Genomic DNA, 57,671 nt, shown 5'->3' with positions numbered 1-57,671 from the left:
ATATTAAAGACATAAAGAAAGGTAGCTCCTATAAGTGGTTTAAGAAAGTTTTTATTTTTATATCAAACAGATAGCTGACTTATAGTTATATTATCATTTTATTAAAAAATAAAATTATAAATTATTGGAGGAATATAAATCATGAATGATGATGAAAAAACAGTTAAAGAAAATACATCTAAAAAGCATAGTATAATTGATTATATAAAAGTTGCTATTCTATTAATCTTTCTTATGATTTTACCAGTACTAACAGATCCTAAATCATTTGCTAACATTGTTGGGGTGCAAATTTTTGTGATATTAGTTTTAATAATAAATATAGTGATGAAGAATGATAGATAAAATATAAGTTATAAAAACACATATGCAAATATACATGAATATGAAAGTGAGACTATATATGACATCTAGTAATAGATGTCATATACAGGTTCATTTTTTGGTTTTTCATAACAAATTGAGGTGGCTTAAAGCCATCTCACCCCTATATTTTACACATTGAAAAAGTATCTATATTAAGAGCTTTTTTATTTGAATAAAAAAACTTAGCTAAATATTAATGAAGGAAGATAGAATACCTATCTTCCTTTTTACTTTATAGATAAGAATTTGTATATACAAGATATTAGTATGTAGGGGGGATTATGGTGGAAATAAAAAAAGATGAGTCTGATTATAAAACTATTAAAGAAAAAGTTGTTTGTGAACAAAAGAGTATATTTCAAATACTGAGCAGTATAGGTACAAAGATCAAGGAACGTATAGAATATTTTTGGATAGATTTTTTGGATTTTATTAAACCTGTTTTTTTTTCAGCATTGGCTGTGTTTCTATGTTTAGTACTTCTTTGCATAAATAAAATTATGGATAAACGAGCAACTTTTCTTAGGGATGATAGAGACATCATAAACAATATGGTAGTAAACTTAGCACATACTGCTTGTTCGTTTTTTGAGGGAATATTAGGGTTTTTATTATGTTTGGCAGCTGTACTTACATTTATAACATTAATTTTGTGTATAGTTAAGAAAATTTTAGATTGAAAAAGGTGAGATTTATATGAAAGATAAAAAGAAAAATATTGATTTAAGTAAGGACAAAAAGAAGAGGTGTTTGTCAGAACGTCAGAGAGCAATTATTGGATGTATAATAATTTTATTTTTAATTTTACTAGGACCTTTACTGGGAAGAAAAGCAATAGAATACACATCTCCCATTATACAAGAAAAAATAATAGAAATGTTTGAAAAATCTTAAGAGTACTTAGCTAATTCATGATTTGTATGAAGTAAATTTCTTTACAACAAGTATATGTGTTAATAAAAGCATTTTCTAGAGATGCTTTTTTATATATATTTTAAAACTTAAGGAGGATAGACATGGAGAATTTATTATTTCAAAAAGAAAAAAGAAAACAAAGAAATACTTTTTTAGAATCCTATATAGGACAAAAAATAATGTGTATAGAAAGACATCTAAAAGAAGTATTAAATAATGAATCTGGTATGGATGAAAATGTATCTAAGGCTATTTGGGTAGTTATTGCAGTGTTTTTAGGTGGACTGATGTTAGCTTGGGCAACTGGAGCGTTACAAGATGTTATTTTACCAAAAGCACAATCTACAATTGTAAATATGTTTGGATAGGATTTTATATTATGTCTTTCAATAATATTAGTTCTAATAGCATATTCAGTTATTTCTATGATTTAAAATTTCTGCCAACAGGTGAAAAAATTGTGTTAAGCAAAGAGCAAAAAATGATATTACTTTTAATAGAATATTTATTAATCATAAGCCTATTTAAACATATTAATAATATAGCATTAATAATAAAAGGTTTTTTATATGCTCAAATATTAATCTATGCTAGTTATGTAGATTATAGAACAAAATTAATACCTAATAAAATACAGGTATTGATATTATTTGTATCCTTTATAAAAATGAATTTATATTTATCTATAATAAATTTATTTTTATTTGCGTTACCTCTTTATTTATCAGCAATATTGAAAAATGGAAGTATTGGAGGAGGGGATATAAAGCTTATGGGAAGTAGTGGATTTTTAATTGGGTTTAAAGGTATAGAAGTTTTAATTTTTATTCTAATTAGCTTAATCTTGGCATTTGCAATCAATCGTGATACATATAAAAATGGTATTGCTTTAGCACCTTACATTTCTGTAGGGTGTTTTTTATCATATTTATTATAGGAGGAAAAATATGAAATTAGCGACAAAAAGAATAATAATTGGTTGTTCTGCATTACTAATAGGTGTATACATTTGTTTTGTTTCTCCATATTTACAGAAAATGAAATCACAAACAACCTTTGTTAGAGCAACACAAGAAATAAAAAAAGGAGAAAAAATAAGCTCCACAAAAGTTAGGGAAATTAAAACAACAGATTCTGAGAGTTTACCTCAGACAAGTATTAAAACAAAAGATAGTGTTGTTGGGAAGTATGCAATAACAGATATTAACAAAGATGATAATGTGTTGACTACAAAGATTTCAAAAAATCGTGTGGCTGAAAATGAATATTTATATGGATTAGATGGTAAGAATCAAGCCATATCTTTTACAATAAAAAATTTTGCGGCTGGACTATCAGGAAAGCTAGAAACAGGAGATATTATATCAATTTTAGCTGCTGATTATGGAGAAGATAAAGAAACTCTAAAACCTGCTGAGTTGCAATATGTAAGAGTATTAGCTGTTACTAATGCAAAAGGTTCTGATAAGAATGATGAAAAAGTACAAAAAGGAAATGAAGAAGAAAATGAGCTTCCGACAACTATTACAGTGCAAGTAAATGATATCCAAGCTAAGTTACTAGCTACGCTAGAAGAAAATAGCAAAATGCATGTAACACTAGTGTATCGTGGTACAACTAATAATGCTGAAAAATTTATAAAAAAACAAGAAGAAACAATAAATTTATTGGCATCAAGAAACATGACTACACCAATAAAAGAATAGGGGAATAGAAATGAAAGGTAAAACAATTGCTATTTGGGGAAGCCCAAGTTCAGGTAAAACTACTTTTAGTATAAAGTTAGCAAAAAAACTAGCAGAGGAAAAGAGAGATGTAATTTTAGTTTTTTCTGATTTAATCTGTCCTTCAATAAATACTATTTTACCGAATGAAAAAATTAAAGACAAGTCATTAGGAAATGTGTTGTCAGCTCCAATTTTATCAGAAGAAGTAATTTTAACAAATTTAATAAATGGGAAAAACAAATATATAAATATATTGGGATACAAACAGAGAGAAAATGTATCAACCTATGCACAATATAATATAGAAAGGGTATTAGAACTGTTTAGAACATTGGAAAACATGGCTTATTATATTATTGTGGATTGTACAAGTTATTTTTTTACAGACTTATTGACATCTACAGTTCTAGAATACTCTGATACTATTTTTAGGCTTGTAGAACCTAGTTTAAAAGCTATATCTTATTTTGATTCTAATTTACAATTATTGATGTTACAGAAATTTAAAATAAATAAACATATAAATGTGCTATCAAATTTCAAGGAAGATGAATCAGTAAGGGAAGTAAAAGAAATATATAGAATAAAATACGAATTACCTTATCTTGAAGAAATAAGAGAGCAAACTCTATCTGGAGATTTATTTCAGGAACTTAGTAAGAAAAAGAGTCAATACAACAAAACTGTTGATGAATTAGCCAGTACCTTAAAAAATGAGGATGATATAAAAAAATGTAAATCATGGAGAAATAAATAATGGCTTTTGGTGATAGACAAATTCTTAAAAATTTCTTGAATGAAGATAAGGAAGAAAAAGAATTTTCAGATGTATTAAAGGAAACTCAAAGTTATATTTTAGATAAGTGCTTTTCAATTATGGCAGGAAAAAATATATTGGAGCAAAGAGAATCAGTAAGACCATTTGTTGAAAAATTTGTTACTGATTATTCTTATAAGGTAAAAGGATTATCTGAGAAAGAATTAATTGATAAACTACTATCTGGAATGTTAGGATTCGATTTTTTAGATAACTATCTTTATAGAAATGATGTTGAAGAAATAAATATAAATGAATGGGATTCAACTAGAATTACGTTCAAAGATGGGCATAAGGAATTTACAAAAGAATCATTTAATAATCCAAAACATGCAATAGATGTTATTAAAAGAATGTTACAAATGTCTCATATGGTATTTGACAATGCTCAACCTGGTGTAAGAGGACATTTATCAGAGAGAATAAGGATAACAGCTCTAGGGTACGGTTTAATTGATGAGAGTAAGGGTCTTGCTGTATCTATTCGTATTATAAACCCTCAGAAGCTAAAAATAGATGATTTTATAAAGTTTGGTACAGGAACAGCAGAAATATTTTATATCATGCAGAGACTCTTTAAATATGGAGCAAGTATGTGTATAGTAGGACCAACTAATTCTGGAAAAACAACTCTTCTAGATTCATTAGTCAAAGAATCTGTAGATAATGATGATAGAGTAATAACAATAGAAGAAGATGTTAGAGAGTTTGATATGGTCAAGAGAGATGAAAATGGTAAGGTAATAAATGAAGTAATACACCTAAGGACAAGACATAGTGATGACCCTAAGCAGGATATAGACCAAGAAAAATTATTAGAGTTTTCTCTTACAATGAACCCAGATTACTTGGTGATTTCTGAGATGAAAGGTAGAGAAGCATTTGAAGTACAAAAAGCCGCTAATACAGGTAATCCTTTTATTACATCTATACATGCAAACTCTTGTATTGATGTTTATTCAAGAATGTTAGATTTGTGTAAGACGAAGTCAAATATGGATGATGATACTCTAATGAAAAATGTAACTAAAGCTTTTCCTATTGCATGTTTTGTAAAACAATTGAAAGATAAATCAAGAAAAATAATGGAAATAACAGAGTGCATTGTTCATGAAGATGGAAAACGTGAGTTTAAAACATTATTTCATTTTGTTAGAACTGGTATAAAACTTGAAGGAAATAAGAAAGTAATCACAGGATATTTTGAAAAGGTAAATAATATTTCTGAGAATATTCAAAAACGTTTACTTGAAAATGGGATTACAGAAAAAGAATTAAATAAAATGTTAAATTATTATGAAGTATCTGATTTATGTAATTGAAAGGAGGTTTTTTAATGGGATTCTCAAATATATTTTTATTTTTAGTGATTATGGGAGGAATATTTACATTATTGAATATATCTCCTATTGAATTTTTAAGAGAAATAGTATCCATATTTGAAAGAAAGCAAAAATCACCTTCTATTAGTGATAAAGTAGAAATTCTAACAGGCAAAAAGAAAGAGAAGGGAATAAAGCGCTTAATAAAAGATACTAGTAATATCTTAGAACGGACTCAAAGTAAGGGAAAATTCTCAAATATATGTATCATTGCTATTGTATTAATGATAGTAGGGATATTTCTAGCACTTAGCATAGGCAATATATTTTTAATACCAATATTAGCATTTGGATTTGGGATGTTGCCATTTTTATATATAAAGATAACCGCTAATTCATATGAGAGGCAATTAAATGATGAGTTAGAAAGTGGTTTATCTATGATTACAAATTCTTATTTAAGAAATGAGGATATAATACTAGCTATAGAGGAGAATATTGACTGTTTTAATCCTCTTTTAGAAAATATATTTAGAAAATGTTTATATAAAATTAAACTATCTCCTGATATAAAAGAAGCATTAGAAGAATTAAGAGATAGTATTGATAATGACATATTTGTAGAATGGGTAAATAGAGTTATACAATGTCAAACTAATAGAACACTAAAGTCTCCACTTAGAGCAACTGTAAGTAAGTTTTCAAATGTAAAGATACTAAATGAAAAAGTAAATAGTAAATTAATGGGGCCAGCAAAAAGTTTTTTAACTATGACATTTATATTATATGGCTCAATTTTTATGTTGAAATTTTTAAATATAAATTGGTTTAAAAATTTAATGTACACATTACCAGGACAAATTTCTATTTGTATTACTGTTTCATTAACGTTTTTCTCCATTATACAAATTAGTAAACTGATAAAACCAATTGATTATAAATCAATAAATGAATAAGGGGGGTGATTAATTGATACTATTAATTTGTTTCTCTTTATTTGTATTTAGTATTTATATGATTTTAGCTGGAATACTAAATATGCCAGGAGCAAGATATTCAAAAACTGTATCATCAGTTATAAATTCAAACAAAAAAAAGAAAACATTAGATGATTTAACTACGAAAGTAGCAATGAGAGTATCAAAATTTGTAAAGATTAATGAGTATAAAAGAAAAAAACTATTATTGACCTTGAAATCAGCTAATATAAACTTAACTCCAGAAACTTATATTGCAAATGCTTTTGTAAGTTCTTGTGTTGTTCTTTCTCTTACAATTCCAACTTATATAATTTATCCAAAAGGATGTATTATTTGGATAGCTCTTTCTATTTATTCTATTTTTCAAGAGCTGAAAAGAGCAGATAGAATTGTTGCAGATAAAATAAAAAGAATTGATTATGAACTTGCAGAATTCGCATCAACATTAGCAATAGAATTAAGTGGAACTAGAGATCTTTTATATATAATTTCTGAGTATATAAAAACAGCAAATGAAACATTAGCTGAAGAACTTAAATTTACGTTAGCTGATATGAAATCTAGCTCTCAGAAAGAAGCTTTAATTAGATTTGAAAGTAGAGTTAATAGTTCAAATTTATCAGAAATAATAGTAGGGCTAGTGGGTGTGTTAAATGGTAATGATGAGATTATGTATTTTCAAAAATTGGCTGCTAAGTTAAATGATTTAAAATTACAAAGAGTGGAAGCTATTGCGAGTAAAAGACCAGGTAAAATTGGAAAGTACACAATGCTTATGCTTGGTTGTCTAATAATGAATATGTTTGTTGCTTTAGGCATTGAAGTTTATAAATCCTTAAACAATTTCTTTTAAGGAGGATTGGGATGAAAAAAATATTAAAAAGCAAAAAAGATTTATATCAGCCTATAAGAAATGAAAAAGGAGCTATAGACGAATCTATTTGGATTATAATAATAATATTTATTGTAGCACTTTTAGTTGGACTTGTAATTAATGTGTTACCAGTTATCATTGCAAAGAGTCAATTAAACCACTATGCAAATGAGATTGTTAGAATTGCAGAAATAAGTGGGGAGGTTGGTCAGGATGTTGATAATGAAATAGAAAAATTAAATAAGAGTATAGTTGAGCCAGATAGAATTGAATGGTCAACAAAGTATATAAATGGAACAAACAAAGTCCAGCTCAATGAAGAAATAAAGGTGACTGTAAAAAAAACAATGGATTTAAGTTTCTTTGATTTCGCTTCTTTCCCAGTACCCTTGGTTTCAAATGCGACTGGAAGGAGTGAGGCATATTGGAAATAAAGAACATCTTAAAAAAAGAAGATGGTAATGCGACTTCTATAGTAATATGTATAATTGTTGTGATTATTATGATATTCTTTTGTATTTGTGCTGAATATTTAAGATTAGCACTAATAACTAAAGGTGTTAGAGATGCTTTTGAAAAGTCTCTTATTGCTGTAGCTACAGAAAATTATGATGAAACATATCCATGTCTAAGAGAAGGATATGGTGCTGCATATCAATTAAATAAAACTGATGAATGGAAAGAGAATGTTGATAGAGGAGAGGTTGAGAATAAACTGAAAGAAGCATTAAAATTAACTGAAGAAGAAGGACATTACATAAAATATAATGATTCAAATGTTGAGTATACACTTTTAGACTTAAAAGTAGAAGTAACAAATAGACAACTAGCTCCAAATAATAGCAGTAAAGTTAAAAAGTATGAAGTAAGAGGTTCAGTTATTTTAAAAATACCTCCTTCATTTGGATTTACAAGAGCAGAGACTACAAAGATAAATTTAGATTCTGTGTCAGGATATACTCCTTTATTTTAAGGTTAAATTATTTAAAAATATAAAATAATTTAGTAATTAGATATTTATGGTAAAGAGTGGTATAATATTTTTAGCAAGAAGAAAAATATATAATCTATTAGAGTGGAGTTCATACAAACAAAAGAAATAACCTCCGAAAGAAAGGAGGTGTAGGTATGAACGAATTTTTACTTAATATTTTCGCTGGTGTTATTGCCAGTTTAATATTTTGCTTGATTGGCAAAATATTTACAAAAGTAAAAGGCCACTCTGTGCGAAAGAGTGACCTGAGAGTTGAGTTTAAATTTATGTTTAAACTCAAAAAATAATCATTTTTAAAGAACTCCACTCTAAAGCAAAATAGATTGTAATTCTTCTTGCTTTTATTATATCACAAAAAGTTAAATTTGATACGATTTTATATCATATCTTTTTTATTTAATTCTAAAAACGAAAAAGTAGATAGTAATTATATTTCTAGTTAAATATATTTTTTTTATTAGATTTTATATAACTTTCAATAGTGTCATTGAAGCCATTATTTAATAAAAGACATACGAAAAAATGCACCTTTCTATTTAAGAAAGATGCTAAAACCATTATAATATGTATATTTGAATATAGTTTCTTAATTATTATTATAACATTAATCGACATCTTTTACATGTTCAATTATGTCTTCTATATTGCAATCAAATACATCACAAAGTTTATCTAACATATCAATATCAATTCTTTTAATCGTTTCATTGTAGAGAGCAGTAATTGTGCTAGGTCTAATACCAGTTTTTTCACTTAGTTCTATTCTAGACATTTTACATTTACCAAGCAATTCTGATATTTTTATTCTGATCATTTAAAATCCCCCCCAATAATTAATAATAAATTAATTATACTTATTATAAAAGAAAATATCAATAGGAGTGAAATATTAACGCTAGGAGTTAAAAAATAACGCTAGGAGTGAAATATTAACGTTAGGAGTGAATTTTTATATTAGGAATTATTGACTTATGGTAAAAAATGGATTATCATCTAGATATAATAAGTAATCACTCCTATGAACTAAATCAAAGGGAGTGAAATATATGAAATTTTTAAAGATAATAAAAACAAACAAACTATCTATTTTAGTTGTAGCTTGTATCATAATTGGATGTGCTGGAATTTTTAGTATAAGTACACTAGGTAAGAAGGTATCTAAGGTTTCACAATTAAGTTTTAACAAGATAGAAAATAATGAGAGTTCTAATAATGATAACTTAGAAAATAGAAGTGTAAATGTTCCAACTATTGATCTAAGGGATAATGTAAGTACTATACAAGAAGAAAAAGATAGAAAGGATTCTGAGAAAAAGAATAAAGTTCAGAATATAGATAATATAACTAACAATAATACAATTAAAAACAATAGACCTACCAAAGAAGAAGTTCAGAAAAAAAGTGAACCAAAACCAAAAGTTTCAAATAATAATAAGTTAGTTAATCCAGAAGTTGTTAAAGATTCTGAGGATAATAAACCTAATAAACCTGAAGATAATTCAAATAACCATGATAAACCATCTGATAATAATAAATCGGATTTAGTTGATGTACCAGGTTTTGGGCCTAGCAAACCAACTAAAACTGATGGTAAGGATGTAGATTCTGGTGGAGATTTTGATAAGGTTGTGGGGGATATGTAATTCATATTAAGGGGGATAATTTTATGAAGATTAATAAAAAACTATTGGCATTAGGAATGTCAGTAATGATATTCACAGTTAGTTCATCTAATGCATTTGCTTTATCATCTATAGATAAAATTCAGGGACAAGATGAATATGAAACAGCTGCTCTTATAGCAGATAAACAAAATTACAGTACAGCAATAATTATAAACACAGATAGAACATTAGCTGATGGATTAAGTGCAAGTGGTTTAGCAGGTGTAGAAAATGCACCAATATTACTAGTTAAAAAAGATAATATACCTTCATATACATTAAAAAGGTTAGATAAAGTTAAAAAAGTATATATAGTTGGAGGGAAGAATTCAGTTAATGAGTCAGTTGAAAAAATATTAGTTGATAAAAACATAGAGATACATAGAATAAGTGGTAATGATAGAATAGATACTAGTTATAATGTAGCTAGAGTAGTAAACAGTAAGACTAAAATAGAAAAAGTCATGCTAACAAATGCTTTTAAAGGTGAAGCAGATGCTATGAGTATTTCACAAGTAGCTGTTAGGGAGAAATCTCCTATAATACTTACAGATGGAAAAACTATTCCTTTTGATATTAAAGGTATAAAAAGCTTTGTTATTGGTGGGTACACAAGTATGAGTAATAAATTAGTAGAGAAAACTAACTCAACTAGATTAGGTGGAATAGATAGATATGAAACTAATACAAAGGTAATAAAATATTTTTATAAAGATCCTAAAGAATTTTATATAGCAAGTGGAGCTCATTTAATATATTCACTTGTTGGATCAACAATAGCTAAGAGTAATCCAATTGTTTTAGTTGGTAAAGGTAGTGATAAAGCAATATTAAAGGGAGCGGCTAAGGTAACTGCATTAGGGAAAGTATATGATAAGGATATAGAAGAAGCTATAAATGCTGTGAATGGTAAAGCAAATAAACCTGATTCAAATAAAGAAGTGGTTGATGTCCCAGGTTTTGGACCACAAAATCCTACTGATAGCAAGGGCGAAGAAGGTAATTCTAATGGAGATGCAGATAAGGTTATTGGAGATATGTAAAGCACAAAATTCAATATAACTATGAAAAATTATGAGATATTATATCTCATAATTTTTTTATTTAAAAATAAAATCTAAGGAGAACTATGATGAAAAAAAAAATAATTTCAATGATTATTTGTATTCTTATGATATTTATTTCAGTAATAAGTTCATTTGGTGATGGTGATGGAAATATAGATGGAGGAAGTGGCGGAGGAAGTGGAAGTGGTGGAAATAAAAATAATAAGTGGACAGCAGGTGATGAAGGTGTAAGAGTTAGTATAGTTGATGCAAAGACTCAAGATAGAGTTGGAAAATCTATTGATTTAACCAATAGAAAGCCAAATATAAAGTTTCATTTTGGGAAAAAAAATAAAATAGAATATCGTAATGGAACTCAATTAAGTCTTTCATCACAAAGTTATGAATACACAAATCCTGCTCGAAAATTACCTGTTATTATTTCAAGTAATACATATGGAAAAAGTGATATAAATAAAATAAAAAAATATTTTTGTAATGATTGGACTCAACAACTAATAGCGAAACAGATTGGAATTGACTATGAGGAAATGACTGGTGGGGAATATAAAGTTCTTTTAGAGCCTATAGCCTATTTCACATTTGCTGGAAATAAGATGGCTATGACAGCAACTGAGGCTGCATTGTATAATAAAAAACTCGGTGGTAATAAACTAAGAAATAAATTAGCAAGTATATCACATAAAAACTTACCTCTCTCTATGTTTTTAGAAAAAGATGATTTAGGTTTCAAAGCTTGGAAAGGTATTTCGGATACAGATAGAGCAAAAGCAAAAGATGATGATACAATAATTAAAATGCTAGGTTTAGGTATAGTATACTTTAATAATGAACCAAAAGAAGATGATGAAGTTGTAATTCCTCCAGTAAAACCACCTAATCCAGAAGAACCATCTAAACCAGATGAAGGTGGTCAAAGTGATTATGAGTATAGGACAGATACAGATGTTATAACTTCAATAAAGATAAAAGGATCTAATCGAACACCTAAAAATCCAGTTAAAGTGGTTTTTAATATTAAGGGGAAAGATTATTCTATGAATAACATATATCTCCCAAAAGGAGGCGGTGAACAATATGCTTGGGTTAAATGGCATACTCCAAAAACTCCTGAGAAAATAACTATTAAAGTAAGTTCAAATGCTACTACAGATAAAGCAACCATAATTGCAAATGTAGTTGATTTAAAAGAAAAAGTTCCACCAGATCCTAAAGCAAAAGACAGGAATGATAATTTTAAAACTCCAAATTTGCCTAACCCATATGTGAAAACTAATGCTACCTATGGGGAATGGGATTGTTATTGGGTTCCACATTGGGTATATTATTCAGATGGTGATGGTGGAGGAGAATGGGTTGATGAGGGTTGGTATGAATGGAAATGGTTAAGTTACAATGTTTCTTTGACAGCTAATATGCAAGTTAAAGCTGATTTAAAAGTACCTACATCTAAATCTGATAGAAAAGAAATGAAATCAGGATATGGGTTTAATGTAAATGTAGATTCAAAAATGAATTATGATGCTCCTGAAACAAGTTTTACTGGTGCTCAGAACGTAAATACTTTATATCCTGAATTTAAATATGAAACATATAACAGAGTTTTACAAAGGATTCAAACTGGCTTAAGCTCTAAATTTGAGCTAAAAAATAATAAGTACTCTACATATAATCAAAAAGCTCATTTTACACCTATTTGGTATAAAGATGGAGCATACAATGTTTATGGTCAAGTGATGGATGTGTGGACACCTGTTGGTGAGTTAAGAGCAAATGTTAATAATGCCATGACAATAAAAGGAAATCTATTTCAAGATTGGCATATAGGACCACTTAAAGATTAATTTTTAAAAAATAGAATTAAATATATTTAAAAAACAAAAAAGAGAACTTTATGTATTAGAGTTCTCTACTTTTGTTTATATATTATTTATATAATTAAAGCTATCTTTTTAAAATATTTATGTTTTATGCTAGTCCACAGTTACATAACAAAAGCATTACTCTGTGCAAGCAAAACTCTACCACTTGTTCACCATATTTTTTTATGAAACTTTCCATCTGAGTATCAATAAATAGATAGTATTCTTTTATACTTGCTATATATGCAGTCATTATATGAATACATTCATCTGCTTTATTTCCAAACACAGTATATCCCCCCAATAAATAAAAGTAATAATAATACCAGCCATTAAATTTAATTATTTAAATATGCTTATATGTTCCTATATAATATGAATTCACAATATTATGATACTTTGGATTAATAATTTTTACAAGTGGATATGTAAAACTGGATATTACAAATGTAAAACTGGTTATATAGTAAGCCGGAGGAAATTTCAATCAAATAAAAACAGATGCACAAAAATCTCATGGAAAAGTATTTGAGGTTGTAGATGGAGAAGTTGTTGTATGGGACTATATAAAAGAAATCCTTATGGAGTATAAGAGTTATTTTATCCAATCCAATTTATGATAATATAATATTAAGCAGATATTATATTTTAGTAAGAGAGGGATGAATTAATTGAAACTTCAGTTTGAAAGATGGTGTGAAGCAAATAATGTTAAAGGGGAGACTTTGAAGTTATTTAATGAAGGAGTTATATGTTATAAGATTGGAGCATATAGAGCTTCATTTATAATGACCTATCTAGGTTTTCAACATGAGTTAAGAAATAGAATTGTTACATCTCATAATAAGCCAGATAATATAAAAGATAGTTATTGGAAGCAAATAATAGAAAAAGTTCAAGATGATAATAGTTGGGATACAGAAGTATTTAATATAGTTAATAGAACAAAACCTGATAACATATTTTTAATAGATGATGATATTAGAAAAAAATATGATTACTGGAGAAGTATAAGAAATGATTGTGCTCATGCAAAGGGAGAAATTATAAGCAATCCTCATATAGAGTCATTTTGGCTATTTATAGAATCAAATTATAATAAGTTTGTTATTAATGGAGGAAAAGCAGGACTATTAGATAAAATAAGAAATCATTATGATATAAGGTATACTGAACTAGATAAGGATTTAAATTATATAGTTGATAATATACTATCTTCGGTTAAAGTGGAAGAACTTCAGATACTATTAGAAGACATATATAACATGTTTAAAGAAAATGATAAAAGTAGGGTGTTTAGTCGTGAAAACCCTAAGCATGGTTTTTGGCATTGCATCATTCATTCAGAAAGTAAAATCCTGAGAGATGCTATGATGAATTTTGTAAAAAAAGACAAAGATTTATTTATTGAATTTATAAGCTATCACCCTGAACAAATATCAACTTATTTATCAGATAAAGCTCTTGCTAGAAAGATTTGGACAGAATGGATAACGGACATGTTTAGATTTTTTATGTGGGTAGATATGGACGGATTTTTAGAAGAAGGAGATAAAAGTAGTGTCTGGATATGTGTTAAGAAGTTGCTTGAAGAAAATATAATACCTCAAAACGAAATTAATAATTTTTTAAGTTTAATATGGTCAAGAAAAGGATATCCTGGTTCTGTGCCTTATAATATGGTTGAGCTTATGTATAATTATCAATATTTTAATGTAATGAGAATGGTAATATTTGATCCTATACATAATACAACTCCCCTGAATGATTTAGATAAATATTGGTATGCTTTAAAAGGTATTATAGTAAAATTAGGTATAAAGGACAATGAAATAATATTATTAGAAAAATTGTATAGAGAAGTTCCACATGGAGAAGTTTATCGTGGTCTAGATAATTTACTAGATACTAATAAAGAATTTAGAACACAATATATAGAGGTATTAAAAAAACATAATATAGAAGTACATAGTAAAATTAAGCAAAAAAATAAGTAGGTTTATTCTACTTATTTTTTTGCTTAATTTTATTTATATAGTACTAAAGTAAAAAATTAAATTGTACGAATTAAGATTTATATTTTATGGAGGGTAATATGGAAACCAAAAATACAGGAATGATGATTTCAGTTGAAGGTAATATTTGTTGTGGAAACAAGAAGCTTATTTTATCTATAATAAAGAATCTTCCAACTGATAAGCAAGTTTTATTTTTAACTAAAGATAATATGGAAGTATCAGGAGACAATATAGCTATTAATTATAAGTTTGATGGCGAATATAATGAGTTTCAACTTAAGATTAATGATGATACATTATCTTTTTATTCATTAGAGAATTTATTGAAAGCAATAATTAATGATAAAGAAGATGAAATTATATGTATAGATGCTACAGAATTTCAAGATAGTATTGATTATAAAAAATTAAAAATTTTAGCAGAAGAATATTCCATTTTAATGTTTGTAATTACTAGAAGAAGTAAACAAGAGTTATTAAAGTTAATACAACAAAAAGAAAAGGCAAGAGACATATACCTAAGTTTAATTTTATATATTGATGAGTATAGTTATTCCTCAAAGAAATTTCTATATACAAGGACTAGAAACACCTTTAAATGTGAACAAATTGAATTTGATAGTGATGAATGGATGTATGAAATAACAACTATTATAAAAGAAATAATAGGTTGGTAGAATACAAAGAAGTAAAAAGATATGTATGTTAAATGTAAATATCTTATATCAAAAGAGGATTAGACAACATCTAAGGAGGGAAAGTTTATGATAGGTTCTAAAGGAAAATTAGTTGCATTAGGTATAAGTGCGACAATTGCCACTAGTGCTTTATTAGTGACATGGAATGGTAGTGGAATAATAGAACAAGCTAAAACAAAGCTAACAGAAATGAAAGAAGGAGTATCTTTATTAAAAGAAGGAGAGAAAAATTTAGTAGCAAAAGCAAAAGAAATAAAAGGTCAGATAAGTACTTTAGAATCAGAAATAGCTAAATTAGAGAATAATGGTAGGACAAGTTCTATGGCATATAGAAAGGCTACAAGTGAATTAGCGAAGGCAAAGGAAGAACTAAATAAAGCTAATAGTGATGCAAATAGGATACAAGAAGCTTTATCTAAATATACTCCAATTAAAGGGCATATTGCAGGTTATGCTGAAGCTATGAATGATGATTATGTTTTACCAGAGTTTGGAAGCGAAAATTATGCAAGAAAATTAAAAGGAATAGATGATATAAATGCAGTAAAAGGAAGCTGTTTACTGAAAGATAATAACATGTTATTAGTATTAAATAAATTTAATAATAGTACAAAGGCTGGAAAGACTATATTTCAAAAGGTGAATCTTAATGGAACAGAGGTTTGGCATAAGGAATTAAATAATACTAGTGTAAGTAATATAAATCTATGCAAAGCAACAAAAGATGGTGGAGCTTTAATACTTGTTACTTCTCAAGATAAAAGCTTAACAAGTTCGCTAGGAAAATTAACAACAAATACAATACACATAATAAAATTAGATTCCCAAGGTGAAATAGAGTTAACAACACAATTTGATAGTGGAGATACAATGGCTGAGACAATTGAAAATGTTATAGAACTTAAAAATGGGAACTATCTATGTGTTGGTAGTATGTCAGCTGGTGCTTATTCAAGGGTTCTATGTATTGATAATACAGGGAATAAACAATGGGAATCTAAAATAAATGGTAATGGTGGGAATGTTAATATTGGAAATGCAATAGAAATGTCAAACGGAGATATAATTGTGGTAGGTTATGCAAATAAAACCTACGATAGTATAACTTCTAGTACAGCTTTCCCTTTTGCTACAAAGTATACAAAAGATGGGACAAAGTCATGGACAATTAAAATAAGTGATGATTACACTTATTATAATGGAAATAGTTCAAGACCAACATGTGTAGTTGAAGAAAAAGATGGGAAATGTGTAATTTATGCAGTAAAAACAATCAGTACAATAACGACAGATGGAACAATAGAAAGTACAATCCCAACTGAAGATTTAATAGGAAATAAGTATGACATTGCATTAAACAATGGTGATATATTAGTATCTAATTATTTTAGTAGCATAATGGTAATATCTTCAGATGGTACTTTAAAGAAAACCATAAAACCTCAAGATGATTTAAAAATAACAAATATGTCTTTATTAGCTGGGAATAAAGTGGCTTTTACTGGAATGACAGGCACTAATGATGATAGTTATACTGGATATATGGGAATATTTGATTTGGATGATGATAATTTCCCTGCATTAACAGATTAGGAGGAAAAGTATTATGAAAAATCTTAAAAAGCTAGCTGCATTAGGCATAGCAACAGCATCTGTTTCTGTAATCGCAATGACTTACACAGGTGGCGATACAGCCAATAATATTATAAATACATTACTAGGATTGGATAATGATGCAAAGCTATTATCAGAAGGAGAAACAAAACTAATAGCAGAAGTAAATAGATTAAAAGAAGAAAGAGCTAAGTTAACTGAACAATATAATGAGCTAAAAGGAAATTCTGGTGGTGAAGATGATTCCACAGACATTACGGTTATAAATAATGAAATAAGTAAAGCTAATGATGACTTGGCATCGGTACAAGACATACTAGATGGAATAACAACAGGAGTTACACATGTTGATGGATATTCTGATGTGATAAATGATACAAAATAAAATAATGAGGATATTATGTATGATGGATAAATCTAATGTAAAAGAAATAGTAATAAAAATAGTGTTTCAAGATGAAAAAATGAAACATGAAAAATTGATACAAGAGTTACAAAACACTTGTGAACTAAAAAAATTACAAAAAATAAAAGTAATTGATAAAAATAAAGACGACTTTGTAAGTCGTTTTTTTAATGGGGAAAAAAGTAAAGCAAAAGATTATAAGATTGATTGTTTTGTATAGTGATAGAAATCTATAGTATTAAATTTGGAAAATTCAATATTACTAAGTATTGATTAAAAATCCTATCAAGAATAAAGCAATTAAAATTAATTAACAAATATAAAGAAAGGGTGTTGTGTATGTACAACAAAAAAGTAATTTCAGTTTTATTATCTACTATAATTGCAAGTTCAACTAGTTTAGGCATTACACCTAGTATTAATGTTTTTGCTGATAATAAGAATTATGAAAATAATTTAGAAAATGAAAAATTTTTACTTGATATGGGTGAATATGAAAATGATGATGGAATTCTAAGTTTTCCTGATGCAAAGGGAGTTATAAAAGAACAAGCTAATCTATTTTTTAATTTTGATGGTGAAAGTAATGTGAAAATTAGTTATATAAAAAATGGAAATAAAATGGAAGGAATAACATATGAACCTTCTCTTAAAAGTCGAGTTATAAATATAAGAATAGAAAATCAACAAGAGTTAGAAGAAGTATTAAAATCATTAGAAATAAAATGTGATGCGAATGTAAATTTCTCAATAAAATTGACTAGTGTACCAAAAGGAATTATAAGTTCAAATGGTATTGGACAAGAAGAGGCTGTAGATGGAGACTTAGGAAGTCATTTTCGTGCTGATGGCAAAGGATGGTGGCAATTAATATTTGATAAAGAGACGGAGTTAGATACAATAAACCTAACTTTTGGAAGAAAAAATGGTGCAATAATAGAAGGACTTAAGGATGGAACTTGGACAAAGATAGGTGAAGCCAATGACTACGCTATAGACCTCTATTCTAGAGAGACTCAAACTATTAAAGTAGATAAAGGTATCTATAAAGGAGTAAAAGTAATCCCTAATTTATCTGACGATAATATGAGTAGACTTTGCGAGATTTCATTTGATGAAACTGAAGCACAGCATTTTAACTATACTGATTCTCCAAGTTTAAACTTAGGCGAGCCATCTATTAATGACTCTTTTGTTACTTTTCCAAGTGCAGTTGTAAATGGATTTGATAAATTGAATCTAAAGCTTGAATATTCGACACCTATAGGAACTGAATATAAAGTTAATGGAAATAAGATAAATAGTGATGAAAAAGTGGTAATTACAGAGGCATATGATAGAAAAACAATAAATGAAATACTAAAAACATTGAAGTTAAATACAAAAAACCAAAAAGTTAAAATTGATGTAAGCCTTGTAGATATGGAACTAAAGAAAACTTTTCCTGATGGAACGGTTACAACAGGAACTTATTATGGTGCAGGTTATCCAGCGAATGTGATTGATTGTAATGTAAACACGTATTGGAATGCTCCTAGTGAATCTGGAAATATCAATTTCAAATTTCCAAGTCAAACTAAAGTTGATACTATAAAATTAAAAGTATCTCCATCAACAACCATAAAAAATCAATACACTATAACTGGTAAGAAAGGAGGGTCATCAGAGGTAATTGGTCAAACAGTTGAAATAGTGAAAGGGAATGAGATGAATACAGTTGATATCCCTATTATAAAAAAAGGTGATTATGATGAAATTAATGTAAATTCGTCTTGGATAGCTACTGGAGGATTAGGAAGTGCTTGGGCTACTATACATGAAGTTATATTAAACTCTAATTTAGAAGAAGAACTTGCTTCAGATTCTGTAACAGTAGATAAAATTGAAAGTATGTTAAATTTAGAGCTTGGAGAAAAGAAAGTAATAAATAATAAAATCACATTTCCTGATGCTAAGGGAAATACAGTCGGATTTGGTTCTAGTATAGTCTTTGAGCTCAATGATGTAGAAAATCAGGATACGTCTATAAAGTATCAATTAAATGGAGAGGAAATAATAAAAAAAGATAAGACTGTTAAAATAGAAATAAATTCTCAAAAGGAACTAGATGAGATATTAAAAAGCTTAGAAATTACTTTTGATGAACTTGAAGGATGTTCTTTAAAGATATTTTCAGTTTCTTCAGATGCAGATATGGAAAATTTATCTTGGCAGATTCCTAAAAATTTTGTAGCTTCAGGAATAGGTTATGGAAATAATCAACCTAGCAATGTTTTTAAAGGTAGTGTAGGATGGAACGCAGGAACTTATAATACATCAATGTATTTAAAAAATATAAATAATGTATATCTATCTGCAATAAGATATAATTCTAAAAACGCTTTAATTGTTAGGGGGAAAAATAATGGAACTTGGAAAGATATTGGCTCATTTGGGGCAAATCAATCAAATGCAAAATTCGATGTCGTTCCTAATAATTATGAAGAGCTAGAATTCTATTCATATGGAAGAGATTGGGCTCATATCTATGATTTAGAGTTTTTTATGTCTGATAAAAAAAAGGAATGTTTAAACATATCTATAGATAAAGCTAATTTTGAAATAGGTGATTTTAATAGCGATGGAAAAGGGAATATAACATTTCCAAGTGCAGCTGGCAAAATAAATACAAATACTAGTTTAAGTATATCATTTAAAAATGGATATAATAGAAATTTAGTAACAACTTATAGTGTAGATGGCGAAGAAAAAAAAGAAAACAATGAAAATATAGTTATTAATATAGAAAATAATGAGCAACTAAAAGAAGTATTAAGTAGTCTTAAAATATCACATGATAACACATCTAATTTAGATATGTCTTTTTCTCTAAATTTCAACTCTGGGAAAAAGATTACAAAAGATATTAAAATTGAAATGGATGATAGCTTGGATATGGGTGAGATACAACATTCTGATGGAGTAATAACATTCAAAAATGCTACTGGAAAAATAAGAGATAAGGCAGATTTAAATTTTGTTTCAAAAACTGAGTTAGAAATAAGATATAGTATAAATGGCGAAGAGATAACTAAAAAGGGAAAAGATATAGTTATCGAAGGATTAACACAAGATACTTTAAATGAGCTTCTAAGAAGTTTTTCTATAAGTTATGATGAATATGAAGGTTGTGAATTTTCTATTAGCCTATTAGGTAAGCCAGTTACAATAACAAAAAATTATAGCATACCACAAGTTCAAGGTAATTTAGAACTAGATTTAGGTGACTATGAGAATGATGGAAACGGAAATGTATTATTTCCAAATGCTAAAGGCTTACTATATAGAAAAGGTAACTTAAATATAAACTTTGAGAAGGGTTTTAGTAACGATATAGAAATAAAATATAAATTAAATGACATTGAATATACTAAAAAACAAAATAGCTTATCTATAGCACTTTCTAATCAAGAACAGTTGGATGAAGTATTAAAGACACTAAAAATTAAATGTGATAGCAGCTTAGAATATAATTTAAATATTACTTTAGCAGAAGAAAGATATATTCCTTTGGGAACTACATCAGATAAACCAGAAGCTTTAACAGGAGGCTGGTATTCTGGAAAAGGTGGAAATACTGCAATAATAACATTTAATTCACCATTAAAAATTAGTACTGTAAGTATATCAAAAACTTCTGGAGTAGATAATCGCTTTTATATTAAGGGGTTAAAAAATAACACATGGAAAGACATAGGTAATTTTACAATATTCTATCCAAATTACGATTATACTAAATTAAGAGAAATTGATGTTCAAAGAGATAGTTATGATGCAATTTCTATATATTATGTTGTAAACAATGGATGGGGGACTGCAAATGTTAGCAAACTTGGATTTTTAGATAAAGTCTCTACTAATATTAAAATTAAACCTGATGTATATTTAAAAGTTACTTTAGCAGACAACTTAGAAAAGGCAAACTTGAAGTGGAATAGTGATTTAGAAGCATATGCATACAACATTTATGTTAAGAAAAAAGAAGATAAAAATTGGACTCTATCTAAGAGTGTTACAGCAGATACAAATGAAATTGAAGATTATGAAATAACTGATTCAAAAGCTCCAAATCTTCCTAATTTTGAAGTTTTGAAAGATGGTTTAAAAAAAGGAATACAATTAGAAACTGAAGATGTTGGAACTGAATATTCTTATTACATTAATGCAATAAATAAAAATGGAGATAGAATAGGGACATCTAATATAGAAAAGATATTTGTTCAAAGCGATTTTAAAGAATTTTCTTATGAAGTAAGTAATAGCCCTGTTCCAACTTCTTTAAATAAAAATAGCACAAATGGATTTATATCATTTAGAGAATTAGTTGATAAAAATTATTTGCACGTAACTGCTTCAGATAACTTTGGAAATATAAGTGAAGTTAAAACTATTCCAATCCTAAAATTATTTACAGATGAAGCTCCAATTTTGACTGTATCTAGCGATATCTCATTGAAACAAAATAGTAATATCAATATTTTAGAAGGTGTAAGTGCCTATGACGAAATCGATGGTGATTTAACTAGTAAGATTACTACAAAGATAACAGGTCCTGCTGGAGCTATAGTGGAGAATATTAATACAAAAATTTTAGGTAAGTGGACTATAAAATATAGTGTTGAAGATTCTAAAAAACAAGTTACAGAGTATGTAAGAACAATTAATATTATAAAAGATATACCATTTAAACTTGATATTGGAGAAATTCTAGTAACAAGCACTTTTGTTAAGCTTCCTAACGCTAAAATTACTACTAGTGATTCTTCAAAAGAAATAGATGGTATAAAGATATATTTTAGTGATGAATTTAATAGCTCTATGAAAATACACTATGAGCTAAATGGAGTAGAAAATACTACGATAGATAGAAGTTTAGATATACAAGATAAGTTTACAATAAAAGAAGCTGAAGAGTTAATCAAATCTATAAAAATTGATACTGACAATCGTACAAAATTTAAATTTAATATAGTTTTAGATAGCAACAATGCTGAAAAAATAATATATAACTATAAAAACAATCATTACTATAAAGTGGTAGCGAATCCTGGTCTAACATTAGAAGAAGCTAAACTCGCAGCTAAAAAACAAGAAATGCTAGGCCATAATGGTAATTTAGCTACAATAAATGATGAACATAAAAACATATTAACTAAAGATTTTGTATGGACAAATGGTTCAACTGAAAATAATAATTCTAAAGGATTTATAGTCGAGTTTGGTAAAGCAGGCGAGAAATTGCCTTCTCCTGACACAACTAATTTATTTGATTATGAAAGTATTATAAATGTAGAACCTTTTGAGACTAAACAAGATATTGTTTTAGATACTGAGATTATACAAAATCAAGTTTTTCTTGATTGGAATGATATTAAAGATAAATATTTAGATTACTATGTTGCATATCAAAAGAAAAAAGGAGAAAAGGAATTTAAACCAATTTCTTCAAATAAAGAGGAAAAAGTAAAACTAACTGAAAGCCAATTAGAAGTTCCTGATGCAAAAGATGTTGATGCACCAACAGTTCCACTATATAAAGTATATAATTCTGGTATAAAACAGGGAATATCATTTGATTCAACTGATATTAGTAGCGAATATGAATATTATATTGATGCTATATCTGAATTTGGAGATATAACAAATACTTCAAATAAAAAAACTCTACAAATAAAATCAGGATTTGCTGGGTATAGTTATGAGGTAAGTAATAACAATACTCCTTCAAATTCTTTAGGCAATAGTATTAATAGTAAAGATGGCTTTATAAGTGCTAAAGAATTGGCAAGTAACTCATATGTGCATATTATAGCAATAGACAAAGCTGGAAATAAAAGTAAGGTATTAACATTACCAGTTCTAGGAATATTTACAGATTATGCTCCTGTTCTGAACATAGGTGGAAATACATCTATATCAAAAGGAAGTCAATTTAATGTAATGAGAAATGTTAGTGCAATTGATGATTATGATGGTGATTTAACTAAAGATATTAAGATAATAATAAAAAATCCTGATGGAACTACAGTAGATAGTATTGATACAAATATTTTGGGTAAATGGACTTTAGAGTACTTTGTAGCAGACACTAAAGGTCAAGAGAGTAAAGCTACAAAATATATAACAGTAAAAGAAAGTTTTGATTATTTAAGTATTGATTTGGGTGAGCCTAATAGAAAAAGGTTTTTAGTTACTTTTCCTAATGTACAAATTACAAATAATAGTAATGAATTAATAGATGGTCTTAAATTATATATAAGTGAAGGATTTAATAATAGTATAACAATTAAGTATAGTGAAAAAGGAGTAGAAAAGTCTGTAAAAGGTCAACAATTAATACTGACAGGTAAATATACTACTAAAGAAGTAGAAAATTTAATTAAGTCTGTAAAAATCGAACATGACAATAGCACAAGTTTTAAATTTAATGTAAGATTACAAAATGATAATGTTGATGATATAGTATACAACCCTCAAAATGGGAGCTATTATCAATTTGTAGAAGCTAAAAGAATATCGTGGAAAAATGCAAAAAAAGAAGCAGAAAACATGGAGTATAAGGGCTTGAAAGGACATTTAGCTACTATTTCATCACCAACTGATTTAGATATATTTAATAGTTTAACTTCAAAAACAGTTTGGTTAGATGGTACAGATGAGGTAGTAGAAGGAGAATGGAGGAATGTAAAAGGAGAGATATTTAAGTGGACAAACTGGGCTCAAGGTGAACCAAATAATTTTGATGCAGATGGTGAAGATTATTTAGTATCAATTAAAAATAGTAACGGATTGTGGAATGATGTCAGTAATTCACCTAACCCGATTTGGACTGACATTGAAGGTTTTGTCGTTGAATTTGAAAATGAAAAAAATGAAAATATTGGTGGAACATATAAATACGAAGATAGTGTTTATATAGAAAAAATTGTCTCTAATAAAGATATTACAATAAGTGCAAATGCAAATGATAAAGAAAATTTTGTTGATTTATCATGGGATAAATATAAGGAAGCTTCTTATTATGTAATAGAGAGAAAAAAAATAGGTGATAGTAAATCTAAATATATAAAAGTTTCAAGTAACACTTTAAAAGATGTAAATGGACAAGACTTAGATGCTCCAAATATGTTTTTCTCTTTTACATTAAGCAAAGAGATGTCTGCTAAATTAAAGTTCGACTGCGATGACTTAGAAAGCGAATATGAATACTCTGTCAAGGCATATGACTCAGATGATTATGAAATAGCGTATTCTAATACAGTAAAAACTTCAATAAAAACAGGATTAAAAGGTTATAGCTATATTCTTGATAAAAATACAGATACAGAAGTTTTAAGTGACATAAATAATACTGATGGTAACTTTGAGTTTAAAGGTGTAAGTGAGGATGATTATCTACATATAGTTGCTATTGATAATGCCGGTAATCGCACAAAAACAAAACACATCAAGCTTTCAGATGCTTCTCATAATAATGCACCTATTTTAAAAGTTCCTGGATTAAATCAGGTCCTAGAAATAGGAGAAATATTTGATAAATTAAAAAATGTAACAGCTTATGACATGGAAGATGGCGATTTGACATCAAAGATAACAGTACAAGGGGATATTAATAACCAGGTGCAGGGAGTTTATGAATTAAAGTATAGTGTACAAGATTCGAAAGGATTAAAGGCTGAAGAAATAGTAAGAGTACATGTTCCAGGTAATATAAAACTTGACATAGAAGAATCTCAAGATAAATTAAGTCTAAATTGGGATGAAGTAAAAGAGGCTGATAAATATATAGTATATAAAACAGATGCAAACGGATTTGATTTTAAAGAAAAAGGTATTTTTAGCACCACACAATTTACTGATACTGAAGCAAAAGATGTTAGCTCTCCAGTTGTAACATACTTAAACGAAGTCTTTGAAGCAGAAGAAGCTAAAAACTCTAGACTTGCTTCTATTCCTGAAAAAACAACTAATACTGCTACAAAGTTAAAGTTAGTTGCAAGAGATTTATCTTCTACTTATAGATATTTTATAGAAGCTATTGACAAAAATGGAAATGTTATTAACTCATCTAAAATTAGAAATGGTTCTGTAGAATCTGGATTAGCTGGATTTAATTATATTATTAACAGTAAAGAAGATACTGAAGCAGCTAATTTTGTAAATGCTAAAAATGTAGAAAATATAGATATTTCTAATAGTAAATTTAAGTTCTTACATGTTAAAGCTATCGACAAAAATGGAAATGTAAGCAAAACATATCACCATCTAATTGGAGGAAAATATGATACTAACCACATACCTATTATACGAAATGTTTATACAGCTAGAGTAAAGGAAGGAAGTACCTTTGATGAAATGCAGGGGATTTCGGCTTACGATACTGAAGATGGTGATTTGACAAGTAAAGTTGAGGTTCAAGGTAGTGTAGATACAAATACAAATGGAGAATATGAGTTAAATTATCATGTTGAAGATTCTCAAGGTAATGTAAGAGATGTAAAAAGAAAAGTAGTTGTTTATGGTGATATGGAAATAAAAGTAGAAGCAAATTTAGATGAAAATAACTTAGTTGTAAGTTGGGATGAAAATAAACTTGGAGATAAAGTATTCTATGAAGTAAGAAAACTTGATAAAAAATTAAACGTTTATAAAACAATTGCTTACACTGAAGATTTAAGCTTTACTGATGAAAATGCAAAAGATGTGTATGGTCCAAAAGTAAAAACTGTTCATGGAAGTGACATGGATACAGAAGAGCTAGAAGATGAAATAACATTAGATATTAATCCAGCAGAAGTAGGCGACTCTGAAAAATATCAAGTTAGGACTAGACTCAAAGATAACAACTTAATAATAAGAGACATGACAACAGAAGAAGGGCATGAGTGGGGTACTGTAGGGCATATAATTGGTGATGTAAAGGCATATAAATATAAACTAAGCAATAAAAGAGAAGATACACTAACTACAGGCATGTTAACTACCTCATTATCTCCTAATCAAATTATTTTCGAACACAAAGGAAATAAATATATACATTTTATGCCAGTCGACTCATTTGGAAATGAAGGTGATATAATTCATTATCAGATAGGTAGAATAGATTTTGAAGAAGAAAACTTAACACCTCCTGTTATAAGTTTAAATGGTATGCCTGTCATAAATGATATTGGGACAAGAATAATAAATGTTGGAGATAATTTCAATGTATTAAATGGTATTACAGCAAAAGATTTTAGAGGAGAAGATTTAACAAAATATATAAAAGTCGAAGGATATGTTAACCGATTTGAAACAGGGGAATATGATTTAAAATATAGTGTTACAGATTTCAAGGGTCAAACATCTGAAAAGAATTGTAAGGTTATAGTTCAAGATTATAAGAGCTCACTTCCTAATAAACCTGATAAGAATAATGGAAAGCCAGAAGCTACGTTGTGGGATGAAGAATATATAACGGTTGGAGATATTTATGGTGATGATAGAATAAGAAAAGGTGTAAAAGTAATAGACCCTGAAGATGGAGATTTGACTGATAAAATAACTTATGAAACAGATTTAGATAACAATACAGTAGGTTCTTATCTTATAACATATTCAGTAAGCGATTCTGATGATAATAGAATTAGATTCTCTAGAATTGTACATGTTTTAGAAAAAGGAGAAGATATACCTGAAAACAGTGAAGATATTGGAGATTGGGAAAATGCTCGTTGGCCACAATTAGAGGTAAGAGATGTATATCTTTCTGTTGGAGATGATTTTAACATAAAAAGTGGATTATTATATGCTTATGATGAAGTTGATGGTTATCTAACTAATAAAGTAAAATCTAGTGGAACAGTAAACACAATAAAAGAAGGTGTTTACTCAGTAAGCTATAAGGTCACTAACAGTGATAACCGTACATCAATACGCTCTGCTGCTGTTCTTGTTAGAGAAGGAGGCTGGAATAATGGGGATGGACAATTACCTGACCCTGGTCCTGATTGGGGAGACAATGACAATGACAATGAACATAATAATAACATCCCTGACAAACCTGAGCAACCTGAACAGCCTGATGACAATAATAATGATGATAAATTACCAGGTATTGATGATAATACAAATCAAGGTGGTCAGAATGATTATTATATAGATAAAGATGGCAATAAGGTTTTTCCCGATGGTAGCATTGTAACACCTGATGATATTGAGATTAAACCAAATGAGGATGGAGAAAAACCAGAGATTGATGATAATGGAAATATAATTGTACCACCAGGAGGAATAATTATATTTCCAGATGGGACAATTCAAATACCAGAAGATGGAGCAATACTTAAACCAGATGGAGTAATAATATATCCTAAAAAAGATGAAGAAATAAAAGACAAAGATAATAATTATGAGGATAATAATTCTAAAGAAGAATCCTCAAATAGTATAAGTTCTCTTATAAATGATGAGAAGATAGAAAAGGAAATTGATAATAATAATATAGAGAAAAATAATCCTCCTACAGGTGATACGGGGATAGGTATATTTTGGGGTATAGGAATATTATCTACAATAGGTTTAATTTTTAATAGAAGAAAAAAATAATTAAACTATTTTATATCATAATAGTATTTAGAAGAGTTATCTTTTCAAGTAATTATCATTTTAAAACATAAGATGGTTGTGAAGTTATAGTGTTTATTCTGTATCAAGCATAATTTTTAGAAAAAAGCATAAGATATTTAATAGTAATTAAACCTAGAAGAACGTAATGCGTTCTTCTAGGGTGTTACAAAATAAAATTCAAAAATATATACTATGAATAAAATTATGTAAAGAGAGAGAGCATCATGGAATTTTTAGGTACTAGAATAAGAGAACGAAGAAAAGAATTAGGACTCACAATAGAACAACTATCTGAAAAAATTGATATAGGGTATAACCACCTCAGTAATATTGAAAGAGGTAGAAAAATACCAAGTTTAAGTACATTTTTAGAACTTATAAATGCTTTAGACATATCAGCAGATATAATTCTTAAAGATTCAGTTGAGCATGTTAAACCAAATGTTTTAAATGAAATAACAAATAAATTGGAAGATTTGAATCCTGATCAATTGAGAACTGTAGAGGAAGTTTTAACTGTATTAATTAAAAATCTAAAATATTTAGAAAATAAGGATTAAAAAAGAGTTATTTTAATAAGATAACTCTTTTTTTATGTTCATCAGTTATATTGTAGTTGCTTTATAGAGCCTATAATATAACTTTTTTTATGAATATTTTTAAGAGGTGATAAAAATGTTTTTCGATAAAAATGAAAGAAAGAACTTTAAAAAACAATTAGAAAGTCAACTAAATTATAATGTGATTTTAGCTAATTGCAGAATAGATGGGATAGAGTATCCTTCTATTCTATTTAAATGTAATAGACAAACAAATTGGGGTGTTGTATATGTTGATGAAAAATCAAATGAATATTTAAATAAAAAATTATATTATTGGGGAAGGTTGTGTAAATATGAAGAAGAATCAAAAGAGCTATTAATTGATACAGTTATAATAAGTGAATTTCTATCTATAGAAAAGGCAAAAGAGATATTAACTAATGGCGAGCTATATCCTAAGGAATACAGAAATGATATAGATAATGAATCATCTATATTAACAACATCAAATAATGAATAATATTGTGGAGGAAATATGTTAAATAAATTTGGAAAATACAAAATAGAATTTGTAGCTAATATTGAGGAGATATTTATTCATATAACAATTTATAAAAAACTTGTGATAGAAGAAGTATCAGAGATATCACTTTTTCAGCTAGGAAATTATAGTGAAATAAAGCTTTTGTCAGATTGTATTTATATAAACAGTAATCTGTTAGGAACTACAGTTATACAGAATAGTTTTAGACATAAGTATGAGATTAAAAAATTAATAAAGAAAAATACAATAGCTGAAGATTATATAACAAGTTTAAATGAAAGCGAGTTGTATAAATCAGTTATAGGAAATGAAGAATTTGAAATTATAAATGAGGATATAAGTTTTGTTTTTAATACTCTTAAGAAAAAATATAGTGATTCAGATTGTTTTGAATTAAATAATATTACTTATAAAATTACAGAACTTTAAAGGTGAGCAGATGAAAATAAAAACATTTAGAGGAAAATCTATAAAAAATAATCACTGGATATATGGACATTATTATTCAACAGGAGTTAATGATACTAAAATACATAAGATAGTATATAACACAGGAAAACCAGATTTAATAGATCATCATATACCAATAAAAAGAAATACGCTAGGAGAAATTACATTTAAAAAGGATTCTGATGGAACTAATATATATTCTGATGATATAGTTCATTCAATAGTATATATAGCTAAAAATGATATGAAAGACTTGTATTTTGATAAAAAGTCAATAATAGGGATAATAAAATTTCATGATGGAAGTTGGAAAATTTATGATGGTGATAGTTACTATTTATTATTTAATGAGTCAAACGAGATAACAATTATAGGTAATAAAGATGATAATCAAGACTTATTAGATGAATATAATTTATTGAAGAGGTGATGTATTTGAGTGAGAAAAATTATATTATAGAGTATTCATTAAAAGATATAAGAGAAAAAATGAAGCTTAATAATAGAAATATTTTTAAGGCTTTAGAGTTATTAGAAAATACTCAGTATCATCTTATACAACAAATTATGAAAAATGAGCAAATAATAGATAGAATGAACTTAGATAATATAGAAAATTATTCAGAGAAACTAATTGAAGTAAAAGAATATGTTAAAAACAAAAAAATAAAATTTTGGACAAGTATGTTGCCACCAAATTTGTTTTCAATTGAATCATCAAGATATTATGCTGATTATAAAGAGCTAACTCAACAATTAATAATTTATAAGCTTAGTGATATTGATGAACATTTTGACAAGGTTATTATAAAGTACAAATTATATTTAGATTACTTAAGATATGATGTTGATAATTATTTCTTTAAGAATTATACTGATGCAATCAGGAAATCAGACTTAATTAAAGATGATGATTATTCTAAAGTGAAGATATTAATTGAAGGTGGATGTGATGAAAGATTAGGATTAGAAATAATCATTTATAATCAAAGTTTCTCTGATGAATATGCAAATGAGATTTTAATTCTGTAATATAAAATTCAATATTGAATTTTTTTATTTTTCAATATTGAATTTTATACGTTTTTCAATATTGAAAAATAAAAAATAGAGAGTATTGAATTTCAATATTGAAAAAAAAGAAAGAATCTAGCATTTACAATGGGTACAGAGTTCGATAGCATTAAACAAAAAACACAGGTTTATGTTAGCTGTCAAAAATAGCTAAAATTAGTGTACTGATAAGAGATTATTTAAATCTCAAAAATTTTGCAAGATAACTCTACTAAAAAAAGCTCTATTTACAATAAAAATAATAATGAAAAGAAGGGAGTTTTTAAAAGAGTGAGTAATTTAATGATTAAAGAACGAGATTTGAAATGTCTCAGATTATTAAATGAATATGGTGCTGTGAAAAGAAAATATCTACATATGATTTATCAATTAGATGATGTAAATTCAAAGAGGTGTAATCAATATAAATATGCACGAATAAATAAATTAAAACAAGAACAATACATAGAAGAAACTGACAAAATATTCATATTAGGAACAGAAGGTAAAAAATATTTAAATCTAATTGGAGATGAATTACATTATAGAAATCACCTTAAAATGAGTAAGAGAAAATTTTTATCAGAAGTACATGAGCTGTTATGTAAATTTAATAATTTTAAAATTACATTAGGCAGAACCAAAATACAATTAAATCAAGATGGAATAGAATTCATAAAGCTCTTTTATGGTAAAGTTATTTCAAATGATGATAAAGAATATCTTGTATATAAGATAAAAAAAGAGTCTACTAATGCTTATATAAAAAGAGTAATTAATGAATTTAATGATTTTATGGCAACAAATATTATAATAATATTTGAGACAGAAAGGCATTTAAATTATTATAAAGAAATTGATGGACATAAGAGGACAATAAAAAAAGAAATATTAGTTATGTATGAAGAAGAATCTTTTAAGGTCTTAAATTTAATTTCTGATAACAAACTTAATAATGAGAATGTATATAGACAATTGAAAAATAATATTGATATTAAACATATAAAAAATTATTTATATATAAACAATGTAATAACATTTAATTTTCTTGAAGATGATTTTGTAAATGAAGAATTGACAGATTATTTTATAAAAGAAAAAAGAATTGATAATTATTATATATTATGTTTTGAACATCAAAAAGATAAAATTAGAAATAAATTTAAGAATGCAAAACTAGTTAGTCTAAGTATAAATTCTATGTGTAAATAACATGAAATATAACTATGTAGAGATGTTTTATAATTATTTATGATATTTTATATGATAATAAGTTAAAAATTGAATAAGGCCTATTATAATACAATATTTAGTTTATATAACTGAATATTGTATTTTTTTTAGGAGGTGATTAAATTATCAAATATTTATCTAATTTTAAGGAATGTATTAAAAAAAATATCAAGAAGTAGTAAAAAAAAGTATTTAGCACTTATAGCTACAATAATATACATGGAGGCCCCTATTGTAATTATGATTAAAGAAGGATTCTTTAATGTAAATTTATTAGAGCTATATTTTTCTCCTATTAAAGTTTTGTTTAAGTTATTTAATTTCCAAATAATATTTACACTTATAAATCTTAATATAACTTTCTTAATATTTGGATTCATGATAAGAGCCATATTCATCGTAAATAAATTAGGTTCTTTTAATTTTGAGGAGAAAGAGAAAAAAATAGATTGTGCAAAAAATTTAGGGACATATGGAACTGCTGAATGGATGGGAAGAGGCGAAATTAACAAATTACAGGATTATATTTCAATTAATACAAATGAAGGTATAATATTTGGATATTTTAGGGGTACAAAGGATATAATCACCTTGCCTAAAAATACATTCAATAATCGAAATGTAGCTGTATTTGGAAGTTCAGGTTCAATGAAGTCTCGTAGTTTTGTTATTCCAAATATTTTAAATCTCATTCGCTCAGAAGAAAGTATGTTTATAACAGATCCAAAAGGAGAGCTTCTTAGAAAATGTTCTAGTATATTAGAAAAGTTTGGTTACATAGTAAAGGCATTAAACTTAAACAATATTGAATGCTCAAATCAATGGAACATATTATCAACTGTAGAAGATGATATGAGTGCTATAACATTTGCACAATCAATTATGCTTAATACAAAAGAAAATAAAAAAGCTGGAGGTGATTTTTGGGAAAAAGGACAAGAAAATTTATTAAAGGCATTAGTTTTATACATAATAAAAGAACTTCCAGAAAATGAAAGAAATATGACTTCACTATATAGTTTTCTAACTGCAAAAGATGCAGCTAAAAAACTAGAAATGAGATTTAAATTTCTTAGAGAAGACCATATTGCGATTCAGCCATATAATATATTTTTAGAAAGCTCTGAAAATACTAAAATAAGATCTGGAATGATCTCTGGATTAGCAACTAGATTACAATTGTTCCAGTCTAAAAAATTTAAAATGCTTACCTCAGAAAATGAGATAGACTTAGGGCTTCCAGGAAGAAAAAAATGTGCTTATTTTGCTGTTTTACCAGATTCACATGCTTCATTTGATTTTATGGCCTGTTTATTTTTTTCTATGGCTTTTATAAAATTGATATCAATAGCAGATAGAAAACCAACAGGAAAATTAGATAAACAAGTAAATTTCATATTAGATGAGTTTCCTAATATAGCTCAGATTCCTGACTTTGAAAAGAAAATGGCTACAATACGTTCAAGGGGTATAAATGCGTTTGTAATATTTCAAAATATAACACAACTTCAAAATAGATATCCAGAAGGAAAATGGGAAGATATTTTAGGGAATTGTGATAATCATATATTTTTGGGATGTAATGAAAATACAACTGCTAAATTTATCTCAGACACTTTAGGTTCTATGACTATTAAAGATTTTTCAGAAAGTAAAGATAAATATAGTTTTAATCCATTAGAAAAGAAAATATCCGAAAAATATGTAAAAAGAAATATTTTAAATATGGATGAGGTTAGAAGGATAAATCCGTTTCATTCTATATTAATGCTAAAAGGGCAAAATCCTATAAAAATGAGCAAGATGGATTACACAAACCATGAACTTAGTGATGAAATGGAAGAAATACCAATATATTATATGCTCAAAGAATGGTCCAAAGAATTCCATAAAGATTGGCTATATTCTTTTAGAGATGAAATAACAATTGATGAACATATGGAAGAAGATATGAAAGAAAGAAATATAAAAGCTCTTCAAGAGTTAGATATGTTGATAGCAGAGTGTGAAAATAAATCTTTTGAACAGAGTAATTTTAATACCAATGAATTAAGTAATCAGATATTTAATATAAAATCTATTAGTAATGAAACTAATCCTGAAAAAGATATAAAAATAAACTTAGAAAAAAGTAATCTCATACAGGATGAGTATAATTTAGAATTTTATGAGTATGAAGCACAACAAATAATATTAGAAGAAGAATATTATAATGAATTAGAAATACATGAAGATAAAGGGATTTCTAATGAAAGAGATTTAGTTGTAGAAGATGTTGGAGGAGATATACATATAAATATAGCTCTAAACAATGAAGAAGATGAAAATGATGATATAGATATAGAAAATAAAAAAGAATTGATGTCTTTATCTATGTTCAACAAATAAAAAACTTGGAGGATAAAAAAATGGAAGAAATAAGAATAAATGAGGAAACAGTAAAAATAGAGGAAAGTAATGAAGTTAGAAGTATCGAGCTTCCAGATTCAGAGTTGATACAATTTATGGAGAAAGACAAAATAAATGAAATTGAGGAAGTAAATGTTGATAGTACAAATGTAACTACTAAAGAAGAAAATACATTAATTGAACAACCTAAAAGAAGAAATAATTATACTGGAGAAAGACAAAAAATATCTGAATATAGAGATTTAATGTATCAAAGATATATTGATACTTGTGTAATACAATCTGTAGAAAGAGAAAACAAAAATGGTGATATATATGCTTGTGCTTACAAAGATGAATTAAAGATAAAAATACATGTAGAAGAAATGGATTTATATTTACCTTTATCTGTTAGAAAATTGGAAGGGAGTCAACTTATAGCTGCTAAAGTAAGAGGTTTAAGAAGAATGGTTGGTTCTACTGTATCATATTTGGTAACATCTATAGATGAAGAAAATGAGGTTGTTTATGCTTCTAGAAAAAGAGCATTAGAAATATTAAGAAAAGCTAGACCTCATAATGTAAATGATATTGTATTAGCTAAAGTTATAGATGTAAATGATTATTATGCTGTGACAGAATTTGATGGCCAAATAGGTACTATTGGAAAAAGAGATATATCTAACTCTAGAGTTTATAGAATACAAGATTACTTTGAAATAGGCGATGAAGTAAATTTAAAGATATTAAAATTAGATGAAGAAGGATGCTTTTTAAGTAGAAAAGAACTTGAAGAAGACATATTTGATAAATATATTATTGATAAAAAATATTATTCAGAAAGAGGTGTATATATAGCAAAGATAAAGGAGCTTTCAGAAAAACTAATATATCTTGAACTTAGAAGAGGATTAACTATAGCATGTAATTATCCTGTAAAAAGAAATGTTAATTTAGAAATAGGAAAAGAAATAACTGTATTATTAAGAAAAATAGATAAAGAAAAGAAACAATTATCTGGTCGTATATTTTAGATAGTTCTACTTAGAGCTATCTCTTTTTAATTAAAACAATGTATATAGAAGGTGGGAATATAATCAATGTTAAAAAGCTATTCAGTGGATGAATATATTAAAATACTTAGATTTTGTACATCAGAACAGCTTATAAGACTAGATCCAAAAGATATAGAAAATGTAACTCCCAAAAGTAAAATCAAAAAGATTAATAATATAAAAAAATTTGCATTAAAAAGAGGGCAAAGAATTATAAATCCAGGATATAGTTTTTATTATGATAATGAGAATGATATTTTTATAGATGTATTAGCAGACCAGGATAAAATTAATCAAGACGAGTTAATATTAACTAATGTATATATAGAGTTTAAAAATATGATGAATATATGTTATTTCAATAAAGATAATGGTGTTATTCCAAGGATATATTTTTACCAACTCTATAAAAACAATGATGAGGAAGACTTGAAAAGATTTGATATTATTTATTGCAATCCTTCAGAGCAAAATCTAGTAGAAATATTAATTCAGACAGAAGAAGATATAAAAAATATATTAATAGTTTTAAATGAAAATAGTCTTACCAGCTATCGAGAATTTAAATTATTTAAAAATAAAATGATTGCATTTGTCTTAGTAAAGGATAGAAGATTACTATTAAGTGATAAGCTATCTGATATAGTACAAAAATATAATAATTATAATAAATGCAAATGATATAAATTATTGGTCAATAAATTTTATTGGCCAATAATTATGAATAGGAGCTTTTATGAGAAAGTATAGAGACATTTTTTTGATAACAATCATACATACAATATTAATTTTGACATCTACGTCATTAGTAACTATAATAACAAATAGAGTTACTAATGTGTATGTGTATTCGGTTTTAAATATAGTACTATTAGTAATAATATATTACAATATGTATGTTTTAATATATAAGTTCCCAGTAGATATGATTAAGATTAAATATAAAAATAATAAAAAGAAAATTACACACTACATAACAATACTACTTTTTATAATGGTTACAAATTCAATACTACTAAGTAAACTTGAAAATACTTTTTTAAATTTAAGTCTATATTCTGTACTCCCGAAATTAAACTTAATACTTGATACTTCATCTAAACTTATCATTTATTTATTATCTTTATTTATTCAGACTTGTTTAATTGCTCCTATCGCAGAAGAATTAATTTATAGGAAATTTATATTAAATAATCTACTTGATAATTGTAATGCTTTCAAGTCTATAATATTATCTTCTTTTTTATTTAGTATATATCATTTAAATCTATTACAAGGCATCAATGCAATGATAATAGGTGTCTTTCTAGGCTATTTATACCATAGGACTTGTTCAATTAATATATGTATCTTATTACATTTTATTAATAATTTTATTAACTTCATTATTTTGACAATCTATATTACATAAAAAATCTTTAGTTTTTCTAAAACATTTTAAAATATGACATTTATGCTATAGAACAAGTTAATAATATGCATGAAGTTATTGATTTAGTTGACATTAAGAATAAAGACTCAGAAGATATAGCCATTCAATGCACAGTAAATATATGGTAATAATTGGATTTGATTATATAAAATTATTGCTGTAACATTTAATTAAATAAACAAATGATTGGGGCGATAATTATGTATTTGAGAAGATTATCAAAATCAGAATTAATTATAATGAAATTTATTTGGAGTTTAGATACAGGGGTAAAATCATATGATGTTGTTAATTATATGAAAGAAAAATATAGCTGGTCAGAAAAAACAACACTAAAGACTTTGTCTAAGTTATCAAATAAAAGATTCTTATATATTCAAGAAACAAGTCAATGTACATACTATACAATTTCAATTAAAGAAGATAAGTATTCTGAATTTATATCGCAAAAAATACATAAGCTCTTAGGGTGCAACTCTATAAAAAGCCTTTTAGTGTCATTATTTCAAGAAGAATTAACAGATGAAAAGTTAACCTCATTAGAAGAGTGGGTAAAAAACTGGGAAGAAGATGACTAAAAATTTCACCTATACTATTCTCTAAACACCAATTTAAATATATATAGTAAAAAAGCCCTCATAATCTAAATAAATGGATTGTAAGGACTTTATAAATAATAATCAATATATCTAGCCATTTGATGAATTTTTATTAGTTCTATACTTATGTTTTAAATTAATAGCAATTGCTATTGCAGTTGCTATTGAAAATTCACTTAATATTATACTTGAATTCCATATTTCAAAGTAGAAGTGGCCAATAATATAGATAGCGAATGCAATTAAATATATTGAGAGACAACTTAATACAATAAATGTAACCCTATCATTTTTTCTTTCCCTTTCGACTAATTGCTGTTGTTGCTTCTCTAAAATTTCTGTTCTAATTGATATTTCATCTATTTCAGATGGTTTCAAAAGATAATCTATTGTAACATTAAATATTTCACCTAAAGCTATTAATTTTTCTGTTTCTGGTACTGATTGTCCTGTTTCCCATTTTGATACACTTTGTCTTGACACACTAAGTTGCTCTGCTAAATGTTCCTGAGATAAGTTATGTGCTTTTCTTAATTTTAAGATTTTTTCAGATATATCCATTTTTGTTCCTCCTCAATCTTTATACTAAAATCTTAACAAATATGCAGGTTGCATACTATCAATTTGACTATGTTTTTTGTCAACCCTGAGTTGCATCCCTATAAAATAAGTATTTTTCTTAACTTACAGTATTGATATTGATAAAGCAAATCAAGTACTATTTTAAAACTTTACCTAATTCTGTATATCTCTATCATAAAAGTCTTTAAAGTCCATTGCTTAGAGTGCAATATGCAAAGGGGATGTCAAATATTCGTATAAATGCGGTTGATCCAGGTTCAACTAATATGGGAGAACAATTACACAAACATTACAAGAAGGAACGGATGCAATTGTCAAAATGGCTACAATAGGAAAAGATGGTCCTTTTACTAATAGAGATGGTATAATTCCTTGGTAGTCACTGCCAAATACCCTAAAAGGTAGTAGATTGTATAAAATAAATATTTAAAGTTTAAACTATGAAATATATTCAATTTTTAGGGATAGATAGTGAATATAATTCTTTATACTTTCTTATTCAATAAAAGCTTAGGATATTTTAGAGAAGTATATAGAATATTATGGAAATAGTCTATTCAAATTAAATATGCTTTTTTGTGTAGCACTTTAGTATCTCTAAATATATATCAAATATTTCATTGATTAAAATCATAATATCATTAGAGCTTTCATAGTGAAACTTTTTATTCTGCTCTATCTTAAATAGGTGTCCAGCCAACTCCAAGTTCTTATTAGCTTTTAAATGAACGCCATTGTTATGTACTGTATTTCTTAATGCTGCCAAAAATAGTAAAATTTCTTTATCTTTTTTTTCACTTCTTGTATAATCTTCTGATATTTCATCTAAAAGATAGTTTGTTCTGTCAGGAAAAGAAATAAATATTGGAAATTCTTTATCAAATTTATCTTTTAAGTCTTCTAAATTATCGCAACAATTATTCATTTTGTCACTTATGTTATTTTTACAAAATTTTTTGATTTTTTTAAAACGACTGTTACTCAGTTTTTCAATAATTTTTTTTTCGTGTGTTACTGTCATTGATGTAATTGCTGTTTCAAAACAAGACCACATACTTACATAAAAATCATATGTTTGACATGTCAACATCTCATTAAATCTTTCCTTAGTAAGATTAATCATATAGTTTTGATTTTCTAAAAACACGTTCTCATTAATTGTTTTATCCTCTTTATCTGTGCTGATATATTTGCATAAAAAATCTAATGCAAAATTATTAGTACATTCGCTTAATTGATCTTTCATTAGAAAGTAGAAAAATTGACTTGCCACAGCCATTGAAGTTCCTAAAAAACTATATTCAGGTTTTGATATCAACTCATCACCATATGGAGATATTCTGTATTTGGAAGCTTCATATCCTACTTTCTTCATAAAAATAATTAGACTTTGCATCCGCTTATTGTATATATTATCGAAAGTTAATGGTATTTTAATATTTTTATATATATCATCAAAAATTAATGGTATTTTAATATTACTTAAAGGCACATTTATTGTTGTTCTATTTTCCATAATGTGAATTCCTCCATTTTATTGGTTTGTGAAACTTTTTCAATAATTATACCACAGTCGTAAATATATTCAAAGATAGATATTATCATAGCATAAGTTTAATGTCGATGATTCATCTATTATATGAATTTAATATATTATTTTCAAAAAAAAATTGTATTTGACCCATATTATATATGAGGGTAAATAATGCATTTTTTTATGCAAATAAAAATAAGCTGCTTGTCAGCAAAATTAAAAGGAGAGATAAAATAATGGAGTATTTCGATGAATTATTAGAAATGAGTGATTGGAAAAGGTATTTACCACCTTATGTGTATTTAGATGATTATAGAGATGCATTTAAAGAATACTTTATATCTAATTATCCAGGAGATGTATCAGAAAAAGTTTTTGTAGCAGAAATATTAGAGTGTGAGATACGTCATAAAGAACCATTTGAGTTTAATAGATATTAGCCAATTGGAGGAAGAGGTATGAATATACAAAATGTAGATAAAGATGAGTTTGATCGTATTGTAAAAAATAATATTATAGGTTTATATCTGTATAAGGATGATAAATCCTATATCTGTATAGACAACTCATTAGGCAAACTTTGGATGGAAAAAAAGAAAACTGAGAAAGAAGCTTTAGACTGGCTTAATGATGAAGATAATAGTAAATATCAAATTTTAGGTGAAGAACCTATTACAATCCGAGATCCTCGTTTACCCAAACTTACAGCTAAACAATCAAAGATTATATTAAGTATATTTGAGGAATATTTTAAACAATAGAATAATTAGGAGGAATATATAATGATACTAGGAGTATATTATTCAAAACCTAGACATTGTTTATATGTTAATATAGACAATAATAAAACCAATTGCTTTTATGACATAAAATTGAATCACTGGAGCTCAAAAAGAATAGAAAAAGATAAGGTCCTTTTAAGAAAAATATTTGATTTTTGTGGGGTAGAAAGTTTAAAAGAATTTAAGTGTATAAGAAAAAATATCTATAGTAAGCAATATAAAAATCAAGTGTTTATAGATAAATTTCATGAGATTAAACAATATGATATGGATAAATCTACATACAATTATGCTCTAACATTTGCTATAGAACTTGTAATGAAGGGTATAATTAGAGATGATGAGATTAAAGACCTAGAAAAACTTAGGGTAGATTATTTAATAAACTCTTGTAATAGACTGTTTGATATGATTAATTATAATAATCTAGAATCATACCAGAAATTAATATCTATATATATTAGTAATCTTGAGGAATTAGGATTTAATACTAATGAGTTTAAAAAAAAGTTAAAAAATATAATTAAAGATTGTAGAATAAAATATCTTTTAAATTCAATTACTAAATATTGGGCTAAAATAAGCAATTTAGATTTTATTAATCTAAAAGATGCTAAGGAATATGATATCATAATAGAAGAACTCTCTTTCTTAGGCTATGATACTAAAGAACTTGAAAAAAGATGTGAAAGAATTTTAGAACATAAAAAAAATGAAAAATATGAATTTATGAAAGACAAGGTTGTATATTCAATAAATATAAATTCTTTTATACTTGAAAGTAAAGTAAATACACTAAATAAAATAGAAAATTTTATAATCAACTCAGGTATAGATAAACACATAAGAGAAATTAGTGACAGTGAATATGATATAAAAGTATACTTAAAGGGATTAGATTTATATAACAGAAATTATGAACTTCTTGAAACTGGGATTACAAAAAATCTAATCAAACTGGATAACATGCCTATAATTTTAGATTTACTAAATAATACTGTTCTAACACTACAAAAAAAACCTTCCGAGTTTTATATAGCAAAATGTAATGAATATGGACAAATAGAATCATTTCTTTTAAAAACAATTCCAATAAATGATAAAAATTACACATATGATTTTGGGACATATGACTTTATACCTGGGTATTATATCATAAAATATGGAGATAAAGAATCTATATATAAATATGATAGTACAGAATGGTTTAAAGTAAAATATATACAAACATATGTTTTGGATTTCAACTATATACCTTAAATAAACATGCATTATAGTGTAGCTAGATTAATAGCAATTAAAAATAAGCTGCTTGTCAACAAAGTTAATAGGAGATAATAATATGAATGAAAATAAGATAAATACAATAGCTGAATTAGTAAAAAAAGCAATGTTAGAAGATGATTATATAAATGTGAATGAATATCTTTACTTGCAAAAAACATGGAATGGAAAAACAAGTAATAGCGTTTGCATTACTTTATATGATGATACAAATATATATCTAAGAATGACAGAAAAAATCAAATATATTAGTATTGATAGTTGCAAGTATGGAGATTGGGAAGATTACAATATAGAAACTATTTATGAATATGAAGATATCATAATTAAATGTTTAATAGGTTATTTGAGTCAAAATAATTTAGAAGTGTAAAAAGTTAATTTATTTAACTTTTTATACCTATTACAATAACAATTTTACTAATAAGAGTTATAATTAAAATATAAAAAATAGGAGTTGTTTTAAATGGATAATACAAGAACTTTAAATGACTTAAAAAAAAGAATCTTAAATGAAATGTTAGACAGGCACTATTATATGGTAAAGTCTATGTTAAAATTCATTTCAATGGATAATTCGATTGATAAAGGATATGCAAATAGTCTTTTTAAATATGCAAGCATAAAAAGAATGAAGTTTCTATTAGATTCATGTATTGAAAAATTAAAAAATATTAATGAGAAAGACGAAGAAGCTAAGCATATTATTCTTATTGCAATCGAAACTAGTCTAGATGAACTAGGTGACCTTATATTGATCAATTATGATATTGAGAAAATAAAAAATGATTTAAAAGATGATATTGATTCTAATAATATTATTTCAATATCAGATATTGAGAAATATGAAAAAATCTTTGAAAAAGAATTTAATAATGTGTGTAGCGAATATGTAGGAAAAATAGAAAATGTTATCAAAAGAAATAGAGATTTTTTAGATAATAATATTGTATATGTTAATTATTTTAATAAAAATTCATTTTGTTTAGATAGAGACAAGCATAAATCTATAAATGAAGATGACTACCATACTTTATTTGGTATATTAATGGATACTAAAATATGTAAACTATCAGAATCATCAACGAATGAAAATAAATTTGAATATAAAATAAATTTGAACAAATTGAAGAAGTACAATATAAAATATGAGATATTAAATAAGGAGTTTGTTAAGGCTATTGAACTAAAAGAGTTCAATGATATTCCATATGAATTAAAAAAATTAAATGGACAGACTTTTAAATCAATGCCTGGCTATTATGTTGCTAAATGTGATGAAAATGGTGAAATAATTTCTTTTCTAACAACAATAATAGATAGATCAAGAAGTGGTGCAACAGTAACATATGAATTTGAAAAATATGAATTTGAAGATGGCTATTATGCAGTGAAATATAGTGATGGAAGGTATGCTAATAAAAAAATTTATAAATATTGTGATGGAAAATGGTATAGTGTAATTTACAATCAAAATATAGTTTATGAAAACTAATTTGTTAAATTAAAAAATATTGTAACAAAAAAGAGTTGTAAATATAATATATTTATAACTCTTTACATAAAACTAATTTAGTATAATTTAAACAACTTGCAATATAACTATAATTTAAGCATAGAATTTTATAACTAACATAGTATAATTTAAACAAATATTATGCAATTTAAGCATAAGGTTTTATAACTAACATAGTATAATTTAAACAAAATATTATGCAATTTAAGCATAGTCTTTTATAACTAACATAGTACAATTTAAACAAAATTCCATATAATTTAAGCATGGCATTTTATAACTAACATAGTACAATTTAAACAAAATTCCATATAATTTAAGCATGGTATTTTATAACTAACATAGTACAATTTAAACATGTATATTGCAAGTATAAACATTGAATGTTTATGCCTTAATTATATAAAAAATAATCTGGTATGTCAAAATAAATTTGAATTATAGCAGAAATAATTCATCAATAGCTGCTATAATTAAATGTAGGTAAATTCTATAAATATAGAGTTCAGTCTTATATTAGATTTGACAGTCAACAATTGCATGAGTAATAATTATTTATTATAATTATAGTAAACCACAACATATGATGTTTCATAAATAATATAAGTGAGATTACAAAGGATGTGAATAAATATGAAAACTCCATCAAAATTTAGATATCGTCTTGAAAAGGGTATTGTAACAGAAGAAATGTTGGGCATGGTCATATTCTCATTAAATAAAAAAGCCAAAGTTTATAAAGAAAAAGAAGCAGAGCAAAGAATGTTTATTGATGGTGATTATTTATTAGAAGAAAAGTACAGATGTCAAAAAGAAGAGTATTATTCTAAGAAAAAGTACTTATTATCCTTAATTAATCCAACTTGCATACATAAAGAAAATATACCTACAAGTTTCACAGTTTCATTAGATGACCATGATTTTGATAAAAATTATTGTGAATTTATTGAAGATGTCACATATTTTGATAAAGATATAAAAGATTATAGAGAAAAATATAAAGTACATGTAAAATACAATATAAATAATTATTATCTATTTTATAGACTTGATAGATTTTGTTTTCATGAATATATAGCAAAAAATGAATTTAGTGATGGTTATGTTTATGATGTAAATGAAGATAACTTGATAAATAAATACAAATTAGATATACAAACTGTTAATAAAATATTTTCTCCTGTAGTAGATAAGGAAGAATTATTATCTGATAAGTTTTGTGATAAAGTTATTTATATGTTAGAAAATAAACTTGCGAATATCATACTGGAGGATATTACGAATGATAAGTAAAGTACAATTAAATATTACTTGTAAAGATACTTCATTTTATAGCTTTATTAGAAAAGAAACACTTGAACAAAATAAAGCATTAAATACTGGGTTAGCTTTGATACATTCATATTTAATTCTTGAAATTGTAGAATATGATAGAATGAAAATATAGAATATAGAGATTACAAGAAATCGTAATTAATCTTTAAAAATAATAATAAAGATATAGATTGAGGTGGTAATATGGGCAATCAATTTTTAGATAAATTACTTGAAACTAGAGAAATTAAAAATTCGCTATATGGTGTATTAAAACATAACTTTCTGTACCATTCAAATAAGATAGAAGGTAGTACTTTTACTACTGAAGCATTAGCTTTACTACTTGATAAGAATGTTGTTACAGGAAGGCATACTTTAGATGATGTGCAGGAAACAGTTAATTCCAGTTATGTTTTTGATATGATAATTGATTCATTAGGAGAAAAAACAACACATAGTTTCTTAAAAAAATTACATTCAAGTTTAATGTTCAATACAACTTTACATTCTAGAGGTATGGCTGGTATATATAAAACTATACCAAACATGATACTAGGAACTAATGCAGATATAGCACAGCCCTTTGAGGTAGAACCGAAACTTGATGAATTGATTGAATGGTATTATAATCAGAAAGAGATAACAATGAGTTCTATAGCTGAATTTCATTATAGATTTGAACTAATACATCCATTTCAGGATGGAAATGGTCGCATTGGTAGATTTCTTATGTTAAAACAAATGTTAGAAAACAATCTTCCTGTAAAAATTGTATCTTGGGATAATGAAGATTTATATAGAAATTCCTTAGGTTTATGTAGTATTGGAGATTATACTAATTTAATTTTTTACTTAGAAAGTTTAGAAGACTTTAGAGAAGTATATAAAATGTTATGGAAATAATTATCTAAAGCAATAATAAATAATAATTATTATTTATTATTGCTTTAATATTTTAGAATGTACATTTTATAAGTGACTCTAAATATAAATTAAGCTGTCTAATCTAATGTTCTTTCTACTTTATATCCAATTGGTTCTATATAATTTATACATATTTCAGGGCATGTCTCCCAGAAATATACGTCATCTTTTATAATTTTAATACCTTTTACTTCATGAGTCTTTCCATCATTAGTTATCCATATACCATTAGATATCTCCCTTAAGCCCATCTTCTTTGATAGCTTAGCTTTTACTCTATTTAATTCATGTTTAACTACATTTTGCAATGTCCTTTTTCTAAGAAATCTATGTTTTTCCTCATCATAATCATATGTATCTATACTTTTAATCTCTTTACTTCTACATTCTATTTCATAAGCTTTATAAGCTTCTTTTTGAGTTCTAGAATATAAACATCTTGTATAAAAATTACTATGTCTATTAACTTTTGGCTCGATACTAGAGTTTAGACAAGGTTGATTTTCATTAAAAATAATAACTGTTATATCTGCTTTATTCCATATATCACCATTGTCATTTCTTATATTTATTTCATTTTCACCAATCATACAAAATAGAGTCTCATTTTTATCAGTTTTTAACCTACATATGAATTCTTCTCTATTACTTCTATATACTCCCTCTATTTTATGCTGTTTATATTTAAATTTAATTGGTACTGTATCTTCAATTGATATTGTATAACTATCTGGTATTGATATTTTAAATCCTCTTTGTATCTCATTTTTAAGCATAAAAATAATGTTTCTTTTAATAAATTCTTTGCTACTATAAAAGTCATTTACATTCTTACTAAAACCATTAATGACTTTTTGCTTAAATATACATTTTTCATTAATTTTATTGTTGGATTTATGCTTTACAAAAAACCTAACAACAGTACCATTTTGCTTTTCATATGTGCGATTTATTGTAAGTTGTTGTAAACAATATGGACAAATTAAACTATCAAGTGTAGTGACTAAATCAGAATTTGCATCTACAAAATAAAATTTACCATTTCGATCTGTTAGTACATAGTTTAAATGATGAGAACTGTTGTTTAACATTTTATGTTCTATTAATAAATCTATTTTATTAGTTATATCTGACTTAACCTCTATTAATACTGGTGATTTAGATTTTATTGATTCCATAAAAATTTAATCTCCTTATATTATTTACTTTTGAATAGACTCATCATAAGGTTAAATATAACAAATCCAATGGTCAAACCTAGTTCATTTATTGGTATATATTTTATGTTGTTAAAGCTATTCAGAGCAGATAAACTTGAAACTATAGTCATATAAAAGATAACTATTAAAATTGGTATGGAGATACTTACATCCAGCTCTAATTCATGCTCTTTCATAATATTACTCCTTTCAACATTAATTTATTTAGCTTTATTATAGCATTTAATCTAAGTTTGTTTTAGTATTTTGTCTTAGAATAGGTTCACACTCTTATTTTGTATGTTGAAATAAAATATTTTTATAGCAATATATTATTATTAAGGCAACTTATAATCTTCTTAAAATACACAATAACAGGACCATTATATGTTATAATATAGTAAAATATATTATTTTATTAATGAGAGGTGAACTTTATGACAAAATATTATATAACTGATTATATAACAGATGATGGGATACATATTGAAATTCTTCAAGCTTGGGAGTATGAAAATGATTGCTATATTAAACTACTTAATAAAAAGATTTTAAATAATGCTATATGTAATGAAGAAATATTATGCTATCAAGATCCATATTCTGAAGGTTATTCTGGATGTGAGATAGATTATGAGGAATATATAAAATTAGCATAACACTTATTTTTACCTTATAATCGAACGTACGTTTTACAACAGTAAAGGGATGTGTATATATGAGTAAAGATTTATCAGACAATCAGCTTCTAATTTTAGATGTGATAAAAAAAGAAATATCAATAAAAGGATATCCTCCTTCTATCAGAGATATTTGCCATGCTGTTGGTCTTAGTTCAACTTCATCTGTATATGAGAACTTAAATAAGCTAGAAGCTAAAGGATATATTAAAAGAGAATCAAACAAACCAAGAGCAATTCAAATTTTAAAAAATAGATAATGATGAATTGAAAAAATATCTAAAAATTAAGTAGACTATTTGAAAGGCAGTAAATTTATATTACCCTTCAAATAGCCTACTATTAATAATGTTCTAATTTTACTTTTTCAAGATTTTCTAGATGGATTTCATCTAATATTTTTAATTTGCCAAATGCCATTAATTCATATTTTCTATATTTTGACTTTATTATCTTTAATCTTAAATACGATATATATACAAGTGATTATACTTATGATGAATAAAATCCTTATTAATGAATTAAAAGTATTATATGCTAAAAAGCTTGAAATACTAATAAAGAGAATCGCTATAACAGCAATTTTAATATAGGAACCAAACTCAATATTCTTATTATATTCAAGTAACATACCTATGTTTAGTTTATCTTCTTCTATTTTTTCTATAGATTCATGTAGTTCTAAATTACAATAATCAGCTTTATAATCCGCTCTATAATTTTTATAGAAATCATTCATCATTTGCTCTTCAGCATTACCAAATTTATAAATATATGACATATATATAGCCTTCCTTTATTATGTATTATTGAGTACATGTTATTTATTTAAAGATCTTCAAAGAACTCTTTTTTTATTTCTGTACACCTGGTATTTTTTATATCCTCTAATACATTTAATGCACTAAAATCAATTAAATCATAATGTTTATATTTTATATTTATTTCCCTTATCTTTAAGTATAGTAAACAAGTAAATAACACTATACCAAAAACAAATAAATATTGTAATGGTGAATTAGAAGCATGATAGACATTAATACTTAAAAATAAATACATCAGAATACTTATAATTGTTATAATTATAAAAACTATTTTTCGCTTTAAGTTTCTTTCCCTCATACAAATTCGTATAAATACATCTTCACTTGTTATATCTCTATATAATTGAGAAACATCAAAATTTCTGTATTTATCCTCATATTTTCTCTTATTTAATTTATCATATTCTTTTAGTATTTTCTTTTCATAATCATCTCTTGGTTCATATATGTAAGACATTCTTTGTCCTCCAGTTCACTTTAAATTAATTTTATCTATTACATACTTTTTGTAATTCTGTATTTATACATGAAGCAGTATAAACATAAATAATAGATATAAGGATAAAGCTTATAAGTACTTTATATTCTTCATGTTATAAAGGCTCTTCTATAAGTAACAATATCAGTTTTTCAGCATTGGATCTTCAGATTACCAACTCATCTAAACGCATGTAACTTTCCTCTTAATTTATATTTTATATTAATAACATAAATTTTTCTATATAGGTCAAAATATATTTGAATTAAATTCTTCATTATAGATAAATCAACAAATTCTTAAATAAAACATATCTTAAAAAATTATTTATATATATATATAATTGTAATTCTACAATTACAATTATAATCTGTTTTTCTGTTAAACTCAAAAAGAGTAACTCTACAATTACAAAATTTAAAAGGAGGATAGACTATGCATCAATGGTTTTATCAAGACGACAATTATAATATAGGAAGTGCATTAAAAAGATTGCGTAAAAGAATGGGTTTATCACAAGAACAGGTGTCCTCAAAATTACAAACAATGGGGTACAATGTTTCTAGAGCAGCATATGCTCAGATGGAAAAAGGTACATATGGTATTCGGATAAGTGTGTTAGTTGCACTTAAACAGATATTTGATGCAGAATATGGGGATTTTTTTTCAGACTTGCCTTAAGTTAAGTAAGCCTAAGTAATATTTATTCTATGTCTATTTTATTCTCATCATTAAGAAGGCAATTTAGTCTACACGAAATCATGTAACTTAACTCTTGAAAACCAGCTTTTTCAAGTAGTAACATAATTTTGTAATTATTTTGAGGTCCTGTTTCTCTAGTGCCACATACAATTTCCCATTCATGTGGATATTCTATTGACCATTGTGATAACTCTATATTTTTTTTATTCAAGTATATACACCTCCTATTGTAATTCTACAATTACAATTATAGCTAATATTTATGCTAATATCAAGTAAAATATGTAATTCTACGGTTACAAATACTTAAGGAGGATAGACCATGTCACAGTGGCTTTATCAAGAAAATAATTATACTATAGGAAATGCATTAAAAAGGTTACGTAAAAAAACAGGCTTGTCACAAGAGCAAGTATCTTCAAAGTTACAAATAATGGGGTGCAATATTTCTAGAGCAGCATATGCTCAAATGGAGACAGGTACATATGGCATTCGGCTAAGTGTGTTAATTGCACTTAAATATATATTCAATGCAGAGTATAAAGATTTCTTTTCAGACTTGCCTTAAAATTAAATTTAATATGTATTATATCCCTTAATAATAAAAAGGTATGTATAGCACATACCTTTACTCAGTCAGTGTGAAATTTTTATAAATATATCTGATTATATCATAGTAATAATTAAAAATAAAACATTAATAAAAACGTTTATATAGAATATTATTCTATTGTATTGTCTGTATTATATATCTCTATTTTATCAGTATCTCTAGGAACTTCACCTATTTTTTTACATTTTTCTTCATAAAGTTTTCTTACATGTTCTGGAGCTGTCGCATATGTATAATCTGTAGTTTCAAAACTAAATCCAGTACTTGGTACAACAGTTTTATTTTCAGATAAACTTTTCTTTTTTAGTGGTGCTTGTGCATTCACATCAATAAAAGAAAAACATGAACCTATAAATATTAGAATAGCAAGGATTATTCCACGTTTACCTCTTCTTTTTCCAATACTTTTTATTCTTATCTCTAAATTTGTTTTTGTAAACTCTGTTGCCAACATACCCATTTTATTGAGATTATTTAGCTCAATTGCACGTAAAATAGTTAGTGCATATTCTTTTTTCTGTTTAGATGAACATTCATTAATAACACTTTCATCACAACATAGTTCACAATCAGAATCAATTTTCTTGCTCATAATATAAACAAAAGGATTGAACTAATAAATAGCTTTTACAAAGACTACTATAAATTTTATCAAGATATCTCTATGTTTAAAATGTGTTAACTCATGTTTTAAAATCCAATAAATATTTTCTCCATCATATGGAAGGTCCAATAAAAATATATATGGTTTAAATAATCCTACACCTGCTGGACTGGCTAATTCATCTGTATACCTTAGAGGAATATTGTTTTTTATATTTAATTCAGATAATAACTCTCTGTAAGTACTATTTATATTTTCATCTTCAACCTCGAAAGAAGTATCAACAATAAGATTCTTAAATTTTACATATTTAATTAATAGACGAGCTAAATAAAATATAACTCCAATTATCCATATACATATAAATAAAAGTGTAAGGTTTTTGTTTGGATGATTATTATTAAAATTAGTTATATTATCAATTAGAGTATAACTTTCTTTTGTTTTTGTTTTAAATTCAATTGAACAAGAAACAGGAAAAAGTAACATTCTAAAAAGAATAATTAGCCAAATATAATAATTAAACTTTTTACTAAATATTTTAAATATACATGTTTTGAGAATTATCAATATACAAATACCTAAACTACTTATTAATGTTGTCTTTAATAAATTTTCAAATAAAACATTCATTTATTTCTCCAAATCATTCGCTATTTCTATAAGATGCTCAAATTCTTCTTTTTTTAAGATATTATCTTCATATAATGAAAGAAATAGACTTCCTACTGAATTATTATGCAAGTTACTTACAAAATCTTTTGTTACATAGTTTAAGTATTCTCTATATTCAATTATAATTTTATAATGTGTATATCTATCAATTTTTTCAGCTGATAAAAATTTTCTTTTAACAAGCTTTGATAGAAGTGTTAGCGTAGTTGTCTGCTTCCAATCATATTCATTTTGCATTGCTTCAATAACCTCTTTAGAAATCACATTATCATTTTTCTCCCAAATAAATTTCATTACTTTTAATTCTGCATCTGGTATTTTCTGCATAATAAATCCCCCTAAAGTATATTGCATTTTAATACTGTAAAATAAAAATAATTATATTAATAAAAATCTTATCTATTAAGATAATAGTACACGAATAATTAAGAATATTCTATACAAAATTTAATATTAGTCACTATAAAAAATAATGACCTTCTAATAGCCATTTAGAAACGAATATTTTTTATCGCTTTATAATTTATCCTATGGCAAATTATAATGCCTTAAAATCGAAATTTATATTTAATTATTAAAATAATAACTAATATCATAGAATTATTAATTCTATGATATTTTTTTATAACTATTTATATTACAAGGATATATAATTAATATTCTTATAATTTTCAGTTATAATTCAGCAAAATCACACTTTTATTTATTTTTTAATGGTATAATTAACATATAAAGCTTTTTAAGAAAGGTGGTTTTCTATGACTGGGTTCATAAGAATTGTAAATAAAAAGTACATAGTCTACTTAGAATATAAAGATGAACTTACTGGTAAGAAAAAACAAAAGAACATGGGTTCTTTTACTAAAAAAAGAGAAGCTAATAAAAGATTGGCCGAAGTAAAAGATAGTATGTATAAAAATAACATACTAATCCCAAATAATATTTTATTTGAGAATTTTTTAAAAACATTTATAGAAGAATATAAATCTAAATGGTCCATAACTACCTATAGTAAATATATCAATATATGTAATAAATATATAATAAAATATCTTGGTAAAATGAGAGTTCAAGATATTGATACAATACATATACAAAATTATATAAACACCTTGTCAGATACTCTAAGTTCTAAAACCTTAAAAATACACATTAATATAATGAAACTTGCATTTGAAAATGCTTTTGACTTAAGAATAATTGATAAAAATCCAACTAAAGGAATAGATATAGTTAAATCAAAGAAATTTAAAAATGAAATTTATGATGAAGAACAAATAATAAGATTATTAGAAGCCTGTAAAAATACCGCTTTAGAGCTTCATATAAATTTAGGTGTTGGTCTTGGTATGAGGATATCTGAAATATTAGGTCTTTCATGGGAAAATATAGACTTTGAGAGAAAAATAATTTCAATAGAGAAAATCACTGCAAAAGTTAATGGAGAAGTCATACTGAAGGATACCAAAACTGAGAGTTCAATCAGAAAGATATCGGCTCCAGATGAAATAATGAATCTCATATTAAAACATAAATTGGAGCAAGAAAGAGAGCTACTGAATATTGATATAGAAAATAAATATAATCTATTATTTATTAATAAGAAGGGCTCTCCTATAGATGAAAGTGTTATAAGTCATAGATTTAGAAGATTCCTGGAATATGAGCAACTTCCTCATATTAGGTTTCATGATTTAAGACATTCACATGTTACGTTACTTATGAACTCACATATACCTATAAAAGTTATTTCAGAAAGAGTTGGCCATTCAAATGTTAATACCACTCTGAATATATATTCTCATGTACTTGATGAAATGGATAGAGAAGCTTCAGATAAAATTGCAAGCAAATTATATAAGGATGAATCATAAGGGGAAGATTTACAAAGAGCTATAAATGGAAGATAGAGAGTCATTTTCATAAAATTAATTTTAAAATTTACTAATATTTAAAATTAATAAAAAAATACCATAAGAAAATCGTTGAAAAATATAATTTTCTTATGGTATAAATTATATATTGTATTTTAGGGAGTTTGAAGTGGCTTTATTTTATACTAGTTAATACTAAGTACTAGTATCTCTCTATTATCTAAAGTAACTTCATATATTTTAAATTTTTTATATCTTATAACCTTATTTAAATTAGTTTAATAGGTTGAGAATTATATTTATTTATGATATTCATAAACGAGTACTTCTCTATTATCAGGTGTAACAGCATATATTTTCATTGGCTTATATGTTAATACATTTGCTAAATCTGTATCATAAGTTTTAAAGTTTATATAATTAGTTTTAGGTTGATTTTCATCTCCTCCATAATTACGCATTTCTTTTTCTCTAGTACCTATGTCTTTGTACACTCCATTTCCTGTAGAATCTTCAAGAGTCGCATATACATGGTATTTATTAATATAATTAAGTACATCTTTATTAGTATCAGTAGGCTTAAAGTAATATCCTTTAAAATAAGATTGACCAGTACTCATATTCCATTCAAAGTCTGCATAGTATGTTTTATGTGCATCTATTATTTCTTGATCAGTTGGGACTTTAATCTCTGGCTCTTTAAGTACTTCAGGTGTACTATTTAATTCTGTAATAGATAAATTATCTAAAAATATTGCTCCACTACCATTTAAAGTTATTTCTATATCAGAAGAATCTTTTCCAGTTGTTTCAAATTCATAACTAAACTTTGTATAATTCTTTTCTGGTACTAAATAATCTGTTTTATCTTCCTTTGCTTTTATATTTACAGATATTGAATTAGATACTGAAGGATCTTTTGAATATCCACTAAAAACATAACGCTTATAAGGTTTTAATTTAGACATTGGTATTGTAATCTTAGTCTGTCCATTGAGTTTATTTGCTGCCCCTCGTAAGCCTTCTTTATTTATAGTATTAATATTGCTCCATTCACTAGGATAATTGTTATAATCATCAAAATTAGTAAAGTATGTTGGTGTTTTTATAAGTATATTCATACCTCTCTCAAGTTTAACATTATATATTTTTTTATCATCTAAAGATTTTAATCTCTCTTTAATTGTATCAGCTGTATAATTATCAAATACAAGTTCAACACAACTTTCATCTATTGGTGTCCCATTAAAATATAATAAACCATCTTTTTGAGTAGCACCAAATGCTTTTTCAATTGCTTGACCAATTGTAAGTTCTGGAGTTTTATCTTCTGGCTCATATGAATCTTTAGCAGCAACACGTCTCTCATAAGTTTCATTTCCTATATCTAGTATAAAAGATGCAGATATGCTATCAACTTGACTTATATAGTCTGACCAACTATTTCCTTCTGTTACTATTTGTCCTTGACTGTTTTTTGTACCAAAGTTTCCACTTACTTGCGTTGTTTCTAGTTTAATTTGTTTCCCAGAATCTAATTTTTTCATTTGTTCATAATTTAATGGTATTAATCTAGAACTGAACTGGTCCATTGTATTAAGTGCTAAAGGAGATACCCCTTTTTTAGGATATGTGTCATTAGGAGATAAATTGTTACCAATTTGATTTTCTTGTGCTTTAATAGTTGATAGTGTATCTCCATCTAACACTAAGTTTGTTGTTGGTGTTACTTTATACATAGGTGCAGTACCTGTGTTATAGTATCTAACATTAGCATTTATATATGCTGATTCACTTTTGCTTATTTGTAAACCTGTATTCCAAGATTCCCCATTACTATCTTGTACAGCTGTTGAATTATCTGTTGTATGAGAATAGTTTGCTGTTACACTTCCTGTGAAACCATTTTGATATCCAGCAGTAACAGATACGCCTACTGTATTTGCATCAGTTTTACTGTTTGTAGTAGCTCTAGAAACTGTTTTACCAACATCAGAAGATGCATGCTCATTTGTAGACAATATTAATTTTTCCATACCAACTCCAACTACTGGATAAGCTGCAACTAGTGGATCTCTTGCTTCTTTACTTATCGCTTTATCAAATGTGCCAGATGCCTTTTCATAATCTGTATATGGGTCTCCAGCAGTATTTGGCTCTAAGTAGTTTGATACATATTTTTTATATCCTTGTTCTGCAAAACTATCTTCCCATTTTACTGCAATTAAGTCTTTTATAGTATATCCATTTCTTTCATATGCATCTGGTATATTATCATTATCTGTATCTAAGTCTTCATCTTCCCAATCAGACATCAAATTTGGATCAAAGAAATTATTATTTGGAATAAATGGATCATTTTTCTCTATTTTTGAGTAATCTCTTAAAAATAAATTTTCTTCTGGTATAATGGTTTTGTTACCATTTGATTCCCAATAAAGTTTAGGTGACGATAGATTATCTATAGTTCCTAGATTGTTGTCTTGCAATTCTATTCTAATTTTATATTCCTTACCCTTTTCCATTTTAGCTTTAATTGTGTTTGCAACATCACCTTTAGCATCTATCTGCATCAAGATATCTTCTCTATCAGTAGACAGTGTATATTCTCCATCCATTGATGGAATTATTCTTCCTGTCCAGCGTATAGATTTTACATCTGATACATCTTTATCTAAAAGCTTATCTACCTTCTTTTCTTCAAATTTCAAATTACCATCTTTTATTGGAGCCATTAATTCTAGATCTTTAAAATGTTCATCTGTGAAATAATATCCCATTAATCCATTACTTGGGAGTGTATCTTCACTTACAACTTCTCTTTTCTTAGTAGAGTGATAATTATTATTAGTTTGTGCATATACAGGATATGCTAGAGCTTGACTAACGATAGCTGTAAGTGTTAAAAAACTCAGTAATTTTTTATTTTTCATTTGTACCTTCATTTTTTCTCCCCCTTATATTAGAAATATTATTAAATTAATTGTTAATTTAATAATGTTGCATCAACAATTAATTTTGTTGTAGTTTTATCTTTATAAGTATCAACTTTATTAATCTTAAACTTACTACCATGGTTTAATAAAACCTCATATTCTCCACCATAGCCAGGTATAGCTGATAAGTAAGCACCAGGAGAACCTTTAGGTATACTTATACGTAGTACTATTTTTCTAGGAGCAAATGCACTCATGTTTGCACTGCCTATACTAGTACTTACAAAATTTTGATATGTTAATGTTTGTCCTTCCCATTTTTCCTTAAATGCATTTACATTTGCTTCTATATTAAAATTGTATCCTGGTGATGAAATTTCTAAACCGAATTCAGGAGCTCCAGCTCTTCTATATACAGTTAAATTTGATGGAATAGGCTTACTTTTTAATGCATTTTCTATATTATTTATTTGAGAATCTAATTTTGGGTCAGGATTATTTGTTGGCCCATTTTCTAACAGATATTTATTGATAGCGACATAGTCTCCACGCATATAACCATTTATATCAGCAAGTTGTTCAGGAGTCAATTTATTACTCCAGTCATTATAATTTTCTTTTCCCCAAGAATCTCCTTTGGCTACATCTTCTTTAAAATCAAGGCTACTTACTAAAGATGCCTCAACTTTTATATATTGTTTTCCGCCTATAACTATACGAACTGTTTTATCAACTTTAACACTATATCCTTGTTCTATTAGTGTACTTACAGATTCATTACTTTGTTGATATGGTAACATCCCAGTTCCTTTAGGTAATTTTAAATGTACAAGTAATGGTGTAGGTTTACTGTCTTGATTGCCTGGTTCATATAAAGATATATCTTTAAATCCGTCTTGTTTAAATAATCTGTCTTGAACAGTATCTTTAAATTCATTAAATTTCTCTAAACTGATTTCATTTTCTGTATTTCCTCTAATTTCGCCCTTAAAAGCAAATCTATCAGCAGATTCAAAATAGTAAACATACATAGGTTTATCTAGCTTGTTTTTTGATATCGCACTTTTAAGATCCTTATAATCTTTTTCAAAAGGATTCTCTTTTATTTCATAGTCATAAAAATAATTTCTTTCTCTAGAATACTTACTTATTTCTGATGCATTTTTCTTATATTCTGCTAAAGCTTCTTTCTCTACTTTTTCAAGACCCTTTTCAACCCTTTCAGCTTCTTTTCTTTCCCATTCTTTAGCTTTTTCCTTATCTTTAAAAAAATCTTCTGGTCTTTCTATTCCTGCCTTATAAGCAGTGGTAGTTATTTTTTGAGGTGAATATTCTACTAAATTTTCAGCATAAGTTCCTCCACTGAATAAGAGACTTGTTAAAATAAGACTTAGTACTAATATTTTAGAAATATAACTTCTAATCTTTTTCATTTAAAATACCTCCTCACATTATTTTAAATATTTATTAATTTAATTATATAATCTAAATATAAAAATATTAGTTAGATTTCAAAATCAATATTTTAGTGGTCATTAAATAGTTTATTCGACACAAAGAAATTGTTTAAAATATAAAAAAATAATTTTTCTGCTTTGAAAACGGGTTTTTAGGAAATAATATAATAATTTATGTAAAATAGCATATTAAAAAAGGTATAAAATAACGTATTATTTTACACCTTTTTATATCTTAAACTGATACTTCTTTCATTCTAAGTTGTTTTTTTACAGATTGTAGAGATCTATCAGATATAGGACATTTATCTCCATTACTCATTTTTACAAATTTTCCTTTTACATTTAGAGAAATTATATGCTCTCTATTAACTATAAATGATTTATGTATACGAAATAGACATTCATCTAAATCTACTATAG

Annotated in this window: 60 protein-coding genes and 1 pseudogene (1 of these 61 only partly in view); 46 read left to right on the top strand and 15 right to left on the bottom strand. The window is 26.3% G+C overall.

Translation table 11 applies throughout. The features are described 5' to 3' along the window. The first annotated feature begins 141 nt into the window (after window positions 1-141). From ACTG45_RS20440 to ACTG45_RS20380, 13 genes are all read left to right on the top strand, one after another. Window positions 142-345 carry a hypothetical protein gene (locus ACTG45_RS20440; RefSeq protein ID WP_021382315.1) on the top strand — a complete coding sequence of 68 codons (204 nt, stop codon included), beginning with the start codon at window positions 142-144 and terminating at the stop codon, window positions 343-345. Between the two features lie 305 nt (window positions 346-650). After that, complete coding sequence (locus ACTG45_RS20435; RefSeq protein WP_102822235.1) at window positions 651-1,046, top strand: hypothetical protein; 396 nt, start codon at window positions 651-653, stop codon at window positions 1,044-1,046. A 16-nt stretch (window positions 1,047-1,062) separates the two neighbouring features. Beyond that, a complete protein-coding gene (locus tag ACTG45_RS20430) occupies window positions 1,063-1,260 on the top strand; it encodes a hypothetical protein (protein ID WP_054275995.1) in 198 nt (65 codons plus the stop codon). Window positions 1,261-1,382: 122 nt separating this feature from the next. Next, window positions 1,383-1,649 (top strand): hypothetical protein, encoded by a 267-nt coding sequence (locus ACTG45_RS20425; protein ID WP_102822234.1) that lies wholly within the window; start codon window positions 1,383-1,385, stop codon window positions 1,647-1,649. A gap of 11 nt (window positions 1,650-1,660) precedes the next feature. Then, entirely contained in the window at window positions 1,661-2,218 is a 558-nt protein-coding gene (locus tag ACTG45_RS20420; protein WP_021382319.1) for a prepilin peptidase, read from the top strand. A 10-nt stretch (window positions 2,219-2,228) separates the two neighbouring features. Continuing rightward, a complete protein-coding gene (gene cpaB, locus ACTG45_RS20415) occupies window positions 2,229-2,987 on the top strand; it encodes a Flp pilus assembly protein CpaB (RefSeq protein ID WP_021382320.1) in 759 nt (252 codons plus the stop codon). Window positions 2,988-2,997: 10 nt separating this feature from the next. Continuing rightward, a complete protein-coding gene (locus ACTG45_RS20410) occupies window positions 2,998-3,765 on the top strand; it encodes a CpaE/TadZ family protein (protein ID WP_102822233.1) in 768 nt (255 codons plus the stop codon). Beyond that, window positions 3,765-5,147 (top strand): ATPase, T2SS/T4P/T4SS family, encoded by a 1,383-nt coding sequence (locus tag ACTG45_RS20405; protein ID WP_021382322.1) that lies wholly within the window; start codon window positions 3,765-3,767, stop codon window positions 5,145-5,147. Before ACTG45_RS20410 ends, ACTG45_RS20405 begins: the two co-directional genes overlap by 1 nt. Before the next feature lie 14 nt (window positions 5,148-5,161). Continuing rightward, window positions 5,162-6,103 (top strand): type II secretion system F family protein, encoded by a 942-nt coding sequence (locus tag ACTG45_RS20400; RefSeq protein WP_102822232.1) that lies wholly within the window; start codon window positions 5,162-5,164, stop codon window positions 6,101-6,103. A 13-nt stretch (window positions 6,104-6,116) separates the two neighbouring features. After that, on the top strand, window positions 6,117-6,980 hold the full coding sequence (locus ACTG45_RS20395) for a hypothetical protein (protein ID WP_021382324.1): 864 nt from the start codon (window positions 6,117-6,119) through the stop codon (window positions 6,978-6,980). An 11-nt stretch (window positions 6,981-6,991) separates the two neighbouring features. Further along, on the top strand, window positions 6,992-7,435 hold the full coding sequence (locus tag ACTG45_RS20390) for a DUF4320 family protein (RefSeq protein ID WP_021382325.1): 444 nt from the start codon (window positions 6,992-6,994) through the stop codon (window positions 7,433-7,435). Then, window positions 7,426-7,974 (top strand): hypothetical protein, encoded by a 549-nt coding sequence (locus tag ACTG45_RS20385; RefSeq protein WP_021382326.1) that lies wholly within the window; start codon window positions 7,426-7,428, stop codon window positions 7,972-7,974. Before ACTG45_RS20390 ends, ACTG45_RS20385 begins: the two co-directional genes overlap by 10 nt. 155 nt (window positions 7,975-8,129) lie before the next feature. Then, window positions 8,130-8,282, top strand: a complete 153-nt coding sequence (locus ACTG45_RS20380; protein ID WP_044211832.1) for a type I toxin-antitoxin system toxin — start codon at window positions 8,130-8,132, stop codon at window positions 8,280-8,282. A 317-nt stretch (window positions 8,283-8,599) separates the two neighbouring features. Here the strand turns inward: ACTG45_RS20380 and ACTG45_RS20375 are convergent, their stop codons facing one another. Continuing rightward, window positions 8,600-8,809, bottom strand: coding sequence for a helix-turn-helix domain-containing protein (locus ACTG45_RS20375; RefSeq protein ID WP_021382327.1), 210 nt, complete (start codon window positions 8,807-8,809; stop codon window positions 8,600-8,602). Between the two features lie 232 nt (window positions 8,810-9,041). On the opposite strand from ACTG45_RS20375, the gene ACTG45_RS20370 reads away from it, so the two are divergent. The 3 genes from ACTG45_RS20370 to ACTG45_RS20360 all read left to right on the top strand — a co-directional run bounded on the left by ACTG45_RS20370 (window position 9,042) and on the right by ACTG45_RS20360 (window position 12,570). After that, window positions 9,042-9,638, top strand: a complete 597-nt coding sequence (locus tag ACTG45_RS20370; RefSeq protein WP_021382328.1) for a hypothetical protein — start codon at window positions 9,042-9,044, stop codon at window positions 9,636-9,638. Between the two features lie 23 nt (window positions 9,639-9,661). Beyond that, window positions 9,662-10,702, top strand: a complete 1,041-nt coding sequence (locus ACTG45_RS20365) for a cell wall-binding repeat-containing protein (protein WP_021382329.1) — start codon at window positions 9,662-9,664, stop codon at window positions 10,700-10,702. An 89-nt stretch (window positions 10,703-10,791) separates the two neighbouring features. Beyond that, window positions 10,792-12,570, top strand: a complete 1,779-nt coding sequence (locus ACTG45_RS20360) for a DUF8193 domain-containing protein (protein ID WP_021382330.1) — start codon at window positions 10,792-10,794, stop codon at window positions 12,568-12,570. 124 nt (window positions 12,571-12,694) lie between these two features. Here the strand turns inward: ACTG45_RS20360 and ACTG45_RS20355 are convergent, their stop codons facing one another. Continuing rightward, entirely contained in the window at window positions 12,695-12,877 is a 183-nt protein-coding gene (locus ACTG45_RS20355; protein WP_021382331.1) for a hypothetical protein, read from the bottom strand. 382 nt (window positions 12,878-13,259) lie between these two features. Here ACTG45_RS20355 and ACTG45_RS20350 point away from each other — a divergent pair, with 382 nt between their 5' ends. The 17 genes from ACTG45_RS20350 (at window position 13,260) to ACTG45_RS20270 (ending at window position 37,246) form a co-directional block, all read left to right on the top strand. Next, window positions 13,260-14,585: a hypothetical protein gene (locus ACTG45_RS20350; RefSeq protein WP_021382332.1), complete on the top strand. Its 1,326-nt coding sequence runs from the start codon at window positions 13,260-13,262 to the stop codon at window positions 14,583-14,585. A 98-nt stretch (window positions 14,586-14,683) separates the two neighbouring features. After that, window positions 14,684-15,283 (top strand): hypothetical protein, encoded by a 600-nt coding sequence (locus tag ACTG45_RS20345; protein WP_102822231.1) that lies wholly within the window; start codon window positions 14,684-14,686, stop codon window positions 15,281-15,283. An 87-nt stretch (window positions 15,284-15,370) separates the two neighbouring features. After that, window positions 15,371-16,897, top strand: a complete 1,527-nt coding sequence (locus tag ACTG45_RS20340) for a coiled-coil domain-containing protein (RefSeq protein WP_102822230.1) — start codon at window positions 15,371-15,373, stop codon at window positions 16,895-16,897. Window positions 16,898-16,910: 13 nt separating this feature from the next. Further along, a complete protein-coding gene (locus tag ACTG45_RS20335; protein ID WP_102822229.1) occupies window positions 16,911-17,303 on the top strand; it encodes a hypothetical protein in 393 nt (130 codons plus the stop codon). Between the two features lie 19 nt (window positions 17,304-17,322). Beyond that, the gene (locus tag ACTG45_RS20330) at window positions 17,323-17,544 is read left to right on the top strand and encodes a hypothetical protein (RefSeq protein WP_146026533.1); all 222 of its coding nucleotides are present in this window, start codon (window positions 17,323-17,325) and stop codon (window positions 17,542-17,544) included. A gap of 119 nt (window positions 17,545-17,663) precedes the next feature. Then, the gene (locus ACTG45_RS20325; protein WP_102822227.1) at window positions 17,664-27,950 is read left to right on the top strand and encodes an immunoglobulin-like domain-containing protein; all 10,287 of its coding nucleotides are present in this window, start codon (window positions 17,664-17,666) and stop codon (window positions 27,948-27,950) included. Between the two features lie 245 nt (window positions 27,951-28,195). Beyond that, on the top strand, window positions 28,196-28,531 hold the full coding sequence (locus ACTG45_RS20320) for a helix-turn-helix domain-containing protein (protein ID WP_021383376.1): 336 nt from the start codon (window positions 28,196-28,198) through the stop codon (window positions 28,529-28,531). A 115-nt stretch (window positions 28,532-28,646) separates the two neighbouring features. Further along, window positions 28,647-29,033 carry a hypothetical protein gene (locus ACTG45_RS20315; protein WP_021383363.1) on the top strand — a complete coding sequence of 129 codons (387 nt, stop codon included), beginning with the start codon at window positions 28,647-28,649 and terminating at the stop codon, window positions 29,031-29,033. A gap of 15 nt (window positions 29,034-29,048) precedes the next feature. Further along, the gene (locus tag ACTG45_RS20310) at window positions 29,049-29,486 is read left to right on the top strand and encodes a hypothetical protein (RefSeq protein WP_021383343.1); all 438 of its coding nucleotides are present in this window, start codon (window positions 29,049-29,051) and stop codon (window positions 29,484-29,486) included. 10 nt (window positions 29,487-29,496) lie between these two features. Beyond that, complete coding sequence (locus tag ACTG45_RS20305) at window positions 29,497-29,937, top strand: YopX family protein (RefSeq protein ID WP_021383431.1); 441 nt, start codon at window positions 29,497-29,499, stop codon at window positions 29,935-29,937. A gap of 5 nt (window positions 29,938-29,942) precedes the next feature. Next, a complete protein-coding gene (locus ACTG45_RS20300; protein ID WP_021383372.1) occupies window positions 29,943-30,539 on the top strand; it encodes a GMP reductase in 597 nt (198 codons plus the stop codon). Window positions 30,540-30,851: 312 nt separating this feature from the next. Then, complete coding sequence (locus tag ACTG45_RS20295; RefSeq protein ID WP_146026532.1) at window positions 30,852-31,772, top strand: hypothetical protein; 921 nt, start codon at window positions 30,852-30,854, stop codon at window positions 31,770-31,772. Window positions 31,773-32,033: 261 nt separating this feature from the next. Continuing rightward, entirely contained in the window at window positions 32,034-34,181 is a 2,148-nt protein-coding gene (locus tag ACTG45_RS20290) for a VirD4-like conjugal transfer protein, CD1115 family (RefSeq protein WP_021383409.1), read from the top strand. 20 nt (window positions 34,182-34,201) lie between these two features. Further along, window positions 34,202-35,215, top strand: a complete 1,014-nt coding sequence (locus ACTG45_RS20285) for a S1 RNA-binding domain-containing protein (RefSeq protein ID WP_102822225.1) — start codon at window positions 34,202-34,204, stop codon at window positions 35,213-35,215. Between the two features lie 66 nt (window positions 35,216-35,281). After that, window positions 35,282-35,917 carry a hypothetical protein gene (locus tag ACTG45_RS20280; protein WP_102822224.1) on the top strand — a complete coding sequence of 212 codons (636 nt, stop codon included), beginning with the start codon at window positions 35,282-35,284 and terminating at the stop codon, window positions 35,915-35,917. 55 nt (window positions 35,918-35,972) lie between these two features. Then, entirely contained in the window at window positions 35,973-36,647 is a 675-nt protein-coding gene (locus tag ACTG45_RS20275; RefSeq protein ID WP_021383375.1) for a CPBP family intramembrane glutamic endopeptidase, read from the top strand. Between the two features lie 221 nt (window positions 36,648-36,868). Beyond that, complete coding sequence (locus ACTG45_RS20270) at window positions 36,869-37,246, top strand: BlaI/MecI/CopY family transcriptional regulator (protein WP_021383393.1); 378 nt, start codon at window positions 36,869-36,871, stop codon at window positions 37,244-37,246. A 111-nt stretch (window positions 37,247-37,357) separates the two neighbouring features. Here ACTG45_RS20270 and ACTG45_RS20265 read toward each other — a convergent pair whose 3' ends face one another. Both ACTG45_RS20265 and ACTG45_RS20260 read right to left on the bottom strand, forming a co-directional pair. Next, complete coding sequence (locus ACTG45_RS20265) at window positions 37,358-37,828, bottom strand: helix-turn-helix domain-containing protein (RefSeq protein WP_021383428.1); 471 nt, start codon at window positions 37,826-37,828, stop codon at window positions 37,358-37,360. 583 nt (window positions 37,829-38,411) lie between these two features. Continuing rightward, window positions 38,412-39,365 carry a hypothetical protein gene (locus ACTG45_RS20260; protein ID WP_102822223.1) on the bottom strand — a complete coding sequence of 318 codons (954 nt, stop codon included), beginning with the start codon at window positions 39,363-39,365 and terminating at the stop codon, window positions 38,412-38,414. A 254-nt stretch (window positions 39,366-39,619) separates the two neighbouring features. Here ACTG45_RS20260 and ACTG45_RS20255 point away from each other — a divergent pair, with 254 nt between their 5' ends. From ACTG45_RS20255 to ACTG45_RS20220, 8 genes are all read left to right on the top strand, one after another. Further along, window positions 39,620-39,823, top strand: a complete 204-nt coding sequence (locus tag ACTG45_RS20255) for a hypothetical protein (RefSeq protein WP_021383380.1) — start codon at window positions 39,620-39,622, stop codon at window positions 39,821-39,823. Between the two features lie 18 nt (window positions 39,824-39,841). Then, on the top strand, window positions 39,842-40,144 hold the full coding sequence (locus ACTG45_RS20250) for a hypothetical protein (protein ID WP_021383396.1): 303 nt from the start codon (window positions 39,842-39,844) through the stop codon (window positions 40,142-40,144). 21 nt (window positions 40,145-40,165) lie between these two features. Beyond that, on the top strand, window positions 40,166-41,425 hold the full coding sequence (locus tag ACTG45_RS20245; RefSeq protein WP_021383369.1) for a hypothetical protein: 1,260 nt from the start codon (window positions 40,166-40,168) through the stop codon (window positions 41,423-41,425). A gap of 82 nt (window positions 41,426-41,507) precedes the next feature. After that, window positions 41,508-41,822, top strand: a complete 315-nt coding sequence (locus tag ACTG45_RS20240) for a hypothetical protein (protein ID WP_021383408.1) — start codon at window positions 41,508-41,510, stop codon at window positions 41,820-41,822. A gap of 93 nt (window positions 41,823-41,915) precedes the next feature. Then, window positions 41,916-42,944: a hypothetical protein gene (locus ACTG45_RS20235; protein WP_102822222.1), complete on the top strand. Its 1,029-nt coding sequence runs from the start codon at window positions 41,916-41,918 to the stop codon at window positions 42,942-42,944. A 654-nt stretch (window positions 42,945-43,598) separates the two neighbouring features. Continuing rightward, window positions 43,599-44,258, top strand: coding sequence for a hypothetical protein (locus ACTG45_RS20230; RefSeq protein ID WP_102822221.1), 660 nt, complete (start codon window positions 43,599-43,601; stop codon window positions 44,256-44,258). Further along, window positions 44,248-44,412, top strand: a complete 165-nt coding sequence (locus tag ACTG45_RS20225) for a hypothetical protein (protein ID WP_158245588.1) — start codon at window positions 44,248-44,250, stop codon at window positions 44,410-44,412. The genes ACTG45_RS20230 and ACTG45_RS20225 overlap by 11 nt, the downstream gene beginning before the upstream one ends. 71 nt (window positions 44,413-44,483) lie before the next feature. After that, window positions 44,484-45,185, top strand: a complete 702-nt coding sequence (locus tag ACTG45_RS20220; protein WP_102822220.1) for a Fic family protein — start codon at window positions 44,484-44,486, stop codon at window positions 45,183-45,185. Window positions 45,186-45,283: 98 nt separating this feature from the next. Here the strand turns inward: ACTG45_RS20220 and ACTG45_RS20215 are convergent, their stop codons facing one another. After that, window positions 45,284-46,384 (bottom strand): hypothetical protein, encoded by a 1,101-nt coding sequence (locus tag ACTG45_RS20215; RefSeq protein ID WP_102822219.1) that lies wholly within the window; start codon window positions 46,382-46,384, stop codon window positions 45,284-45,286. 20 nt (window positions 46,385-46,404) lie between these two features. After that, the gene (locus tag ACTG45_RS20210; RefSeq protein ID WP_021383395.1) at window positions 46,405-46,602 is read right to left on the bottom strand and encodes a hypothetical protein; all 198 of its coding nucleotides are present in this window, start codon (window positions 46,600-46,602) and stop codon (window positions 46,405-46,407) included. Window positions 46,603-46,842: 240 nt separating this feature from the next. Between ACTG45_RS20210 and ACTG45_RS20205 the strand changes: the two genes are divergently transcribed. Both ACTG45_RS20205 and ACTG45_RS20200 read left to right on the top strand, forming a co-directional pair. Beyond that, the gene (locus ACTG45_RS20205) at window positions 46,843-47,064 is read left to right on the top strand and encodes a hypothetical protein (protein WP_021383424.1); all 222 of its coding nucleotides are present in this window, start codon (window positions 46,843-46,845) and stop codon (window positions 47,062-47,064) included. Between the two features lie 59 nt (window positions 47,065-47,123). Further along, window positions 47,124-47,345: a LexA family protein gene (locus tag ACTG45_RS20200; RefSeq protein ID WP_021383390.1), complete on the top strand. Its 222-nt coding sequence runs from the start codon at window positions 47,124-47,126 to the stop codon at window positions 47,343-47,345. Window positions 47,346-47,518: 173 nt separating this feature from the next. Here ACTG45_RS20200 and ACTG45_RS20195 read toward each other — a convergent pair whose 3' ends face one another. Further along, entirely contained in the window at window positions 47,519-47,866 is a 348-nt protein-coding gene (locus ACTG45_RS20195) for a hypothetical protein (protein ID WP_102822218.1), read from the bottom strand. A gap of 47 nt (window positions 47,867-47,913) precedes the next feature. After that, a complete protein-coding gene (locus ACTG45_RS20190; protein ID WP_021383436.1) occupies window positions 47,914-48,366 on the bottom strand; it encodes a hypothetical protein in 453 nt (150 codons plus the stop codon). Between the two features lie 456 nt (window positions 48,367-48,822). Between ACTG45_RS20190 and ACTG45_RS20185 the strand changes: the two genes are divergently transcribed. Beyond that, the gene (locus tag ACTG45_RS20185; RefSeq protein ID WP_021383410.1) at window positions 48,823-49,068 is read left to right on the top strand and encodes a helix-turn-helix transcriptional regulator; all 246 of its coding nucleotides are present in this window, start codon (window positions 48,823-48,825) and stop codon (window positions 49,066-49,068) included. Between the two features lie 22 nt (window positions 49,069-49,090). On the opposite strand, the gene ACTG45_RS20180 is transcribed toward ACTG45_RS20185, so the two are convergent. Then, window positions 49,091-49,300 (bottom strand): hypothetical protein, encoded by a 210-nt coding sequence (locus ACTG45_RS20180; RefSeq protein WP_021383397.1) that lies wholly within the window; start codon window positions 49,298-49,300, stop codon window positions 49,091-49,093. A gap of 111 nt (window positions 49,301-49,411) precedes the next feature. Here ACTG45_RS20180 and ACTG45_RS20175 point away from each other — a divergent pair, with 111 nt between their 5' ends. Continuing rightward, window positions 49,412-49,657 carry a helix-turn-helix transcriptional regulator gene (locus tag ACTG45_RS20175; RefSeq protein WP_102822217.1) on the top strand — a complete coding sequence of 82 codons (246 nt, stop codon included), beginning with the start codon at window positions 49,412-49,414 and terminating at the stop codon, window positions 49,655-49,657. A gap of 154 nt (window positions 49,658-49,811) precedes the next feature. Here ACTG45_RS20175 and ACTG45_RS20170 read toward each other — a convergent pair whose 3' ends face one another. The 3 genes and pseudogenes from ACTG45_RS20170 to ACTG45_RS20160 all read right to left on the bottom strand — a co-directional run bounded on the left by ACTG45_RS20170 (window position 49,812) and on the right by ACTG45_RS20160 (window position 51,308). Further along, window positions 49,812-50,027, bottom strand: a complete 216-nt coding sequence (locus ACTG45_RS20170) for a hypothetical protein (protein WP_479920307.1) — start codon at window positions 50,025-50,027, stop codon at window positions 49,812-49,814. Between the two features lie 87 nt (window positions 50,028-50,114). After that, window positions 50,115-50,939: pseudogene (locus tag ACTG45_RS20165) on the bottom strand (M56 family metallopeptidase); the annotation flags it as partial. Then, window positions 50,940-51,308 carry a BlaI/MecI/CopY family transcriptional regulator gene (locus ACTG45_RS20160; RefSeq protein WP_235684380.1) on the bottom strand — a complete coding sequence of 123 codons (369 nt, stop codon included), beginning with the start codon at window positions 51,306-51,308 and terminating at the stop codon, window positions 50,940-50,942. It lies immediately after the preceding pseudogene. A gap of 431 nt (window positions 51,309-51,739) precedes the next feature. Here ACTG45_RS20160 and ACTG45_RS20155 point away from each other — a divergent pair, with 431 nt between their 5' ends. After that, window positions 51,740-52,855, top strand: coding sequence for a tyrosine-type recombinase/integrase (locus tag ACTG45_RS20155; RefSeq protein WP_102822214.1), 1,116 nt, complete (start codon window positions 51,740-51,742; stop codon window positions 52,853-52,855). 299 nt (window positions 52,856-53,154) lie between these two features. Here the strand turns inward: ACTG45_RS20155 and ACTG45_RS20150 are convergent, their stop codons facing one another. The 3 genes from ACTG45_RS20150 to ACTG45_RS20140 form a co-directional block, all read right to left on the bottom strand. Beyond that, window positions 53,155-55,800, bottom strand: coding sequence for a binary toxin-like calcium binding domain-containing protein (locus ACTG45_RS20150; RefSeq protein ID WP_102822213.1), 2,646 nt, complete (start codon window positions 55,798-55,800; stop codon window positions 53,155-53,157). Window positions 55,801-55,841: 41 nt separating this feature from the next. Further along, window positions 55,842-57,224, bottom strand: a complete 1,383-nt coding sequence (locus ACTG45_RS20145) for an ADP-ribosyltransferase (protein WP_102822212.1) — start codon at window positions 57,222-57,224, stop codon at window positions 55,842-55,844. 259 nt (window positions 57,225-57,483) lie between these two features. Next, a protein-coding gene (locus tag ACTG45_RS20140) for a response regulator transcription factor (protein WP_054269367.1) crosses the window boundary here: on the bottom strand, window positions 57,484-57,671 show its final stretch. Its footprint extends 574 nt past the window's final position; only the last 188 of its 762 coding nucleotides appear in the window; its start codon lies off the right edge, out of view; it ends in the stop codon at window positions 57,484-57,486.

The sequence above is a fragment of the Clostridioides sp. LIBA-7602 genome, assembly GCF_056688945.1.
Note: the sequence above shows the minus strand (reverse complement) of the source record. Positions and strands in the feature narration are given on the sequence as shown.

Excerpts from the sequence above, each read along its gene's own strand:
- ACTG45_RS20425 (WP_102822234.1), top strand. The coding sequence starts at position 1,383 with ATGGAGAATTTATTATTTCAAAAAGAAAAAAGAAAACAAAGAAATACT.
- ACTG45_RS20310 (WP_021383343.1), top strand. The coding sequence starts at position 29,049 with ATGTTAAATAAATTTGGAAAATACAAAATAGAATTTGTAGCTAATATT.
- ACTG45_RS20155 (WP_102822214.1), top strand. The coding sequence starts at position 51,740 with ATGACTGGGTTCATAAGAATTGTAAATAAAAAGTACATAGTCTACTTA.
- ACTG45_RS20195 (WP_102822218.1), bottom strand. The coding sequence starts at position 47,866 with ATGTCATATATTTATAAATTTGGTAATGCTGAAGAGCAAATGATGAAT.
- ACTG45_RS20230 (WP_102822221.1), top strand. The coding sequence starts at position 43,599 with ATGAAAACTCCATCAAAATTTAGATATCGTCTTGAAAAGGGTATTGTA.
- ACTG45_RS20225 (WP_158245588.1), top strand. The coding sequence starts at position 44,248 with ATGATAAGTAAAGTACAATTAAATATTACTTGTAAAGATACTTCATTT.
- ACTG45_RS20320 (WP_021383376.1), top strand. The coding sequence starts at position 28,196 with ATGGAATTTTTAGGTACTAGAATAAGAGAACGAAGAAAAGAATTAGGA.
- ACTG45_RS20375 (WP_021382327.1), bottom strand. The coding sequence starts at position 8,809 with ATGATCAGAATAAAAATATCAGAATTGCTTGGTAAATGTAAAATGTCT.
- ACTG45_RS20210 (WP_021383395.1), bottom strand. The coding sequence starts at position 46,602 with ATGAAAGAGCATGAATTAGAGCTGGATGTAAGTATCTCCATACCAATT.
- ACTG45_RS20390 (WP_021382325.1), top strand. The coding sequence starts at position 6,992 with ATGAAAAAAATATTAAAAAGCAAAAAAGATTTATATCAGCCTATAAGA.
- ACTG45_RS20260 (WP_102822223.1), bottom strand. The coding sequence starts at position 39,365 with ATGGAAAATAGAACAACAATAAATGTGCCTTTAAGTAATATTAAAATA.
- ACTG45_RS20200 (WP_021383390.1), top strand. The coding sequence starts at position 47,124 with ATGAGTAAAGATTTATCAGACAATCAGCTTCTAATTTTAGATGTGATA.
- ACTG45_RS20430 (WP_054275995.1), top strand. The coding sequence starts at position 1,063 with ATGAAAGATAAAAAGAAAAATATTGATTTAAGTAAGGACAAAAAGAAG.
- ACTG45_RS20145 (WP_102822212.1), bottom strand. The coding sequence starts at position 57,224 with ATGAAAAAGATTAGAAGTTATATTTCTAAAATATTAGTACTAAGTCTT.
- ACTG45_RS20275 (WP_021383375.1), top strand. The coding sequence starts at position 35,973 with ATGAGAAAGTATAGAGACATTTTTTTGATAACAATCATACATACAATA.
- ACTG45_RS20215 (WP_102822219.1), bottom strand. The coding sequence starts at position 46,384 with ATGGAATCAATAAAATCTAAATCACCAGTATTAATAGAGGTTAAGTCA.
- ACTG45_RS20175 (WP_102822217.1), top strand. The coding sequence starts at position 49,412 with ATGTCACAGTGGCTTTATCAAGAAAATAATTATACTATAGGAAATGCA.
- ACTG45_RS20150 (WP_102822213.1), bottom strand. The coding sequence starts at position 55,800 with ATGAAGGTACAAATGAAAAATAAAAAATTACTGAGTTTTTTAACACTT.
- ACTG45_RS20345 (WP_102822231.1), top strand. The coding sequence starts at position 14,684 with ATGGAAACCAAAAATACAGGAATGATGATTTCAGTTGAAGGTAATATT.
- ACTG45_RS20330 (WP_146026533.1), top strand. The coding sequence starts at position 17,323 with ATGATGGATAAATCTAATGTAAAAGAAATAGTAATAAAAATAGTGTTT.
- ACTG45_RS20410 (WP_102822233.1), top strand. The coding sequence starts at position 2,998 with ATGAAAGGTAAAACAATTGCTATTTGGGGAAGCCCAAGTTCAGGTAAA.
- ACTG45_RS20250 (WP_021383396.1), top strand. The coding sequence starts at position 39,842 with ATGAATATACAAAATGTAGATAAAGATGAGTTTGATCGTATTGTAAAA.
- ACTG45_RS20315 (WP_021383363.1), top strand. The coding sequence starts at position 28,647 with ATGTTTTTCGATAAAAATGAAAGAAAGAACTTTAAAAAACAATTAGAA.
- ACTG45_RS20340 (WP_102822230.1), top strand. The coding sequence starts at position 15,371 with ATGATAGGTTCTAAAGGAAAATTAGTTGCATTAGGTATAAGTGCGACA.
- ACTG45_RS20380 (WP_044211832.1), top strand. The coding sequence starts at position 8,130 with ATGAACGAATTTTTACTTAATATTTTCGCTGGTGTTATTGCCAGTTTA.
- ACTG45_RS20160 (WP_235684380.1), bottom strand. The coding sequence starts at position 51,308 with ATGCAGAAAATACCAGATGCAGAATTAAAAGTAATGAAATTTATTTGG.
- ACTG45_RS20305 (WP_021383431.1), top strand. The coding sequence starts at position 29,497 with ATGAAAATAAAAACATTTAGAGGAAAATCTATAAAAAATAATCACTGG.
- ACTG45_RS20365 (WP_021382329.1), top strand. The coding sequence starts at position 9,662 with ATGAAGATTAATAAAAAACTATTGGCATTAGGAATGTCAGTAATGATA.
- ACTG45_RS20255 (WP_021383380.1), top strand. The coding sequence starts at position 39,620 with ATGGAGTATTTCGATGAATTATTAGAAATGAGTGATTGGAAAAGGTAT.
- ACTG45_RS20270 (WP_021383393.1), top strand. The coding sequence starts at position 36,869 with ATGTATTTGAGAAGATTATCAAAATCAGAATTAATTATAATGAAATTT.
- ACTG45_RS20360 (WP_021382330.1), top strand. The coding sequence starts at position 10,792 with ATGAAAAAAAAAATAATTTCAATGATTATTTGTATTCTTATGATATTT.
- ACTG45_RS20370 (WP_021382328.1), top strand. The coding sequence starts at position 9,042 with ATGAAATTTTTAAAGATAATAAAAACAAACAAACTATCTATTTTAGTT.
- ACTG45_RS20190 (WP_021383436.1), bottom strand. The coding sequence starts at position 48,366 with ATGTCTTACATATATGAACCAAGAGATGATTATGAAAAGAAAATACTA.
- ACTG45_RS20325 (WP_102822227.1), top strand. The coding sequence starts at position 17,664 with ATGTACAACAAAAAAGTAATTTCAGTTTTATTATCTACTATAATTGCA.
- ACTG45_RS20245 (WP_021383369.1), top strand. The coding sequence starts at position 40,166 with ATGATACTAGGAGTATATTATTCAAAACCTAGACATTGTTTATATGTT.
- ACTG45_RS20440 (WP_021382315.1), top strand. The coding sequence starts at position 142 with ATGAATGATGATGAAAAAACAGTTAAAGAAAATACATCTAAAAAGCAT.
- ACTG45_RS20220 (WP_102822220.1), top strand. The coding sequence starts at position 44,484 with ATGGGCAATCAATTTTTAGATAAATTACTTGAAACTAGAGAAATTAAA.
- ACTG45_RS20400 (WP_102822232.1), top strand. The coding sequence starts at position 5,162 with ATGGGATTCTCAAATATATTTTTATTTTTAGTGATTATGGGAGGAATA.
- ACTG45_RS20290 (WP_021383409.1), top strand. The coding sequence starts at position 32,034 with ATGATTAAAGAAGGATTCTTTAATGTAAATTTATTAGAGCTATATTTT.
- ACTG45_RS20420 (WP_021382319.1), top strand. The coding sequence starts at position 1,661 with ATGTCTTTCAATAATATTAGTTCTAATAGCATATTCAGTTATTTCTAT.
- ACTG45_RS20185 (WP_021383410.1), top strand. The coding sequence starts at position 48,823 with ATGCATCAATGGTTTTATCAAGACGACAATTATAATATAGGAAGTGCA.
- ACTG45_RS20405 (WP_021382322.1), top strand. The coding sequence starts at position 3,765 with ATGGCTTTTGGTGATAGACAAATTCTTAAAAATTTCTTGAATGAAGAT.
- ACTG45_RS20205 (WP_021383424.1), top strand. The coding sequence starts at position 46,843 with ATGACAAAATATTATATAACTGATTATATAACAGATGATGGGATACAT.
- ACTG45_RS20265 (WP_021383428.1), bottom strand. The coding sequence starts at position 37,828 with ATGGATATATCTGAAAAAATCTTAAAATTAAGAAAAGCACATAACTTA.
- ACTG45_RS20280 (WP_102822224.1), top strand. The coding sequence starts at position 35,282 with ATGTTAAAAAGCTATTCAGTGGATGAATATATTAAAATACTTAGATTT.
- ACTG45_RS20335 (WP_102822229.1), top strand. The coding sequence starts at position 16,911 with ATGAAAAATCTTAAAAAGCTAGCTGCATTAGGCATAGCAACAGCATCT.
- ACTG45_RS20240 (WP_021383408.1), top strand. The coding sequence starts at position 41,508 with ATGAATGAAAATAAGATAAATACAATAGCTGAATTAGTAAAAAAAGCA.
- ACTG45_RS20235 (WP_102822222.1), top strand. The coding sequence starts at position 41,916 with ATGGATAATACAAGAACTTTAAATGACTTAAAAAAAAGAATCTTAAAT.
- cpaB (WP_021382320.1), top strand. The coding sequence starts at position 2,229 with ATGAAATTAGCGACAAAAAGAATAATAATTGGTTGTTCTGCATTACTA.
- ACTG45_RS20285 (WP_102822225.1), top strand. The coding sequence starts at position 34,202 with ATGGAAGAAATAAGAATAAATGAGGAAACAGTAAAAATAGAGGAAAGT.